68 protein-coding genes and 1 riboswitch (1 of these 69 cut by a window edge) are annotated in these 55,282 nt (G+C 38.1%); of the genes, 40 read left to right on the top strand and 28 right to left on the bottom strand.

What is annotated here, in order from left to right:
- Together WKH56_RS24565 and WKH56_RS24560 are read left to right on the top strand one after the other, a co-directional pair.
- Positions 1-147, top strand: partial view of a sodium-dependent transporter gene (locus tag WKH56_RS24565; RefSeq protein WP_028412627.1) — the 3' portion only. Its footprint begins 1,368 nt before the window's first position; only the last 147 of its 1,515 coding nucleotides appear in the window; its start codon lies beyond the left edge, outside the window; the stop codon is at positions 145-147.
- The gene (locus WKH56_RS24560; RefSeq protein WP_141483520.1) at positions 147-263 is read left to right on the top strand and encodes a methionine/alanine import family NSS transporter small subunit; all 117 of its coding nucleotides are present in this window, start codon (positions 147-149) and stop codon (positions 261-263) included. The genes WKH56_RS24565 and WKH56_RS24560 overlap by 1 nt, the downstream gene beginning before the upstream one ends.
- A gap of 30 nt (positions 264-293) precedes the next feature.
- Here the strand turns inward: WKH56_RS24560 and WKH56_RS24555 are convergent, their stop codons facing one another.
- Entirely contained in the window at positions 294-1,295 is a 1,002-nt protein-coding gene (locus WKH56_RS24555; RefSeq protein WP_028412626.1) for a M23 family metallopeptidase, read from the bottom strand.
- Between the two features lie 316 nt (positions 1,296-1,611).
- Between WKH56_RS24555 and lipA the strand changes: the two genes are divergently transcribed.
- Both lipA and WKH56_RS24545 read left to right on the top strand, forming a co-directional pair.
- Positions 1,612-2,511 (top strand): lipoyl synthase, encoded by a 900-nt coding sequence (gene lipA, locus WKH56_RS24550; RefSeq protein WP_013059637.1) that lies wholly within the window; start codon positions 1,612-1,614, stop codon positions 2,509-2,511.
- A gap of 132 nt (positions 2,512-2,643) precedes the next feature.
- Positions 2,644-2,958, top strand: a complete 315-nt coding sequence (locus WKH56_RS24545; protein WP_342836895.1) for a hypothetical protein — start codon at positions 2,644-2,646, stop codon at positions 2,956-2,958.
- On the opposite strand, the gene WKH56_RS24540 is transcribed toward WKH56_RS24545, so the two are convergent.
- Positions 2,854-3,495 (bottom strand): YhcN/YlaJ family sporulation lipoprotein, encoded by a 642-nt coding sequence (locus WKH56_RS24540; RefSeq protein ID WP_342836894.1) that lies wholly within the window; start codon positions 3,493-3,495, stop codon positions 2,854-2,856. The two genes, WKH56_RS24545 and WKH56_RS24540, sit on opposite strands and share 105 nt — an antisense overlap.
- Positions 3,496-3,691: 196 nt before the next feature.
- On the opposite strand from WKH56_RS24540, the gene WKH56_RS24535 reads away from it, so the two are divergent.
- Positions 3,692-3,967: a YutD family protein gene (locus tag WKH56_RS24535; RefSeq protein WP_013059635.1), complete on the top strand. Its 276-nt coding sequence runs from the start codon at positions 3,692-3,694 to the stop codon at positions 3,965-3,967.
- A gap of 48 nt (positions 3,968-4,015) precedes the next feature.
- Here WKH56_RS24535 and WKH56_RS24530 read toward each other — a convergent pair whose 3' ends face one another.
- Positions 4,016-4,282 carry a DUF3055 domain-containing protein gene (locus WKH56_RS24530; protein ID WP_033580450.1) on the bottom strand — a complete coding sequence of 89 codons (267 nt, stop codon included), beginning with the start codon at positions 4,280-4,282 and terminating at the stop codon, positions 4,016-4,018.
- A 162-nt stretch (positions 4,283-4,444) separates the two neighbouring features.
- Between WKH56_RS24530 and WKH56_RS24525 the strand changes: the two genes are divergently transcribed.
- Both WKH56_RS24525 and WKH56_RS24520 read left to right on the top strand, forming a co-directional pair.
- The gene (locus WKH56_RS24525; protein ID WP_013085332.1) at positions 4,445-4,882 is read left to right on the top strand and encodes a DUF86 domain-containing protein; all 438 of its coding nucleotides are present in this window, start codon (positions 4,445-4,447) and stop codon (positions 4,880-4,882) included.
- Positions 4,883-4,956: 74 nt separating this feature from the next.
- On the top strand, positions 4,957-5,727 hold the full coding sequence (locus tag WKH56_RS24520; RefSeq protein WP_013059632.1) for a TIGR01457 family HAD-type hydrolase: 771 nt from the start codon (positions 4,957-4,959) through the stop codon (positions 5,725-5,727).
- A 37-nt stretch (positions 5,728-5,764) separates the two neighbouring features.
- On the opposite strand, the gene WKH56_RS24515 is transcribed toward WKH56_RS24520, so the two are convergent.
- Entirely contained in the window at positions 5,765-6,265 is a 501-nt protein-coding gene (locus WKH56_RS24515; protein WP_013059631.1) for a phosphatidylglycerophosphatase A family protein, read from the bottom strand.
- A gap of 176 nt (positions 6,266-6,441) precedes the next feature.
- On the opposite strand from WKH56_RS24515, the gene yutH reads away from it, so the two are divergent.
- From yutH to thrB, 5 genes are all read left to right on the top strand, one after another.
- On the top strand, positions 6,442-7,443 hold the full coding sequence (yutH, locus tag WKH56_RS24510) for a spore coat putative kinase YutH (protein WP_028412623.1): 1,002 nt from the start codon (positions 6,442-6,444) through the stop codon (positions 7,441-7,443).
- A 117-nt stretch (positions 7,444-7,560) separates the two neighbouring features.
- Complete coding sequence (locus tag WKH56_RS24505) at positions 7,561-8,550, top strand: 2-hydroxyacid dehydrogenase (RefSeq protein WP_168761556.1); 990 nt, start codon at positions 7,561-7,563, stop codon at positions 8,548-8,550.
- A gap of 241 nt (positions 8,551-8,791) precedes the next feature.
- Positions 8,792-10,093, top strand: a complete 1,302-nt coding sequence (locus WKH56_RS24500) for a homoserine dehydrogenase (protein WP_013059628.1) — start codon at positions 8,792-8,794, stop codon at positions 10,091-10,093.
- Positions 10,093-11,154 carry a threonine synthase gene (gene thrC / locus WKH56_RS24495; RefSeq protein WP_025752680.1) on the top strand — a complete coding sequence of 354 codons (1,062 nt, stop codon included), beginning with the start codon at positions 10,093-10,095 and terminating at the stop codon, positions 11,152-11,154. Before WKH56_RS24500 ends, thrC begins: the two co-directional genes overlap by 1 nt.
- Positions 11,148-12,062, top strand: a complete 915-nt coding sequence (gene thrB, locus WKH56_RS24490; RefSeq protein ID WP_033580452.1) for a homoserine kinase — start codon at positions 11,148-11,150, stop codon at positions 12,060-12,062. The genes thrC and thrB overlap by 7 nt, the downstream gene beginning before the upstream one ends.
- Before the next feature lie 89 nt (positions 12,063-12,151).
- Here thrB and WKH56_RS24485 read toward each other — a convergent pair whose 3' ends face one another.
- A complete protein-coding gene (locus WKH56_RS24485) occupies positions 12,152-12,382 on the bottom strand; it encodes a NifU family protein (RefSeq protein WP_013059625.1) in 231 nt (76 codons plus the stop codon).
- A gap of 193 nt (positions 12,383-12,575) precedes the next feature.
- On the opposite strand from WKH56_RS24485, the gene WKH56_RS24480 reads away from it, so the two are divergent.
- Positions 12,576-12,902 (top strand): YuzD family protein, encoded by a 327-nt coding sequence (locus WKH56_RS24480; RefSeq protein ID WP_168761557.1) that lies wholly within the window; start codon positions 12,576-12,578, stop codon positions 12,900-12,902.
- A gap of 43 nt (positions 12,903-12,945) precedes the next feature.
- Here the strand turns inward: WKH56_RS24480 and WKH56_RS24475 are convergent, their stop codons facing one another.
- Complete coding sequence (locus tag WKH56_RS24475) at positions 12,946-14,010, bottom strand: NAD(P)/FAD-dependent oxidoreductase (protein WP_028412619.1); 1,065 nt, start codon at positions 14,008-14,010, stop codon at positions 12,946-12,948.
- A gap of 381 nt (positions 14,011-14,391) precedes the next feature.
- Between WKH56_RS24475 and WKH56_RS24470 the strand changes: the two genes are divergently transcribed.
- From WKH56_RS24470 to WKH56_RS24455, 4 genes are all read left to right on the top strand, one after another.
- Positions 14,392-14,631 (top strand): YuzB family protein, encoded by a 240-nt coding sequence (locus WKH56_RS24470; protein WP_033580454.1) that lies wholly within the window; start codon positions 14,392-14,394, stop codon positions 14,629-14,631.
- A gap of 302 nt (positions 14,632-14,933) precedes the next feature.
- Positions 14,934-15,788, top strand: a complete 855-nt coding sequence (dapF, locus tag WKH56_RS24465) for a diaminopimelate epimerase (protein WP_098627080.1) — start codon at positions 14,934-14,936, stop codon at positions 15,786-15,788.
- Positions 15,789-15,862: 74 nt separating this feature from the next.
- A complete protein-coding gene (locus WKH56_RS24460) occupies positions 15,863-16,228 on the top strand; it encodes a HesB/IscA family protein (RefSeq protein ID WP_025752687.1) in 366 nt (121 codons plus the stop codon).
- A 149-nt stretch (positions 16,229-16,377) separates the two neighbouring features.
- Complete coding sequence (locus WKH56_RS24455; protein WP_098627022.1) at positions 16,378-16,896, top strand: hypothetical protein; 519 nt, start codon at positions 16,378-16,380, stop codon at positions 16,894-16,896.
- 27 nt (positions 16,897-16,923) lie between these two features.
- Here the strand turns inward: WKH56_RS24455 and WKH56_RS24450 are convergent, their stop codons facing one another.
- Positions 16,924-17,916, bottom strand: a complete 993-nt coding sequence (locus tag WKH56_RS24450; protein ID WP_013059618.1) for an NAD(P)/FAD-dependent oxidoreductase — start codon at positions 17,914-17,916, stop codon at positions 16,924-16,926.
- A gap of 493 nt (positions 17,917-18,409) precedes the next feature.
- Here WKH56_RS24450 and WKH56_RS24445 point away from each other — a divergent pair, with 493 nt between their 5' ends.
- The 3 genes from WKH56_RS24445 to WKH56_RS24435 all read left to right on the top strand — a co-directional run bounded on the left by WKH56_RS24445 (position 18,410) and on the right by WKH56_RS24435 (position 20,799).
- Positions 18,410-19,624, top strand: a complete 1,215-nt coding sequence (locus tag WKH56_RS24445; protein ID WP_033580456.1) for an NAD(P)/FAD-dependent oxidoreductase — start codon at positions 18,410-18,412, stop codon at positions 19,622-19,624.
- A gap of 122 nt (positions 19,625-19,746) precedes the next feature.
- Positions 19,747-20,070, top strand: coding sequence for a YuiB family protein (locus tag WKH56_RS24440; protein ID WP_033580457.1), 324 nt, complete (start codon positions 19,747-19,749; stop codon positions 20,068-20,070).
- An 81-nt stretch (positions 20,071-20,151) separates the two neighbouring features.
- Positions 20,152-20,799, top strand: a complete 648-nt coding sequence (locus WKH56_RS24435; RefSeq protein WP_034264182.1) for a 3D domain-containing protein — start codon at positions 20,152-20,154, stop codon at positions 20,797-20,799.
- Positions 20,800-20,841: 42 nt separating this feature from the next.
- Here the strand turns inward: WKH56_RS24435 and WKH56_RS24430 are convergent, their stop codons facing one another.
- On the bottom strand, positions 20,842-21,318 hold the full coding sequence (locus tag WKH56_RS24430) for a divergent PAP2 family protein (RefSeq protein ID WP_013085319.1): 477 nt from the start codon (positions 21,316-21,318) through the stop codon (positions 20,842-20,844).
- A gap of 245 nt (positions 21,319-21,563) precedes the next feature.
- Between WKH56_RS24430 and WKH56_RS24425 the strand changes: the two genes are divergently transcribed.
- Complete coding sequence (locus tag WKH56_RS24425; RefSeq protein WP_168761560.1) at positions 21,564-23,057, top strand: leucyl aminopeptidase; 1,494 nt, start codon at positions 21,564-21,566, stop codon at positions 23,055-23,057.
- Positions 23,058-23,325: 268 nt separating this feature from the next.
- A complete protein-coding gene (locus WKH56_RS24420) occupies positions 23,326-24,645 on the top strand; it encodes a Na+/H+ antiporter family protein (protein ID WP_033580460.1) in 1,320 nt (439 codons plus the stop codon).
- A 54-nt stretch (positions 24,646-24,699) separates the two neighbouring features.
- Here the strand turns inward: WKH56_RS24420 and WKH56_RS24415 are convergent, their stop codons facing one another.
- From WKH56_RS24415 to WKH56_RS24405, 3 genes are all read right to left on the bottom strand, one after another.
- The gene (locus WKH56_RS24415; protein ID WP_033580461.1) at positions 24,700-24,891 is read right to left on the bottom strand and encodes a hypothetical protein; all 192 of its coding nucleotides are present in this window, start codon (positions 24,889-24,891) and stop codon (positions 24,700-24,702) included.
- 116 nt (positions 24,892-25,007) lie between these two features.
- Positions 25,008-25,544 (bottom strand): HD domain-containing protein, encoded by a 537-nt coding sequence (locus WKH56_RS24410; protein WP_013059610.1) that lies wholly within the window; start codon positions 25,542-25,544, stop codon positions 25,008-25,010.
- Between the two features lie 176 nt (positions 25,545-25,720).
- Positions 25,721-26,089, bottom strand: a complete 369-nt coding sequence (locus WKH56_RS24405; protein ID WP_033580462.1) for a YuzC family spore coat inner layer protein — start codon at positions 26,087-26,089, stop codon at positions 25,721-25,723.
- A 106-nt stretch (positions 26,090-26,195) separates the two neighbouring features.
- Here WKH56_RS24405 and WKH56_RS24400 point away from each other — a divergent pair, with 106 nt between their 5' ends.
- Together WKH56_RS24400 and kapD are read left to right on the top strand one after the other, a co-directional pair.
- Positions 26,196-26,579: a hotdog fold thioesterase gene (locus WKH56_RS24400; protein WP_033580463.1), complete on the top strand. Its 384-nt coding sequence runs from the start codon at positions 26,196-26,198 to the stop codon at positions 26,577-26,579.
- Positions 26,580-26,924: 345 nt separating this feature from the next.
- Positions 26,925-27,539, top strand: a complete 615-nt coding sequence (kapD, locus tag WKH56_RS24395) for a 3'-5' exonuclease KapD (protein ID WP_013085312.1) — start codon at positions 26,925-26,927, stop codon at positions 27,537-27,539.
- 36 nt (positions 27,540-27,575) lie between these two features.
- Here kapD and kapB read toward each other — a convergent pair whose 3' ends face one another.
- The gene (kapB, locus tag WKH56_RS24390) at positions 27,576-27,956 is read right to left on the bottom strand and encodes a kinase-associated lipoprotein KapB (RefSeq protein ID WP_049166271.1); all 381 of its coding nucleotides are present in this window, start codon (positions 27,954-27,956) and stop codon (positions 27,576-27,578) included.
- Positions 27,957-28,041: 85 nt separating this feature from the next.
- Here kapB and WKH56_RS24385 point away from each other — a divergent pair, with 85 nt between their 5' ends.
- Together WKH56_RS24385 and WKH56_RS24380 are read left to right on the top strand one after the other, a co-directional pair.
- Positions 28,042-28,239: a hypothetical protein gene (locus WKH56_RS24385; protein WP_033580465.1), complete on the top strand. Its 198-nt coding sequence runs from the start codon at positions 28,042-28,044 to the stop codon at positions 28,237-28,239.
- A gap of 103 nt (positions 28,240-28,342) precedes the next feature.
- A complete protein-coding gene (locus WKH56_RS24380) occupies positions 28,343-28,867 on the top strand; it encodes a superoxide dismutase family protein (protein ID WP_342836890.1) in 525 nt (174 codons plus the stop codon).
- 35 nt (positions 28,868-28,902) lie between these two features.
- Here WKH56_RS24380 and WKH56_RS24375 read toward each other — a convergent pair whose 3' ends face one another.
- Positions 28,903-30,075: a MalY/PatB family protein gene (locus WKH56_RS24375; RefSeq protein ID WP_049166270.1), complete on the bottom strand. Its 1,173-nt coding sequence runs from the start codon at positions 30,073-30,075 to the stop codon at positions 28,903-28,905.
- Positions 30,076-30,244: 169 nt separating this feature from the next.
- Entirely contained in the window at positions 30,245-31,093 is an 849-nt protein-coding gene (locus WKH56_RS24370) for an alpha/beta fold hydrolase (protein WP_049166269.1), read from the bottom strand.
- A gap of 158 nt (positions 31,094-31,251) precedes the next feature.
- Here WKH56_RS24370 and WKH56_RS24365 point away from each other — a divergent pair, with 158 nt between their 5' ends.
- From WKH56_RS24365 to yugI, 3 genes are all read left to right on the top strand, one after another.
- Entirely contained in the window at positions 31,252-31,752 is a 501-nt protein-coding gene (locus tag WKH56_RS24365) for an Lrp/AsnC family transcriptional regulator (RefSeq protein ID WP_013059601.1), read from the top strand.
- Positions 31,752-32,912 carry an aminotransferase gene (locus WKH56_RS24360; RefSeq protein WP_013059600.1) on the top strand — a complete coding sequence of 387 codons (1,161 nt, stop codon included), beginning with the start codon at positions 31,752-31,754 and terminating at the stop codon, positions 32,910-32,912. Before WKH56_RS24365 ends, WKH56_RS24360 begins: the two co-directional genes overlap by 1 nt.
- Positions 32,913-33,119: 207 nt before the next feature.
- A complete protein-coding gene (gene yugI / locus WKH56_RS24355) occupies positions 33,120-33,521 on the top strand; it encodes a S1 domain-containing post-transcriptional regulator GSP13 (RefSeq protein WP_013059599.1) in 402 nt (133 codons plus the stop codon).
- 43 nt (positions 33,522-33,564) lie between these two features.
- Here the strand turns inward: yugI and WKH56_RS24350 are convergent, their stop codons facing one another.
- The gene (locus tag WKH56_RS24350; protein ID WP_013059598.1) at positions 33,565-33,795 is read right to left on the bottom strand and encodes a DUF378 domain-containing protein; all 231 of its coding nucleotides are present in this window, start codon (positions 33,793-33,795) and stop codon (positions 33,565-33,567) included.
- Positions 33,796-34,015: 220 nt separating this feature from the next.
- Here WKH56_RS24350 and WKH56_RS24345 point away from each other — a divergent pair, with 220 nt between their 5' ends.
- Positions 34,016-35,179, top strand: coding sequence for an iron-containing alcohol dehydrogenase (locus WKH56_RS24345; RefSeq protein WP_013085305.1), 1,164 nt, complete (start codon positions 34,016-34,018; stop codon positions 35,177-35,179).
- A 44-nt stretch (positions 35,180-35,223) separates the two neighbouring features.
- On the opposite strand, the gene mnhG is transcribed toward WKH56_RS24345, so the two are convergent.
- The 7 genes from mnhG to WKH56_RS24310 are packed head-to-tail and all read right to left on the bottom strand — an operon-like array spanning position 35,224 to position 40,977.
- Positions 35,224-35,586, bottom strand: coding sequence for a monovalent cation/H(+) antiporter subunit G (gene mnhG / locus WKH56_RS24340; protein WP_013085304.1), 363 nt, complete (start codon positions 35,584-35,586; stop codon positions 35,224-35,226).
- On the bottom strand, positions 35,570-35,854 hold the full coding sequence (locus WKH56_RS24335; RefSeq protein WP_013059595.1) for a Na(+)/H(+) antiporter subunit F1: 285 nt from the start codon (positions 35,852-35,854) through the stop codon (positions 35,570-35,572). The genes mnhG and WKH56_RS24335 overlap by 17 nt, the downstream gene beginning before the upstream one ends.
- Positions 35,855-36,331, bottom strand: a complete 477-nt coding sequence (locus WKH56_RS24330; RefSeq protein WP_013059594.1) for a Na+/H+ antiporter subunit E — start codon at positions 36,329-36,331, stop codon at positions 35,855-35,857. It abuts the gene before it with no gap.
- A 6-nt stretch (positions 36,332-36,337) separates the two neighbouring features.
- Positions 36,338-37,822 (bottom strand): Na+/H+ antiporter subunit D, encoded by a 1,485-nt coding sequence (locus tag WKH56_RS24325; RefSeq protein WP_034264157.1) that lies wholly within the window; start codon positions 37,820-37,822, stop codon positions 36,338-36,340.
- Entirely contained in the window at positions 37,812-38,153 is a 342-nt protein-coding gene (locus WKH56_RS24320; protein WP_033580470.1) for a Na(+)/H(+) antiporter subunit C, read from the bottom strand. Before WKH56_RS24320 ends, WKH56_RS24325 begins: the two co-directional genes overlap by 11 nt.
- Positions 38,153-38,575, bottom strand: coding sequence for a Na(+)/H(+) antiporter subunit B (locus WKH56_RS24315; protein ID WP_013085301.1), 423 nt, complete (start codon positions 38,573-38,575; stop codon positions 38,153-38,155). Before WKH56_RS24315 ends, WKH56_RS24320 begins: the two co-directional genes overlap by 1 nt.
- The gene (locus WKH56_RS24310) at positions 38,572-40,977 is read right to left on the bottom strand and encodes a Na+/H+ antiporter subunit A (protein WP_047749620.1); all 2,406 of its coding nucleotides are present in this window, start codon (positions 40,975-40,977) and stop codon (positions 38,572-38,574) included. The genes WKH56_RS24315 and WKH56_RS24310 overlap by 4 nt, the downstream gene beginning before the upstream one ends.
- 214 nt (positions 40,978-41,191) lie before the next feature.
- Here WKH56_RS24310 and WKH56_RS24305 point away from each other — a divergent pair, with 214 nt between their 5' ends.
- The 3 genes from WKH56_RS24305 to WKH56_RS24295 all read left to right on the top strand — a co-directional run bounded on the left by WKH56_RS24305 (position 41,192) and on the right by WKH56_RS24295 (position 43,540).
- Positions 41,192-41,425 carry a hypothetical protein gene (locus tag WKH56_RS24305; protein WP_328132430.1) on the top strand — a complete coding sequence of 78 codons (234 nt, stop codon included), beginning with the start codon at positions 41,192-41,194 and terminating at the stop codon, positions 41,423-41,425.
- A gap of 260 nt (positions 41,426-41,685) precedes the next feature.
- Positions 41,686-43,035, top strand: coding sequence for a glucose-6-phosphate isomerase (locus WKH56_RS24300; RefSeq protein WP_013059589.1), 1,350 nt, complete (start codon positions 41,686-41,688; stop codon positions 43,033-43,035).
- A 100-nt stretch (positions 43,036-43,135) separates the two neighbouring features.
- Positions 43,136-43,540, top strand: a complete 405-nt coding sequence (locus tag WKH56_RS24295; RefSeq protein WP_033580473.1) for a YugN-like family protein — start codon at positions 43,136-43,138, stop codon at positions 43,538-43,540.
- A 9-nt stretch (positions 43,541-43,549) separates the two neighbouring features.
- On the opposite strand, the gene WKH56_RS24290 is transcribed toward WKH56_RS24295, so the two are convergent.
- From WKH56_RS24290 to cdaS, 3 genes are all read right to left on the bottom strand, one after another.
- Positions 43,550-44,338, bottom strand: a complete 789-nt coding sequence (locus WKH56_RS24290) for a potassium channel family protein (RefSeq protein ID WP_033580474.1) — start codon at positions 44,336-44,338, stop codon at positions 43,550-43,552.
- A gap of 67 nt (positions 44,339-44,405) precedes the next feature.
- Positions 44,406-44,789: a VOC family protein gene (locus WKH56_RS24285; protein ID WP_033580475.1), complete on the bottom strand. Its 384-nt coding sequence runs from the start codon at positions 44,787-44,789 to the stop codon at positions 44,406-44,408.
- 97 nt (positions 44,790-44,886) lie between these two features.
- Complete coding sequence (gene cdaS, locus WKH56_RS24280) at positions 44,887-45,513, bottom strand: sporulation-specific diadenylate cyclase CdaS (protein ID WP_028412605.1); 627 nt, start codon at positions 45,511-45,513, stop codon at positions 44,887-44,889.
- Between the two features lie 312 nt (positions 45,514-45,825).
- Positions 45,826-45,928, top strand: a riboswitch (SAM riboswitch).
- A gap of 253 nt (positions 45,929-46,181) precedes the next feature.
- On the opposite strand from cdaS, the gene WKH56_RS24275 reads away from it, so the two are divergent.
- From WKH56_RS24275 to WKH56_RS24245, 7 genes are all read left to right on the top strand, one after another.
- Positions 46,182-46,895, top strand: a complete 714-nt coding sequence (locus WKH56_RS24275) for a phosphoadenylyl-sulfate reductase (protein WP_028412604.1) — start codon at positions 46,182-46,184, stop codon at positions 46,893-46,895.
- 19 nt (positions 46,896-46,914) lie between these two features.
- Positions 46,915-47,994 carry an inorganic phosphate transporter gene (locus tag WKH56_RS24270; protein ID WP_080754495.1) on the top strand — a complete coding sequence of 360 codons (1,080 nt, stop codon included), beginning with the start codon at positions 46,915-46,917 and terminating at the stop codon, positions 47,992-47,994.
- 52 nt (positions 47,995-48,046) lie between these two features.
- A complete protein-coding gene (sat, locus tag WKH56_RS24265) occupies positions 48,047-49,198 on the top strand; it encodes a sulfate adenylyltransferase (protein WP_014457931.1) in 1,152 nt (383 codons plus the stop codon).
- Positions 49,199-49,210: 12 nt separating this feature from the next.
- Entirely contained in the window at positions 49,211-49,810 is a 600-nt protein-coding gene (cysC, locus tag WKH56_RS24260; RefSeq protein WP_028412601.1) for an adenylyl-sulfate kinase, read from the top strand.
- 91 nt (positions 49,811-49,901) lie between these two features.
- On the top strand, positions 49,902-50,681 hold the full coding sequence (cobA, locus tag WKH56_RS24255; protein ID WP_033580477.1) for a uroporphyrinogen-III C-methyltransferase: 780 nt from the start codon (positions 49,902-49,904) through the stop codon (positions 50,679-50,681).
- Between the two features lie 13 nt (positions 50,682-50,694).
- Complete coding sequence (locus tag WKH56_RS24250; RefSeq protein ID WP_033580478.1) at positions 50,695-51,462, top strand: sirohydrochlorin chelatase; 768 nt, start codon at positions 50,695-50,697, stop codon at positions 51,460-51,462.
- Positions 51,443-52,051, top strand: a complete 609-nt coding sequence (locus WKH56_RS24245) for an NAD(P)-binding protein (RefSeq protein WP_063248380.1) — start codon at positions 51,443-51,445, stop codon at positions 52,049-52,051. The genes WKH56_RS24250 and WKH56_RS24245 overlap by 20 nt, the downstream gene beginning before the upstream one ends.
- A gap of 27 nt (positions 52,052-52,078) precedes the next feature.
- Here the strand turns inward: WKH56_RS24245 and WKH56_RS24240 are convergent, their stop codons facing one another.
- The 3 genes from WKH56_RS24240 to WKH56_RS24230 all read right to left on the bottom strand — a co-directional run bounded on the left by WKH56_RS24240 (position 52,079) and on the right by WKH56_RS24230 (position 54,900).
- Complete coding sequence (locus WKH56_RS24240) at positions 52,079-52,756, bottom strand: MgtC/SapB family protein (RefSeq protein WP_013059577.1); 678 nt, start codon at positions 52,754-52,756, stop codon at positions 52,079-52,081.
- 119 nt (positions 52,757-52,875) lie between these two features.
- Positions 52,876-54,462: an AMP-binding protein gene (locus WKH56_RS24235; RefSeq protein WP_310884126.1), complete on the bottom strand. Its 1,587-nt coding sequence runs from the start codon at positions 54,460-54,462 to the stop codon at positions 52,876-52,878.
- 243 nt (positions 54,463-54,705) lie between these two features.
- The gene (locus tag WKH56_RS24230; RefSeq protein ID WP_033580480.1) at positions 54,706-54,900 is read right to left on the bottom strand and encodes a hypothetical protein; all 195 of its coding nucleotides are present in this window, start codon (positions 54,898-54,900) and stop codon (positions 54,706-54,708) included.
- Positions 54,901-55,282: the final 382 nt, after the last annotated feature.

Here is a 55,282-nt window from a genome sequence, read left to right as displayed (position 1 = left end):
TACGAGCAGTATGCAACGACTTTTGTAGGTCCTTTTGGTTGGGGCGTGGCAGCTCTGGCTGTTATTTTAGGAATTGCTTTTTCTTTTGCACGATGGAAAGATGGGGCGACTCGTTTGTCAGTTAAAGAGAAGGGGGTTTCTAAATAATGGATGGAAGTTCAATTACAATGATGGTTGTAGGGATGGTCATCATATGGGGCGGCTTGGCCGCGAGTATTGCTCATGCTGTGAAAAAAGCAAAAGAAAGTAAACCATCAGGGTAAAAAAACAGGAAGCATTAGCTTCCTGTTTTTTTATTTTTTCTTTAGTTCTAAACGATCATTTCTTTCCCACGTTCTTAACTGAGGATATGGGTCAAACGACCACTCATTTTTGCCGTTATCTTTATACATTCCGTAATGCAAGTGAGGAGGGAATTTCCCAGAAGTTCCAGGAGGTCCATAACCTGAACTTCCTACTCCGCCAATAAGTGTTCCTGGTTCTACAATTTGTCCTACTTTTAAATTTTTTGCAAATCCGCTTAAATGAGCTAAATAGTGATAGTTATTATGAAGGTCACGAATACCGATTCGCCAGCCTCCATATTTATTCCATCCTTTAAGCTCAATAATGCCATAGCAAGGGGATTTTACTGGAACTCCATAATCTGCAAAAATGTCTGTTCCTTCATGGATTCGTTTTCCACCCCAGCCGCGCGCATCTCCCCATGTACTGCGATAACTGTAGTTCGCACGGAGAGGGACAGGAAATGAAGAACCTTTTAAATCAATGCGACCGTAATGGCGAAAAATTTTAGCATTCCCTAAAATAATATCAACCGCTTTAGCCCGGTGATAATAGTTCCAAAGCGCAATTTTAATATAGTCTTCGGACACCCCGAACGTCCGAATATAATCTGCCATGGTAAAAAGCATATCTTCATCATTAAATTGGTCTGCTTTTTTGTCTCCGTTCCCATCTTTACCCATTCCCCCGAGAAGAGAAATAGTAAGTGGGTTTGTATCTTCCAAATTTGGATTTAAAGAACCTGACCATTTTTCTGGAGGATAATAAATGGCAATCGCACCTTTTTCTCTTGGAATATCTTTATGAGAGCGTCGAATATTTCGTTCATACTGGTCAATCCCAGCAAAGTAATACCAAGGAATTGTAGTAGCGGCTTCCATTTGGTTATACAGCTCTAATCTCTTTTGAATAAGCATTTTTTCTTGATCTGCTGAAGATTCAGCTGTTACGTGGTGCCATCCTGTGAATATAGACATGAACATAAAAAGTAAGATAATCGTTTTGCGCATCGTGTTTCCCCCTTTCTAAAAATAGTGTGTAACACTAGTTTGCAGCGAGAAAAAAGATTTCATAAATATTAATTAATGGAAATCGCTTCAAAACTTTTTAAAAGAATTTTATTCAGAAGATAAATGGAAATTATACGGACGATGAAAACGCACACATTTGGATGGAAAATAGAAGAAAACTGAGGAAAATAAAGAGCAGACAACTTGTCGAATCTCACTTTTTTATGATAAAGTGACATATAGTTATGTTTTTAATATGTAGTTAAAATTAAGCATATAGGTTATAGACATTTTCTAGATTGGTGGAGTTGATAATATGGCAACAAAAGAAGAGCATGTCCGCAAACCCGAGTGGCTGAAGATTAAGCTAAACACAAACGAAAATTACACAGGCTTAAAGAAAATGATGCGTGAAAAAAACCTTCATACAGTTTGTGAAGAAGCAAGATGTCCGAATATTCATGAGTGTTGGGCTGTTCGTCGTACGGCAACTTTTATGATTTTAGGAGAAGTATGTACACGTGCCTGTCGTTTTTGCGCGGTTAAGACAGGTTTACCAACAGAATTAGATTTAGAAGAGCCAGAACGCGTAGCAGATTCTGTTCAGCTAATGAACTTAAAACATGCGGTTATCACAGTAGTAGCTCGCGATGATTTAAAAGACGGAGGAGCAAGCGTATTAGCTGAAACAATTCGTGCGATTCGTCGTAAAAATCCATTCACAACAATTGAAGTATTGCCTTCTGATATGGGCGGTGTGGAAGAGAACTTACGTATTGTAATGGACGCACGTCCTGATATTTTAAACCATAATATTGAAACAGTACGCAGCCTTACGCCTCGTGTTCGTGCTCGTGCTAAATATGAGCGTTCTCTTGAGTTCCTTCGCCGTGCAAAAGAAATGCAGCCGGATATCCCTACAAAATCAAGTATCATGCTTGGTCTAGGAGAAACAAAAGAAGAAATTATTGAAACGATGGATGATTTGCGTGCGAACAATGTAGATATTATGACGCTAGGCCAATATCTACAGCCAACTAAAAAGCACATAAAAGTTCAGAAATATTACCATCCAAATGAGTTTGAAGAGCTAAAAGAAATTGCATTATCAAAAGGATTCAGCCATGTCGAAGCAGGTCCTCTTGTACGTTCTTCTTACCATGCAGATGAGCAAGTTAACGCTGCTGCCAAAAACAAAGCACAAGAAAGCAAATAAGGTAAAAAGAGGCTGGGACGAAAGTAGTTTAGCCGAAGTGAAAAACGAACCATTAATCAAATTGTTTGATTAGTGGTTCGTTTTTTTTGTTACGGTTAACGTAAAATTTATCTGTTTTGTTCCTTCTAGCAGTTGATTGGAGGGCAAGGCGAAGACTCCTGCGGGAACAGCGGAACAGGTGAGACCCCACAGCAGCGCAAGCGACGAGGAGGCTCAGCGGCCGCCCGCGGAAAGCGAAACCTTGCACGGAAATCAACTGCGGTGTCACAAGCGGTTCAGCTCATGTGTCTCATTTCTTCGTCTTTCGATTACATTCTTTTAGTTACGTCTCAACTTTTTTGTCTATTCCACCATATCTTTGTCCGTCATCGGTTCATTCAATTCGTTTTTCTCTCTTCCATTTGCATCTTCTCCGCCGTTCATTTTACGCCCTTGGGGAGATTTTAGCATTTGTTGAATAACAGCATCGATTCGTTTTCTAGCATCATTTGTTTGTGTATTCATTTCACTGATATTTTCGATTTGGTCCATCTGTTTCGGATTATCTGAGACGTATACATGATAATAACGAGGGGCTACAGACATAGCTGTACGTTTTACCTGATCGGCTGCGTTATTCCTGTTTTTAGCATCTGTTTTATAAGCAACAAGCACATCTTTATCCGTTACTAGCGTAGCGGCTTGTTTAATATTTGGGATAGCGGTGCTCAGTTTACTAATATTGTCGGCTGCTTCCTCTCGGTTAAATGTTCCTACTTGGTTCATATTGGAACTTTGTTCATTTGTGTTTTTAGTGTATCGGACATATCCATAATTTGTGCCGCTATTATTATTTGGATTATAATAATGATTAGGCTCGTTTACATTAATGGCATCTGGGTTGTTTGGTGATAAATTTTCATTTTCAGCTGTGTTTTTATTTTGACAGCCAATGGTTAAAATACTTGTTATTAAAGCGATTCCAAGAATAGATTTCTTCACCATTTCCACCTCCTGTAGTTAAATATCGTACGCCAGGTAAACCGGCGAACCTTCATGTGGAGCATAAAAGATCAGTAGGTATAACGATAAAACTCCTACAGGATTAGAGTGCTGCTTATACGTGAAAAATTTCATGTTAATTGATGGTTTCATCATCATAATTATGGTATGGTAAATTTTAAGAGAAGAGGTGTGAGCAATGGTCTGTATCAATAATATTTGTTATGAAGTATTAAAAGATGAGCGCGAGGCATTTAATGAAGAGGCGTTTAGAGGTCGCTTTATCGACGTGCTGAGCCGCTATGACTATATTGTGGGAGATTGGGGATACAATCAGCTTCGACTGCGAGGCTTTTTTGATGATCGTAACCAGAAGGCAACGTATGATACGAAGATTAGTACGCTTCAAGATTATTTACATGAATATTGTAATTTTGGCTGTGCGTATTTTGTCTTAAAAAAAGTCCATAAGTAAAAAAAGGCAAGCCGAAGACACTAATTGTCCTTCACGCTGCCTTTTTTTTTAGATGATTTCATATAAAAATTCGCGAAGTTCCTGACCATCTTCGCTGTTTAGTTTAAATACTTCTTCAAGATAGTGGGGTTCTTCAAGGTCATCTTGTCCAATAATGGCAAAGCGTCCTCCTTGAATATCAAGAACAACTTGTTTGCCATAATAACGGTCGGTTTGGATAATAGCTAAATCAAATCGTTGATTTTCGCCCATAAAGCTGACAAACCGGGTCTTTGTAGAGACGACATCGTCATATAGATAAAAGCGTTCGCTCATAGGTATACTCCTTTCATAGGTTGTATTTGTATCATATCAAATAAGGTCAAAAACAAAAATGAATTTATCAAATGGATAATGGGTCATGATAAAATAGAACAGGAACCCCGTTTGTTTATGAAAGAAGATTTATACAGAGCTGACAACTAGGGAGGAAATAATATGTACTTTGTAGATCGTGAAAAAATAGAAGCCACGCTTGTTTTTTTTGATGAACACGTTCGTTTGTTTGCTGAGCATTCGAGCTGGAACACAGAAATAGAGAAAAAGGCATTAGAGAGAATTGTACATCTTTTAATTGAAAACGTTTTAGATGTAGGAAATGCAATGATTGATGGTTTTATTATGAGAGACCCAGGCAGTTACGATGATATCATTGACATTTTAGTTGATGAGAAAGTGGTTAAAAAAGAGGAAGAAACACCATTAAAAGAGATTGTTCAATTGCGTAAAAGCCTTGTTCAAGAATATGTGGATGTTAATCATCAGGATATTTATCAAAAAGTGATGCAGCATAAAGACGTGCTGGCGGCATTTTCAGAGCGCGTAAGGACATATCTAGAGACAGAGTTAGGACCTGTGTCTGCTTTTCGTAACTAAAGGCAAGCAATTTGTAGTTGTATAAAAAATAAGCTATGATTTCAAGTATGAGACTTGAAAGGAGATCACACAACATGAAGGAATATAAAGGATATTTGATTGATTTAGATGGAACCATGTACAAAGGAACAGAGCTAATTGCCGAGGCGCGTGATTTTGTTATTAAATTAAAGGAAAAAGGAATTCCTTATTTATTTGTAACAAACAACTCAACAAAAACGCCCGATAAAGTAGCTGAAAAGCTAGAGGCATTTGGCATTCCTGCAACAGAAGAGCAAGTTTTTACAACGAGCCAGGCAACAGCTAATTATTTGCATGAACGCAAAGCAAACGCTTCAGCTTATGTAATTGGTGGAGAAGGAATCCGACATGCGTTGCTTGAAAAAGGATTTACCATTGAAGAGGAAGATACGGATTTCGTAGTTGTTGGTTTGGATCAGGAAATTACATATGAAAAATTAGCAAAAGCATGTTTAAACGTTCGAAACGGGGCCTTTTTTGTTTCGACGAACGGAGATATTGCGATTCCTACTGAAAGAGGCTTACTGCCTGGTAATGGATCTATCACGTCCGTTATTACGGTTTCTACTCAAACAAATCCAGTATTTATTGGTAAACCAGAAAGTATTATTATGGAGCAAGCCCTTGAAGTCATCGGTACGCCAAAAGAAGAAACAATTATGATTGGTGATTACTATGATACAGATATTTTAGCAGGGATGAATGCAGGCTTAGATACATTATTAGTCCATACAGGGGTAACAACAAGAGAGTTACTAGAAGGATATGAGAAAAAGCCAACTTATACGGTAGATTCACTAAAAGAGTGGATGGAGCGAATTTAAAAAGCTGTCAATTGACAGCTTTTTTTGTTTTTAAAACCTATTCTTGACTGGCAGCCCGATGCGCTAACCGGCTAGAAGCAGCGGCAGCAATTGCGCCTACTAAATCATCTAAGAAAGTGTGGCACTCTCCAGTAGATTTATCATTTAATCTTTCTAAAATACCCGGCTTTTGTTTATCAATATACCCGTAATTGGTAAAGCCGATTGATCCGTACACATTTACAATCGATAATGCTAAAATTTCGTCGATACCGTATAAACCTTCATCTTTCTCAAGAATATCCAACAGAGGCGGCTCAATCACTTTTTTTTCCGTGAGGACATCTAGTTGAATACCCGTTAAAATAGCATTTTGAACTTCTCGTTTAGAAATGACGCGCTCAACGTTATATAGACAGTCTTCGATTGTTAAGTTTGGGTGATACTTTTTTTGCAAGTAATAGACCAGTTCAGCAATGTCTGTAAGAGCCACGCCGCGTTCTATTAACCATTCTCTTGCTTTTTTTTCTAATTCACTTTGTGTATGTTTTTTCTCCAAGTATCATCACCTGTTTTCTATATATTTTTAAGTCTAAAGTTGTTTCATACTACTAACCCGGAGTAAATAACTATAAATGGTGTATTTCTAATCTATTCATTCCTCCGTAAATATTATGACAAGTAATGTTGTTTTCCATCATATAATTTCTTGAATGAATGAAGAGAGGGATTAAAATGATACAAACCATTTATGAGCATTACGGATTACGTCCAAATGAATTTATGCCCGTTGGTAAATTTGAAGGTTTTCAGTATCGAGATATTTTATATACAATCATTAATGTAAAGCAAATGGAACAAGACGAGTTAAATGAACTATATCAAATGAGTCAATTTCTGATGGGCCAAGGTGATCGCCATGTGGCAACATTTATGCCTAATTTAAATGGAGAAATGATTACAGAAACTGAAACTGAAAAATTTATCATTTGCCGATGTCTTGCGGAAGAGAAAAACCCCAATTTTTCACCTGGGCACGAGCTAGCTGTTTTTCATCAAAAAGGGAGGCTGTTTCCTTATGAAGTGGAAAAAGCAAACCGGCTAGGGCAATGGAAGTCCATGTGGGAGAAGCGTCTCGACCAGATGGAGCAATTTTGGTATGGAAGATTACGTGCTTTACCTAATCAAGAGATGGAAAAACGTTTTTTAGAAACTTTTCCTTATTACCTAGGATTAACGGAAAATGCTATTCAATACCTAGTAGACACGGAAATTGACGATTTGCCCCGGTCAGTTGACGCTGCGACGATTTGTCATCATCGGTTCGGCCAAAAAACATGGGGGGAAGACCACGTTTACAAGCTCCCGGCAGACTGGGTTTTCGATCACCCTAGCAGAGATATAGCTGAATATATAAGGGAACAATATTTATTAACATACGCTGTCGATGAAAGGCACATGCATCAGTTTTTAAGTGAATACGAAAAGGTCAATCCACTTTCTTCTTTTTCATGGAGACTGTTATATGCTAGACTTCTTTTTCCCGTTCATTATTTTGAGGTCATTGAAGGATACTACAGTGTACAAGATGAGCGGGAAAAACAAAAGTATTATGAGAAGCTTGAAGGAGTATTAGCTCATTCTTCTCACTACGAAGCTTTTCTGAAGCGCTTTTACCAGTCGGTAGGCATTTCAACGTCTCGTTATCACATTCCTGAATTAACATGGATTCATTAAAAAGCGATTACTATAGAATATGATAAAATAGAAAAATAGGTGTTGGATAATCCAAACCCGTTTTTCTATTTTGTTTTTGTGCATGCAGTTTAAAAAGGATAAAGAGGTGGCGTACATATGGACAAGCCGTTTGTATTTATTACGAGAAAAATACCGAATGAATTAATTGAACCTTTAAAGGCAGTAGCGAATGTGGAAATGTGGGATAAAGAAGATGAGGCAGTTCCTCATGAGCTGCTTTGTGAAAAAGCTAAGCACGCACATGCTCTATTAACAATGCTTTCAGACCGTATTGACAGTGAATTGCTTACGCAAGCTCCTCATTTAAAGCTTGTAGCTAACTTAGCGGTCGGATTCGATAATATTGACATAGAAGCGGCAACTGAACGCGGAGTTATCGTTTCTAATACACCCGATGTTTTATCTGATACAACAGCGGATTTAACGTTTGGTTTGTTAATGAGTGTAGCTAGACGTTTAGTAGAAGCTGCTGAATACGTGAAAGAAAATCAGTGGAAAAGCTGGAGCCCATTTTTGTTAGCGGGTAGAGATGTTCATCATAAAACATTAGGTATTGTTGGAATGGGGAAAATTGGAGAGACGCTTGCGAAACGTGCTACAGGTTTTGATATGGAAATCTTGTATCACAATCGGAGCCGCAACCTCCAAGCAGAACAAAAGCTCGATGCAGTTTACTGTGAGTTAAATGAGCTGCTTGAGCGATCTGATTTTATTGTTTGTTTGACACCGTTAACGGACGAAACCAAACATTTATTTAATGCTGAAGCATTTAAACAGATGAAAACAACAGCGATTTTTATTAATGCTTCAAGAGGAGCAGTGGTTGATGAGCAAGCACTGTTACATGCAATTCAATCAGGTGAAATTGCCGGAGCTGGCTTGGATGTATTCGATCAAGAGCCTATTTCTGCTTCTCACCCTCTTCTTCAATTGCCTAATGTTGTAGCGCTTCCTCACATCGGCAGTGCGAGTATCGAAACGCGCATGGAAATGATTTCTTTATGCGTAAAAAACATTAAAGCAGTGCTCACAAACGAGTCTCCTATTACAATTGTAAATAAAGAAGCGTTTGCGAAAAAATCATAATGGAAAAAGGCAATTTCATTTCAGTGAAATTGTCTTTTTTTTATTAAAAAACAGTGGTAGCCATGTTATGATAATAAAATGAAATATTTTAAAAATTTACATTTATCTTTATATACCAATTTTTTTAACAAGTTTACGAGAAAAGATGGCCAGTAAACCTTGTAAAAAAGAAAAATAAGGTCTATAATGTCCTCTATAAGAGAACAAATGTATACGTAGAAAGAACACAGAGGTGAGGAATATGACAAAAAGTATTTCAGTAGGATTATTAGGGTTAGGAACGGTAGGAAGCGGAGTAGTCAAAATTATTGAAAATCATCAGGATAAATTAAGTCATCAAGTCGGATGTCCTGTAGAAGTTAAAAAAGTAGTAGTTAAAGATATTGATAAGAAACGTGACGTGGAGATCAGTGAAGATAAATTAACAACGAATGTTGAAGACGTTTTACATAACGCGGAGATTGACGTTGTCATTGAAGTAATGGGTGGCGTTGAAGAAACAAGAGACTATATCTTAACAGCCCTTCGTAATAAAAAGCATGTGGTAACGGCAAACAAAGATTTAATGGCGGTTTACGGCTCAGAATTGTTAACAGTAGCTTCTGAAAATAATTGTGATTTATTTTATGAAGCAAGTGTAGCTGGCGGTATTCCAATCCTTCGCGGATTAGCAGATGGGTTAGCATCTGATCGTATTACGAAGATGATGGGAATTGTCAATGGAACAACAAACTTCATTTTAACGAAAATGACAAAAGAAGGAAGCGCCTATGATGAAGTGTTAAAAGAAGCGCAGGATTTAGGATATGCTGAAGCGGATCCAACTTCTGACGTAGGTGGTTTAGATGCTGCTCGTAAAATGGCAATCTTGGCTACACTAGGGTTTTCAATGAAAATTGATTTGGATGATGTTCGTGTTCAAGGTATTACAGAAGTAACGGAAGAAGACTTGCAATATAGTAAACAACTAGGTTATACGATGAAACTGATTGGATATGCACATCGTGACGGTGACAATGTAGAAGTGAGTGTTCAGCCAACTCTTTTAGCAGATACACATCCTCTTGCTTCAGTAAGCGATGAGTACAATGCTGTGTATGTATACGGAGAAGCTGTCGGAGAGACGATGTTTTATGGACCGGGGGCAGGAAGCCTGCCAACTGCCACTGCTGTCGTATCCGATTTAGTAGGCGTTATGAAAAACATGCGTTTAGGTGTAAATGGTAAAAGTGCGGTAACACCTCAGTATCCAAAACAGTTAAAAGCAGAAGATGAAATGTTTTCAAAGCATTTCTTACGTATTCATGTTAAAGATCAAGTTGGCGCATTTGCAAAATTAACAACACTGTTTTCAGAGCGTGGCGTGAGCTTCGAAAAAATTATCCAACTTCCTGTGAAAGGAAGCGAATTAGCTGAGATTGTTGTTGTTACACACAAAACGTCTCAAAAAGATTATGAGGAAATCCTTCAGCAGCTTCGGGATTTACCAATTGTAGAAAATGTAAAAAGCAGTTACCGCGTAGAGGGAGTTGGCACAGTATGATGTGGAAAGGTCTATTAGCTGAATATAAAGAATTTTTACCTGTAACAGAGAAAACACCTATGCTTACGCTACATGAAGGAAATACGCCTTTAATTCATCTTGCTCATTTATCAAAAGAGCTAGGCATTGATTTACATGTGAAAGTAGAAGGGTTAAATCCAACGGGGTCATTTAAAGACCGCGGAATGGTAATGGCTGTAGCAAAAGCAAAAGAAGAAGGAAGCAATACGGTTATTTGTGCATCTACAGGTAACACATCCGCAGCTGCCGCAGCTTATGCATCACGCGCTGGCATGCGCTGTATCGTTGTTATTCCAAATGGGAAAATTGCGATGGGGAAATTAGCTCAAGCTGTTATGTATGGTGCAGAAATTGTAGCAATTGAAGGAAACTTTGACCAAGCGCTTTCTATGGTTCGTAAGCTAAGTGAAACATCACCGGTTGCACTTGTAAACTCTGTGAACCCATACCGTATTGAAGGGCAAAAAACAGCTTCTTTCGAGATTTGTGAACAGCTTGGAAAAGCGCCGGACGTTTTAGCTATCCCAGTGGGGAATGCAGGGAATATTACAGCTTACTGGAAAGGATTCAAAGAATACAGTGAGCGTCACCAAACGTCTCTTCCTCACATGCATGGTTTTGAAGCAGAGGGTGCAGCGGCGATCGTGCGTAATCAAGTTATCGAAAATCCAGAAACAATTGCAACGGCTATTCGAATCGGAAATCCAGCAAGCTGGGATTATGCTGTAAACGCAGCAAAAGAATCAAACGGAAAAATTGATGAAGTGACAGATGAACAAATCTTAGAAGCATATCGTACAATTGCACGCAAAGAAGGCGTATTTGCAGAGCCAGGTTCTTGCGCTTCAATTGCTGGTGTGTTTAAAGATGTAGCTTCTGGTAAAATTGCAAAAGGTTCAACGGTTGTAGCTGTACTAACAGGTAATGGATTAAAAGATCCAAATGTAGCAATCGATGCTCATAACGTAAAGCCAGTGGTTTTACCAAATGATGAAGAAAAGGTATTTGAGTATATCCAAGGTGTCGTTGCTTCATGCTAGAAAATGAGCGTTTTGTCATTACGGTTCCAGCTAGCTCTGCTAATTTAGGGCCAGGATTTGATTCCATTGGAGTGGCTTTATCCCGCTACTTAAGATTAACAGTAGAGCGTCATGACGAATGGGTTTTTATCCCTGAAACGAAAGAAGTGCAAAGTATTCCTACAGGTACAGATAACTTAATGTATGAAGTGGCACAAGACGTGGCTCGTCAATTTAACATTGATCTTCCAAGTGCGAAGGTCAATGTTTGGAGCAACATTCCATTAGCAAGGGGACTTGGAAGCAGTGCATCGGCTATCGTAGCTGGAATCGAGCTGGCCAATGTACTGTGTGACTTGCGTTTATCAAAAAGAGAAAAGCTTCGCATCAGCAGCTTAATGGAAGGACATCCTGATAACGTCAGCCCGTCTATTTACGGCGGCATCGTTGTTGGTTACCATCATGAAAAGGAAACATATATTGCTCAAATACCTGAATTTGATGTCGATATTGTGATGGCTATTCCAGAATATGAATTAAAAACAACGGATGCCCGTGATGTGCTGCCTTCCGATATTAATTATCGCCATGCAGTAGAAGCTGGAGCAATAGGCAACATGCTAGTAGCAGCCTTGTTAAATAAAGATTTGCCTCTGGTAGGCGAATTTATGGAGAAAGATTTATATCACGAACCATATCGCATGAGACTCGTGCCAGAACTTTCTCTTGTGCGAAAAGAAGCAAAAGCTCTCGGCGCATACGGTGTGTCACTAAGCGGAGCCGGTCCGAGTGTATTATGTTTAGCACCAAAAGGAAAAGGAAAAGCGATTGCTGAACATATGTATGCTTTACTGCCGAACTGTGAAATAGATGTTTTACAAATTGACCGCAAAGGTGTATTTGTAGAAGCTGAAGTCACAACGAGCTAATAAAAAAATCCTCATTCATTTGAATGAGGATTTTTCATTTGCAAGCCCCAATAAAATGGGAGGTTGCTTTTATAATAAAATCAAAGAGATTAGAATACTTGTTCTACTTCAACTACACCAGGTACTTCTTCTAAAAGGGCACGTTCGATACCAGCTTTTAGCGTAATTGTTGAACTTGGGCAGCTTCCGCAAGCGCCTAAAAGACGTAATTTTACAATACCATCCTCTACGTCTACTAGCTCACAGTCTCCACCGTCGCGAAGTAAAAACGGACGAAGTTTTTCTAATACTTCTTGAACTTGCTCGTGCATTTCTGACATAACTATCGACTCCTTTCTTCTACTCTTATTATAAACGGTCTTTCATGAAAAATCTATTGGAGTATACATCGTAATGTTACCTTAAAAGAAAAAGATGTGCAATGAATCAGTTTTGTGTAAAATAGTATTCATAATGAAGTAAAAGTGTGAATAATCGTACAGTTTATATGTAAAGATTCAAGGGGGATGTGCTATGCAGTCAACTGAGGTAGAAGTGTGTATTTATGGAGCTGAAATTGTTTGTGCAAGCTGTGTTAACCTGCCGTCTTCAAAAGACACCTATGATTGGCTAGAGGCAGCTATTTCTCGTAAATATCCGAACCAACCGTTTGCTATCACGTATGTAGATATAAACGAGCCGCATACGGATCCGGAAAAAGCAGCTTTTGCCAAGCGTGTGATTGACGAAGATTTATTCTATCCTGTAGTGGTCATTAATGGAGAAATTGTTGGGGAAGGCAATCCGAAATTAAAGCGCGTATTTGAGGAAATGGAGAAGTATGGTTTCCGCGCATCATAACGAAAAAAGCCGTTAGATTGTCAGTCATCTAACGGCTTTTGTTTTATCCACTGTGGTGTTTATACATCCAAAGAATACCTGATTTCAATAATCGAGCTACGCGTCCTGTAATCGGACGTTCGGCAACTAAGCCAAACCCATGCTTTTTGCCTAATGAACCAAGTATGCCTTTTAATTTAATAGTTGGCAATTCATCAGGAAGCGCTTCGCCTTTCCAGCGGTGAAGAAGCACTTGCACAATTTGTTCAGCCTGACCTTCTGCAAGCTGAGCACTTGGGGCGTGCGGTAGGCTTGCACAGTCACCCAAAATGTAGACATTTTCATCGTCAGGCAAGTTATGGTATTTTGTCAATACGACGCGTCCTTGAGGATCTTTTTCCACGTCTAAATCGCGTACCACTTTATTTGGCTGAATGCCTGCTGTCCACACGATTGCATCGCTTTGAACGGGCTCATCATGATTATAAAGAATGTTCGGTTCTACTTTTGTAATATTAGCACTATTTACAATTTCGACACCGTTTGAAGTAAACCAAGTTTGAACGTAATTGCTTAAACGTTCTGGGAAAGCAGATAAAATTAATTTACCGCGGTCAAATAAGATGATTTTTAAATCCGGGCGGCTTTCTCTTAGCTCACTTGCCAGTTCTACGCCGCTTAATCCAGCTCCGACAATTGAAACAGTAGCGTGGGCCGGTAAGTTGTTTAATGTCTGATAAGTTGCTCGTGAAGCATCAATGGATTGAATGCTGTATGTATGCTCAAGAGCTCCGGGAACTCCATGATATTTATCTTCGCATCCGAGTCCTACAATCAGGTCATCGTAAGCGATCATTTGATCATCCACATAGACGCATTTCTCTTTCAGGTCTATTCGTTTTACACAGCCGTAGCGGATTTTTAAGCGAGGGTGTTCAGGAAAAGCAACACGGACATGTTGATCAGAGATTGTTCCAGCTGCAAGTGCATAGAATTCAGTTTTTAGTGAGTGATAAGGTGCTTTGTCAATAAGCGTTACTTCTACATCGTTAGGCAATTGATTCGGAAAAAGGCGCTGCAAAATGCGCATACCACCGTATCCGCCGCCCAGTATGACAAGGTTCTTCATGTGAATTTCCCCTTTAGCTTCATGCATTTTTGTTGTCTCTCTATTATTCTTGCTTTTAAGAATAGGAGGGTACAAATTACCGTTAATAAGGATGGTTGCCAAAAAGATATGAAAGGCTATATAAGATAACATATTTTACTTAAATAATAATTTAATATAACCTCGTTTGGTTTTCTATACATAAAAGTATAACTAAATTAATAAAAAACCACAATATGTTTCAACATAATTTCAAGCTATCCACGTAATAAAGCTTATTTATGCGTTTTTGAAAAAAGTCTATAAATCTAAAAAGCGCGCGCGAAATGAACGTGAATTTCTAAAGTTGACGTTGAAAATGAAAGGAGATAGGATAAACTAATAGTAGAGAGGTGAAAAAACGTGATACAGCCAATTATTGAATTTTGCGTTAGCAATTTAGCCAGCGGTTCTCAAGCAGCTTTAGAAAAGCTTGAAAAAGATCCAAATCTAGATATTATTGAATACGGATGTTTAGGTTATTGCGGGAAATGTTCACAATCTTTATTTGCCTTGGTAAATGGAGAGATTGTTACGGCGGAAACACCTGAACAGTTAGTAGATAATATCTACATTCATTTAGAAGAAAACCCAATGTTTTAAACTACCCCCGCTGTCGTATCTCTTTTTAGCAGGAGAGGGACATGAGGCTAATAGAATAGATGATGTAAGCACGGCTAGTCTTGCCGTGCTTTTTTATGCGTTTTTGCGCAAATATATGCGCTTTAACCATCCTCTTTGTAATCATAAAGCTTCTTTTGTTTTTTAATACTCTAAAGGAGGACAAAATAAAAAACCCCTTAATCTTTATGATTAAGGAGCTAAAAAAACGGGGGATGATATTATTGTGTACAAAAGAGAATCACTTTATACTAGAGCTACATAAAAAAATAATGGGTGATAATATGAAAAAATTTCAGTTTACAAAAATGCATGCACTTGGCAACAACTATATCTACGTAAATATGTTTGAAGAACATATAGAAGAGCAAGAGTTAGCACCGCTTGCTGTAAAAGTCTCAAATGTTTATACGGGAATCGGATCGGATGGAATGATTCTTATTTGTCCATCTGAACGCGCAGATGTGAAAATGCGCGTATTTAATAATGACGGCTCGGAAGCAAAAAACTGCGGAAACGGTTTAAGATGTGTAGCTAAATATGCATACGAACATAATTTAGTAACAAGCGAAAGATTTTTTATCGAAACGCTTTCTGGAGTTGTAGAAGCAACGGTGCATCCGCAGGGAAATGAAGTTCCAGAAGTAACAATCGATATGGGAGAGCCTATTTTAGCTAGAGAACAAATTCCAATGACGGGAGCAAGCCAATACCAAGTTGTTGATGAAGAGATGGAATTTGGAAAAGAACGGTTAAAAGGGACGGCTGTATCAATGGGAAATCCTCACGTCGTCTTTTATGTAAATGATATTGAACAAGCGCCTCTTACTACACTAGGTCCGGTAGTTGAAAAAGATGCGCGTTTTCCAGAAGGAGTGAACGTTGAATTTGTCGAGGTAGTGAACGAAAGAGAGCTGAACTTTCGCGTATGGGAAAGAGGTTCGGGTATCACTCAAGCATGCGGGACAGGAGCATGCGCTGCTGTTGTTTCGTCCGTGTTAAATGAGAAGACGAAAAAAGATGTGCCTACTGTTGTACACCTCGCTGGAGGAGATTTAACGATTGTTTGGCAAAATAAAGGCAATGTGTTAATGACAGGTCCAGCCAATGTGATTTGCGACGGCACGTATTACTATTAAAAATGAAGAAGCAGACGATTTGTCGTCACAGACATTTCGTCGTATACTAAACAAAAAAGGAGGTCTGTTTAAAAATGAGTCAAGATATCCTAACAATTACAGAAGCTGCAAGCTTTCAAATAAAAGATATGATGAAAGAACATGAAGAAGAAAATGCTTATTTACGTGTTACTGTAAATGGAGGAGGCTGCTCAGGTCTTTCTTACGGCATGGGTTTTGCACACGAAGTAAATGAAAACGATACGCTGTTTGAACAACATGGCATTAAGATTCTTGTAGATAGCGAAAGTGCTCCAATTTTAAAAGATGTAAAAATTGATTACAAGCAATCTATGCTAGGCGGAGGGTTTACAATTGATAACCCGAACGCCATTGCAGCATGCGGCTGCGGCTCTTCTTTCCGTACAGCAAGCAACGCAGGTGCTCCTGAAGAGTGCTAAGTATATTTTTATAAAAAAGCTTTCTTCACCTCATCTGGTGAAGAAAGCTTTTTTAGTGAGAAATTTTTGTATGTTACATCATCTACCAAACTTATTTACAGAATAATCAGTCTTTTTTATACTCAATAAAAAAGAGGAGATGAACGGATTTGATAGATGCGACTCGTTACGACGCAGAACAAGTAGGAGGTTATGGCAGTTTTCGTAAAAAAAATACCCTGCCTATTCTATGGAAGGGGTTTATAAACTGGTTAAAACTTGAAAATAGGAAAATGGAGTCTAAGGATGCAAAAAGTATTCACTTCAGTGAATCGCATTTATTTGTTCAACATTTGCCTTTTTCCTCAGGTGAAGTCTGTCATCAAAACTCGTCCTCTGTGCCTCTTAACCATTCTGAACCTTACATTCGCTATTATGAAAATGCTAATGCATCTCTGGCCGAAAGCTATGGAGCAGTGGAAGGAGAGCATATTCTGCTGATTGAACGTATTGTCGGTCAATCAGAGGTAGTAAAATATTTAAGCAAGCTCGAAGGCTTGAAGGCCTACAGAATGAGCGTAACTAGTCAAGAAGGAAACCATTCCTTTTATGAAATCTGTTTAATAAGCAGTGATGCAGAAATGATGAGTGAAATCATTCATCGAATGGTTACACCAATCCAGCAATGAAAAAAAGCAGGCGAGAGCCTGCTTTTTTTATGAGAACATTGACGTACTGTGCATAGGCTGTAAGCGAGCCTTTGGGTCAATGTATGCTTTAGCGTTATTAACGGCAGTCGGACCTTCGCCAAATCCTGCCACGATGAGTTTTACTTTTCCATCATATGTGCAGACATCACCTGCTGCATAGATGCCAGGAATATTTGTTTCTTGCTTTGAATTAACAACAATTGCATTTTTCTCTAAATCTAAGTCCCATTCTTTAATTGGACCTAGAGAAGAAACAAATCCAAAGTTTACAATAACATCATCTACGTCTACTACTGTCTTTTCTTCACCTTTTGTATTTTCTAACACAACTTGTGTAATACGGTCATCTCCAATAAATTCAACCGGTACATATGGTGTTTTAATATCAACTGATGAATTATGCAAGTTTTCTACGCTATGTTCATGAGCGCGGAACTTGTCTCGGCGATGCGTTAACGTTACTTTTTCTGCGATCGGCTCTAACATAAGAGACCAGTCTACAGCAGAATCCCCACCCCCGCATACTAATACTTTGCGGCCTTTGAATTTATTCATATCATCCACAAAATAATGAAGGTTCGTTTGCTCGAACTGTTCTGCGTTTTCTAGCTCAATTTTACGGGGCTTAAATGCACCGTTTCCAGCCGTAATAATAATTGTTTTTGAATAGTGGACTTCAGAATTAGTAGTTAATCGGAATACACCGTCCGCTTGTTTTTCTACCTTTTCTACTGCTTGCTCTAGTGCAACTGCAGGTTTAAATTGATCCATTTGCTCTTTTAGGTTATTGACTAATTCTTGAGCACGTACTTTTGGAAACCCAGCTACGTCATAAATATATTTTTCAGGATATAAAGCAGAAAGCTGTCCACCGAGCTGAGGTAAGCTTTCAATAATTTTTACGCTCGCCTGACGCATACCGCCATAAAATGCTGTAAATAAGCCTGTAGGGCCGCCTCCGATGATGGTAATATCGTATACTTGTTTATCTTCTTTCATTTATAATCACCTCTAGATTGTTCTGTGCCAATGCATATTCTACTTTATGATAGCATAGTAAATTATAAAATATCATTAAAACACGCTGGAATGTTTGAGAAACTTTCTCAACTTAAAGATCAGTATTTGCAATCATTAACATAACCACACGTTTTGGTCAAATATAAAACTGGGTATACAGGAAAGTAATTGAAAATTTAAAAGCTTGTAAATACAAAGTGAAGGGTTGAAAAACCGATGAAAAAAGCATAAGATGTTGGTGTAAATCAAGCTAGGACTTATGCTTACATTTTTTTGAAAAAGAAAAAATGTATTTTTTTAAAAAAGAACGTGAAGTGATTCACATTATTTTTCGTATATGAATAATAAATGGATAGCGATGATCGTTCTTGCTCAAACTAACATAAAAAAGCAAACCAAATAAAATTGCTCTTATCATTATATTTGTAAGACATACTTGTGACTATAACTAAAAAAGGTGGATGACATTCCTATGAAAAAGCCTAAAATCGTCATTTTGGGTGCCGGGTATGGCGGCATTATGACAATTGTTAATTTACAAAAGAAACTGGGTGCTAGTGATGCGGAAATTGTTTTGGTAAATAAAAACGATTACCATTACGAAACGACATGGCTTCATGAAGTATCGGCAGGTACAATTCATCAAGATCGATCTCGTGTTCCTGTTAAAAATTTAATTAACACGAATAAGGTTACATTTATTAAAGACACGGTCGTAGATATTAAGTTAGATGAAAAGCGTGTTCTTCTTGAAAACAGTGAGCTAACGTACGATTATTTAGTTGTTGCTTTAGGGTATGAAGCAGAAACTTTCGGAATTAAAGGTTTAAAAGAACATGCATTTACCATTACGAGCATTAATGCAGCACGTCAAATTCGTGAGCATATTGATTATGTGTTTGCGACGTACAACAATGAAGTGGAAAAAAGAGACGAACTTCTGACAATTATTGTTGGAGGTGCTGGCTTTACCGGCATTGAATTTGTGGGAGAATTAGCAAATCGAGTCCCTCAGCTTTGCAAAGAGTTTGATATCCCGCGTGAAAAAGTACGCGTTATTTGTGTAGAAGCAGCGCCTACGGCCTTGCCAGGTTTTGATCCGGAACTTGTAGAATATGCGGTAACACAGCTAGAACGAAAAGGAATCGAGTTCAAGATCGGAACAGCGATTAAAGAGTGTACAGAAGAAGGAATTATTGTATCAAAAGATGACCAAGTGGAAGAAATCAAATCAGCAACAGTTGTATGGGCTGCAGGTGTTCGAGGCAGTCATTTAATTGAAAAAGCTGGATTTGAGAACATGCGCGGACGTGTAAAAGTAAGCAATAGCTTGCTGGCACCAGGGCATGAAGATGTGTTTGTTATTGGAGATTGTTCACTAATGATTAACCCAGAAACAGAACGTCCTTATCCGCCAACAGCTCAAATCGCTATGCAACAAGGCGGTACCTGCGCTGAAAATATTAGCCGTTTGATGAAAGGGCAAAAAGAATTAAGCGAGTTCAAACCAGATATTAAAGGAACGGTATGTTCGTTAGGGCATGATGACGCAATTGGCGTTGTATACGGTCGAAAACTATTTGGTTCAAGCGCATCTTTTATGAAAAAAGTTGTTGATAATCGCTCGCTTTTCCTTCAAGGCGGAGCAGGTCTTGTATTGAAAAAGGGAAAATTTAATTTCTTTTAAAACAAAAAGCAAAAGGTCTTCAAACCTTTTGCTTTTTTGGTATTAACTTACTTTTCTGTGATTGACGCCTTGATTACTCTTAAGTAAACTGAGAGTATAAAGAGTAACGGAGGCGAAAAGCAATGGAAATGAGTGTGCCTGTCCTAATTATCTCCATCTTGTTGTTTTTTGTGTTGTTTTTTGGAATCGGTTTCTTGTTGAATATGCTGCTTCGCATGTCTTGGATTATGGCCATTATTTATCCCGTAATTTTTATTCTTATTATTGATGATGTAAGAGCGGTTGATTACATTCAACATCCCGCTCACTCCTTTCAGCAGCTAGGTACAAAAGTGCTATCTTTAGCCACAGCTGACATTGCGATTTTAATGGCTGGTTTTATAGGTGCACTAGCTTCAGGTATTACCATTAAATCTTTACGAACAAGAGGGTACCAAATGTTTTGAATGTAAATTCTTCTCGCGAACGAATAATTTGTTTTTATGTTGGAAACAAATAGATTCGTGAGAGGAGTTGTGGAAATCACAATGATTGGAAAAATAGCAAAGCGATTCATTATGTGCCTACTACTGGTCGGAGCGCTGTTTACAACATATGAAGCAATTACTGGCGTCCCAATAAACACGGTCATCAAATATATGCCTTTTATAAACAGTACAGGGCATCCTCTAATGAATGAAAGGCTCTTACCATCATTTCTAAAACCACTAAGAGCTGAAGCAGCTAGCAATGACAGAGAGCGTCTGACAATTGAAGAAGCATTTGATTGGTCGCGTTATCCAACTAAGAATGTATTGGCTACGGGTTACACAGCTGGTTACGAATCAACTGGGAAAAATCCCAATCATCCAGGGTATGGTATTACATATTCGGGCGTTAAAGTAAAACGTGACTTGTATTCAACCATCGCTGCTGATTTAACCATATTTCCAATTGGCACGATCTTGTTCATTCCGGGCTATGGGTACGGAGTGGTAGCAGATAAAGGTGGGGCTATTAAAGGCAATCATCTTGATTTATACTTTGAAACTGTTTCTGATGTGTATAACATATGGGGTAAGAAAGAATTAAACGTCTATGTAGTCAAATCAGGAGACGGCCGTTTAACTGAAGAAGAGTTAACAATGCTGAATGAAAAGAAATCGATGCAAGTTTTTCGTCAGCAGGTGAAATAAACGAGAAACACATGAAGCATTCTTCATGTGTTTTCTTATGTTTTATGGCCATACATAATACGTTACAAAAGCAACTGCTATTCCTGTTAAGGCTCCAAAGAAAACTTCAATAGGCTTATGCCCAAGCAGTTCTTTTAGCTTCACTTGTTTTTCGTCCTCTTCATTGGTCGTCCACAGCTTTGCCTCTTTTACTGCGCGCTGAAAGTCTTCAACCAAACGATTTAAAACTGTTGCTTGCTCTCCTGCGTGTCTTCTTACTCCTTTAGCATCAAACATGACAATGATGGCAAAAATAGCGGATAGAGCAAAAATAGGGGATTTAAGACCTTCTGCTAGCCCAATGGCAGTTGCTAAGGAAGTTACGGCTGCGGAGTGAGAGCTTGGCATGCCCCCCGTACTAAAAAATAAGCTGCCGTCTATTTTTTTAGTAGCTACAAAAGAAAGGGGAATCTTAATAAATTGAGCAAAGAAAATAGCGATTAATGAACTCCAAAGTGGAAAATTTGAGAATAACTCCATTGAGATGTCCTCCCTCAACTTAAAATGTCTAAAAAGATAAATCCGTATGATGAAAACAGTGGTAGATGAAAGTATATGTGTGAAACTAAGGTTTTTGAACTGTGATTAAAAATTGTATTTCTGCTATCATATGTATATAGATGAAAACAGTGGTGAATATGATATATATTCCACTTGCTGAATAGATTAAACAAAGCAGATGATAAATAAAAATAAAATATCTATACGTAAAAGGGAGGAATTTTATGTTTTCGCACGTAGAAACATATGGTGTTGATCATCAAACAGAAGCGCTCGTAATCGGGTTATTTAATCAAAACCAACAGTTTGAAGGCTTTCTAAAAGAAATTGATGATGCCTTAGGTGGACAGCTCATTCATTTGATTAAGGAAGGAGATATTCGCGTACAGGAAAAGCGTATATCAACGATTCATACACTAGGAAAATTAGGAGCAAAACGTCTTTATTTTGTAGGGCTCGGACGAAAGCAGGCGTTAACTAAAAATGGGCTCAAAGAAAGCTTTGGCCTTTTATTTAAAAAGTTAAAAGAAGCAAAAATTTCAAACGCATCGGTTGTCCTTCCTACATTTGATACAGGAGAGTGGTCAGAGCAAGAAACTGCAGCTTTAATAGGAGAAGCTCAACAGCTTGCTATGTACGAGTTTGAAAACTACAAAAAGAAATCAAACGAACCTGACAAGCAGCTTGAAAAAATTGAACTGTTTTCTTTTTATAAAGACGTTGTACAATCTGCGTTGGTTGGATATACGTACGGGAAAGCAACAAACTCAGCCCGCACTCTCGTTAACTTACCAAGCAATATGCTAACGGCTACAGATTTAGCTAATTATGCAGTAGAAATGGCACATACATATGGTTTTGAATATGAAATTTTAGAAAAAGAAGAGATGGAAACGCTAGGGATGGGCGCGTTGCTCGCAGTCAATCAAGGTTCCGCAGAGCCTCCTAAAATGATTGTGCTGAAATATCAAGGTAAAGAAAAATGGGAAGACGTTATTGGGTTGGTAGGAAAAGGGATTACCTTTGACACAGGTGGTTACTCTATCAAATCTAAAGACGGGATTGTAGGCATGAAAACAGATATGGGTGGAGCTGCATCTGTTCTTGGTGCAATGGAAGCGATTGGAGAATTAAAACCTCATCAAAACGTAGTAGCGGTCATTCCATCAACTGACAACGTTATTAGCGCGCGTGCCTTTAAACCAGATGATGTTATTACAGCAATGAATGGAAAGACAATAGAAGTGCTGAACACAGATGCTGAAGGGCGTTTAGCACTAGCTGATGGTATTTCATATGCCAAGCATCATGGAGCAAATTATTTAGTAGACGTGGCGACATTAACGGGTGGTGTAATTGTAGCTCTTGGTACACACACAACTGGGGCAATGACGAATGATTCTGCTTTATTGCAGCAAATAGCGAAAGCGAGCATTGAGACAGGCGAACCGATTTGGGAGCTGCCTATTACAGAACGAGACAAAAAGCGTGTTCGGGGAAGTAAAGTAGCAGATTTAAATAACTCTCCTGGACGGGAGGGGCACGCAATTATGGCAGGAACCTTTATTGGTGAGTTTGCAGAGCAAACACCATGGGTTCACTTGGATATTGCTGGAACTGCAACATCCGCTGCTTCTCATGAGTTAGGACCTTCAGGTGCAACAGGCGTGATGGTGCGAACCCTAGCTGCGATGGTTTGTTCATTTGAAGCCAATTAATAAAAAGAACATAGCAGTGATAGAAAGAAACGTAAAAAGAAGCATCGAAGATGCTTCTTTTTTAATATGTTTACATAACATTTTTTTCTTTTTAGGAAGAAAAGATTGTTTAAAAAAATCCTTATATTGTTAAGGATGTAGAGAAGTTAAACAAACGTTTATTTAGTAAGATGATTGACTTTTTTTCTATACCTAATATAATGAACATGTTGTTTATCTCTCTAATGTTTTAATGAGATAAAGTAAAAAGAAAAATGGAGGTTTCAAAATGAATGCAGTATTAATAGCTGTGCTCGTGATGCTGATTTTGAGCTTATTGCGTATCAACGTTGTCTTTTCTTTAGCGGTCGGAGCGCTAATTGGAGGACTTGTTGGCGGTATCAGCCTCACAGATACAGTAAGTATATACACAGATGGTCTTGGAAACAGTGCTTCTGTTGCATTAAGCTATGCTTTGCTTGGAGGATTTGCAATGGCTGTTTCGCGGACAGGGCTGCCTGATGCCGTTGTTCAGCTAGCGTTGAAAATAGTAGGAAAAGAAGGAGAAACGAAAAAGAAGTCACTGTCAAAAGTACTAATTTTATTGATCATCCTTATTATTTCGTGTTTTTCTCAAAATGTTATTCCGGTTCACATTGCATTTATTCCGCTTTTAATTCCACCGCTATTAAAAGTATTTAATCAGTTGAAAATAGATCGCCGATTAGTCGCAACAGTTATTACATTTGGATTGGTTACACCTTATATGTATTTGCCGGCAGGATTCGGTAAGATTTATCACGACATTTTATTTACTAACATCAAAGAAAGTGGATTAACGATTGATAAAGGAGATATTACCACGGCGATGGCTCTTCCAGCTTTAGGAATGGTAGCGGGCTTATTGTTTGCTGTGTTTATTTCGTACCGTAAGCCGCGCAGTTATAAAGACATTGACATTGATCAAGGCGCAGAGGAGCGTACAGGTTACACAACAAGAGGGATTATAGTAGCGTTACTTGCGATTGTAGCGGCTTTAACTGTGCAGCTCTTAGTAGATTCTATGATTTTCGGAGCGCTTGCAGGAATTGTGGTCGTTTATTTCAGCGGGGCCTTGAAGTGGAATGAAGCAGATCCAGTATTAACGAACGGAATGAGAATGATGGCTTTCATCGGATTTGTTATGCTGTCAGCCTCTGGTTTTGCAAAAGTTCTTCAAGAAACTGGAGATGTAGAAGCACTTGTAAAAGGCTCTGTTGCTCTTATTGGCGGAAACCAAATGCTGGGTGCATTTCTTATGCTTGTCATCGGGCTTTTAGTCACAATGGGCATTGGTTCTTCTTTCTCTACCATTCCAATTATCGCGACGATTTTTGTTCCTCTTTGCTTAGAACTTGGTATGAGTCCAATGGCAACGATTTGTATTGTTGGTACAGCGGGAGCGCTTGGAGACGCTGGTTCACCAGCTTCAGACAGTACGCTTGGACCAACATCTGGACTAGCAGTCGATCGTCAACATGATCATATCTGGGATACGTGTGTACCAACTTTTCTTCACTATAACATTCCACTCATTATTTTTGGGTGGGTTGCCTCAGTTATCTTGTAAATAGAGGGTCTCTAATGAAAAAAAAACAGCCGATCAAAACCGGCTGCTTTTTTTTCATGCTTGAGAAAGAGTAGAAGCAGTGCTGTCACAAGCTCCTAATGCTTGCTCTACAGCCTGAAGAGATTGTTCAATATGTTCGCGATTTGAATCTTTCTCTACTGTTTGAAGAGCTTGTTCAAGGCTTGCTTTTGCCTGATTTAATGACGTACAAGAATCCTGCACGTAACCTCTAGCGTTTTTAGACATTCTTCTTCCTCCTAACTAACCAAAAATGAGAATCAATAAGTAGTATGAGTAATTTGCAGGGAATTATGAGGAGAAATAATAAAAAGGATTAACTCTTATGAAAGGAGTTAATCCTGTCAGCCTAACTGTTTAAATTGGTTGGAATGTAGAAGTTCAAGCACTTTCTTATCAAGCTCCTTAATTTTCTTTACAGCCAAATTGTATTCCATTTCACGGTAATGATGTTTGCCGCCTGGCTCTTCATCAGCTTCATCAGCTAGTTTGACTACTTTTTGAAGAGGGCGTTGCTGAATGGTTCCTTCAGGCAAATAGGAGTCTGTGTGTAGTAAAATAGCTAAGGCAATTTCTTTTGCCGCCTGAGGTTCCTCGCCTAAACGAATGAGTAATTTATGTGCACGTTCAGCACCTTTAATAGCGTGAATATCATTTTGACGATACTTCTCATAATCCCACTGACCATTTGTGTACCATTCGTAGTGGCCAATATCATGAAGCAGCGCTGCTTTTGTAGCTAAATCAGGGTTTACATTATGCTGTACAGATAGACGAAACGCATGATAGGCGACCGATACAGCATGCGCAACGCCAGATCGTGTTAAATATTTTTGAGCGATAGGATGCGTGAAAATTTCTACTAGCGTAACATGTCTCATCATGTCATCCCTCCTAAAGAAAAAATATATTTCCAAATACAATATCATATTTATTTCCTAAATACAATTATCGTGTAATTTGTTTTTACATCCAAAAACGGCATATATTATAATATTCGAAACAAAACAACATGTACATCTTTTTCAAAAGAAAATAAGACTTTTTTCCTTGTGTTTTACCATTTAATATTTAACGAAACGTGACAGCAGTCAAATTGGTTATCGGGATGAATAAACGTAATTTTAATATAGTCTGGCGTATAAAAAACATCAATTTTGGCCTTAACGCCTGTTGAAAGAATGAGTCTTTTTACTTCACTCATTTTAGATTCTTGAGCAGCAGCTTTTATTTTTTTTATTAAAGCTGGCGAAGCGTTAGCTCTTTGAATAAATATGGTAGCGCTTTGCATGGTAGAGGGAATCACTTTAAGAGATTGCTGGAAAGTCGCTATGTCCGCCTCAGGTAAGCTAGGTACCCTGTATGTATAAGGGTGAGGCATGTAGTACGATGGCCAGTAGTAAGACAAGGGAGCAAATGGTTTCATATAAGAATCCTCCTAAAAAACGGATTTTTATTATGTATATGTAGAGGGTTCGTATATGTTGTAGCAAAACCGTTATTGTATACTAGATACAAAGGGAGGTATGTATATGAAAACAAAAGATACGCTGTTAGAAGCATTAGGAATTGAGATTATTAGCGCAAGTGAACAAAGAGTGGAAGCGACGATGCCTGTTGATGAGCGAACGCGTCAGCCATTCGGGCTTTTGCACGGAGGAGCATCGGTGGCGTTAGCCGAAACTGTGGCTAGTCTAGGTGCTATTAAAAGTGTAGATATTGAAAAAGAAATCTGCGTGGGTTTAGAGATTAATGCTAATCACATCAAAGGGAAAAAAGATGGAACAGTTACAGCTATAGGCGTTCCTTTACATAAAGGAAAAAAAACAGCGGTTTGGGAAGTGAAAATTCAAGATGAAGAAGAGAATTTAATCTGTATATCCCGGTGCACGCTTGCTATTCTGCCTAAAGCTTAAATATAAGAAAGGCTTAGTCTAAAAGGTGTGAGGTATGCTTTTGAAGTCAGGAGGAGCACCTCACACACTGATGTGAGAGCTTAAAGAGAATTTGGAAGAGAGGATACATAAAAAAGTGAAAAAATAGGTAAAAAAAAGAAGCGAAATTATGTCTATTCGTGACAGTTACCCTGCGCATAGAGACATGCTCTAGAATATAGTAGTAGTAAAGTATTCTTTTTATTCAGCAACTAGAATATTCATAATATTAAAAATAAGAACAGAAAATAGACCTTCCGATTGTTCAATCGTGCTATAATAGCATTAATATAGTAGGGCGGTTTATTTTACAAAGGGGTGATAATATTGGATAAGAACTCTCAGTATTTATTCATTGATTTTGAATTTACAATGCCAGAGTATAAAGGTTTTCCAAAAGGCTTTTTTCCGGAAATCATTGAAGTTGGTTTGGTGTTTGTTAAAAATCAAGAAATCATTGATCGTTTCTCCTCTTACGTACAGCCTACACACTTCACAAAATTAACTGAGCGCTGTAAATCATTTCTCCATATCGAACAAAATCAAGTAAATGAAGGAATTACGCTAGAGCAGCTTGTACAGCGACTGGGCATGTATAAAAACAGCACGATTATTACATGGGGAAACATGGATATGAAAGTATTAAGGCAGTGCTGTCAAAAAAATAAGGTGCCGTTTCCTTTTACAGGTAAAGAAATTGATCTTTCGATGGAGTATAAGCGCTTTTTTGGAGATCAAAATCAAACCGGCCTTTGGAAAGCTGTGCAAGAGTATGGTAAAGAAGGAACTGGAAAGCACCACTGCGCGCTTGACGATGCGATGACGACACTCAACATCTTTAAGCTTGTAGAAAAAGATAAGCGGTACCTTCAAAAGCCGGAGCCAACGACCATAGGAGATCGAATCGATTTTTCAAAAGTATTAAATAAATTTGCATTATAAAAGCCAAATCACTTCTATGTGAATTTGGCTTTTTGCTTAATGAATACCGTACTCTTTTTTTAACTCTTCTAAACAGTCAATGCTTGCTTGAGCAAAAGCGCTATCTTTGGCTTGTTGTTCAGCTATCTTTAATTCAAGGGCTTCTTTTAGTGAATGCTTATAATCAGGAACGCTGTCTTCATAGAGATGAACCATTTTTTGAGGAATGTTGGCCTGCTCTCGAAACGCAAGTGCTTTTCGCTCGTGAAAAAAAGGTACGTCCACTTGTCCAGGATTATGTAAGTCACCTTGTTCTGGATGCTTCAACACAGCTTGAATTCGTACAACATAATGCAGATCTCGAACTTGTGTAATTTCACCGATGTATTTCCCGGTTTTATAAAGTGCTGTAACGGTTTGACCAATTGTAAATGTCATATTGCCAGATCTCCTTTAAGTAAAGTGTTTGTTATAAACAGTATAAATCAAAACCTACTACCGTTTCTATGAAAGGATGTTGTACATGATGTATTTAATGTTTTTGCTTTATTTTCCGGAAGATAAAACAGAATATATTCCTGCTTTTGCTACAATGGCGATTTTTGTACTAGCAGCAGTTGCAGTCTGGCGGTTCATCATCAAGGTGTCTAAAAAAGAAGAAGAAAAAACGAAGGAATTAGAAGCAAAGTTGAAAGAACAAGAAAATAAGAAGTCACTCTAATGAAATGCAAATAAAATGTAAGCGTTTAAAATGATATGTTGCTGGACAATCTATGGAAAGACATCTAAAACTTTCGCTAGTGCGTATGCGATTGGAGGGCAACATGAAAAAACTACTACTCATTGGAACCGTGCCTTTTTTCTTGTTAACGGGGTGTATGGAAAAAGAAATATCCAATAAAGAAGTCAAAGTCTATAACGCAGATGGAGATAGCATAGGTACAGTCAAATTGAAAGAGCAGGCTGATGGAATTGAGTTTACGTACGATTTAAGCGGACTTCCACCTGGCGAACACGGCGTACATATTCATGAAATGGGGATTTGCAAAGCTCCTAACTTTAAAAGTGCAGGAAATCACCTTGATCCTGATAAAAAGAAACACGGACTGTTAAATCCAAAAGGACCACATTTAGGCGATATGAAAAATATTGTGGTAGAAGACGATCAGACGTATAAAGGAACGGATATGGTTCCTCAAGTCACGTTAAAAGAAGGAAAGACGTCTCTCGTTAAGCGTATGGATGGTTCCTCTCTTGTCATTACTGAACAAGTTGATGATGGAATGACAGAGCCATCAGGTAATTCTGGCAAGCGAATCGCGTGCGGAGTTATTTCAAAAAAACATTAAAAACAGCGTTCTTTCGTGAGAAAGAACGCTGTTTTTTACGTTAAAGCTATTTTTAAGCGATTTAATCCTTCTTGAAGTTGTTCATGTGAACAGCCAATGTTCAAGCGAATAAAACCTTTTCCATATGTGGAACTGTATTTTTCGCCTTTTTCTACGGCGATTTTGCCTTTTTCTAATAAACGTTCATGTAATTCTTCTTCTGATAAGTGCAGCTTGTTGCAGTCAATCCATAGTAAATAAGTTCCTTCTGGCTGAACCACCCGCAGTTCAGGCAAGTTCTCACTTATAAAACGCGTCACGAGATCTACATTTTTCTTCAGATACACAAGCAGTGCTTCTAGCCACTCTTCACCTTCACTGTAAGCCGCCTCTAATCCAATGATTCCGAATGTGTTTAAATTAGAAAACCCTTGTTTTTGCTGCTGCTGAACATACTGTGTGCGCAGCTTCTCATTTGGAATAATAATAGCTGAAGCTTGAAGTCCTGGTATATTGAATGTTTTGCTAGGGGCCATACACGTAATGGTTCGATTGGCTGCATCTTCACTCACCATGCTGATGGGAATGTGTTTATAAGGATGGTAAATTAGATCAGAATGAATTTCATCTGAAACAATTAATACATTGTATTTTTGACAAAGATCGGCAAGCTTCTTCAGTTCTTCTTTTGTCCACACACGTCCTACTGGATTATGAGGACTGCAAAGAATCATTAATTTTACGCCTTCTGCAAATTTTTTCTCTAAATCTGCAAAATCAATTTCGTATTTATCGCCCGCAAGTTTTAACGGATTTTCAACAACTTCTCGATCATTTACCTCTATCATGTTGAAAAACGGAGTATAAACTGGCGGTTGAATTAAAATTGAATCTCCAGGTTCCGTAAATGCTTGAATAGCCATACTCAGGGCAAATACAACTCCTGGACTGTATGTAATCCATTCATGATCAATGGTCCACTGATGCTTGTTTTTTACCCAAGATGATAAAGCATTTGCCGTAGATTCAGTAGGGGAAGTGTAGCCGAAAATACCGTGTTTGACACGCTCATTAATGGTTTGAAGAACATTAGGCGGCGCTTGGAAATCCATATCAGCTACCCAAAAAGGCAGAACATCTTTTGCTCCAAAAACGAGATCTGTTTTGTCCCACTTTACGGACTGCGTACCTGTACGATTAATTAATTGATCAAAAGAAAAAGTAGACAATAAAAGTACCCCCTTTTTTAATATAATAGTTTGCTTATTTTTAATACGTTTGTCAACGAAGTTAACTTGTGAAGTCAATAAAGAAAGTGGGAAAATTGGCTGAAGCACCACTAATAAATTTTTTATTAAAGTTAGCGCCTCGTGTGAAATATATGAACTCGCTCCGTCATTATTGAGACAGGGCTTTTTCACTGTACAAGAAATCGACCATATGAGACTGCACAATGTCGGGACACTCTTCTGGTAAAAGATGTCCAATTTCCTTTAACGAGATAAAGGTAGAGTCTGTCAAATCATCTTTTAATTTACGTCCGAGATGTAAAGGGACAACTCGGTCTTCTTCTCCCCAAATGAGTAAACTTGGTTTTTTTATGTGCTGCAAATCCTTTGAGGAGAGGTCTCCTTCTCGATCACGAATCATTCTTGTTAAAGCCATAAACGTACGGTCATCCAAAAAGGGTTCAGTATAGCCATCAATCATTTCTTCGTCGATTAACTGATGATCATATACGACATTTTGCAAGTTACCTAATACACCTTTGCGAGACAGCCACGTTTTTACCCACAGATAAAAGAAGGGAACATAAGAAGACATGACCAACCCATAATGTGAAGGGCCTAAATAAGCTGAGCTGCACAGAAGAACGAGTTTTGATACACAAGAAGGCTTTAATTTTGCTACGTTTAAACAAACCTGTCCTCCCATTGAGTGTCCCGATAGTACAACATCTTTCAATTTTAAGTATTCAATCAACTCGATGACAATTTTGGCTAAGTTTTTATACGAGTATTGAAAGGTTAACGATTTTTCACTTCGCCCAAATGGCGGAAGGTCCAGCGTAATGATAGAAAACGTATCTTCAAATAAAGGAATTAAACGCCGAAAGCTAAAACTGGATGATAAAAAGCCGTGAATAAATACAATAGCTGGTTTATCAGGGTGATAGTTATGGCATTCGTAGTAAACATTGACGCCATTAAAAGTACGCTGGTGGCAAGTAATTTTAGAGTCAGTCAATTTGTTTCACTCCATCTTTTTCTTTCTAGTCTGTCCTAATTTCCAGCAATCTATAAAATGAAACTCAATTACCGGTATAGATTTCACATTAAAGATGTGTTTAAATTTGATATAATGGAAAAAGTGAAAAAATTTAATCGGTGTAGGAGGGGAACGCGGTGTTCTTAGAAGAAAAAGAGTTAGAAATTTTAGAAATTCTAGAAAAAAATAGCCGTATTTCAATAGATAGTATTTCAAAAATGGTGGATTTAACGTTTGAAGAAACCTCTAATATTGTTAAAAAGCTAGAGAGAGAAAAAGTAATTGTGCAATATTCAGCTGATATTAACTGGAGACGAGTAGATGGACATGAGGGCGTCACAGCTATGATAGATGTAAAAGTTGCACCAAAGCGAGGAGTAGGCTTTGACGAGATTGCGGAGCGCATCTATCGTTTTCAAGAAGTAAAATCCGTGTACCTAATGTCAGGAGCATATGATTTGTCTGTTATTATTGAAGAAAAATCAATGTCTGAAGTAGCATTTTTCGTTTCTGAAAAGCTTTCTACGCTAGACTCTGTTTTATCTACAACGACTCACTTTATTATGAAAAAATACAAGCACGATGGTACCATCTACGACCAAGGCGATGAAGATCGCAGAATCGTGGTGTCTCCGTAATGAAAGAGCGCTTGTCAACAACTGTACAACAGCTGAAACCTTCAGGTATTCGCCGCTTTTTTGATTTAGCAGCAAGTATGGATAACGTCATCTCTCTTGGAGTAGGTGAACCTGATTTTGTCACATCTTGGGCTGTTCGAGAAGCGAGTATTTTATCGTTGGAAAGAGGATATACCTCTTATACAGCAAATGCGGGGCTTTTAGAGCTCCGCTTTGAAATTATGAAGTATATGAAAAGAAATTTTAACGTCTCGTATGATTATAAAGATGATATTATTGTGACCGTTGGAGGAAGTCAGGCTTTAGACATTACAATGCGAGCTTTGATTAACCCTGAAGATGAGATTATTGTCGTGGAGCCAAACTTTGTGTCTTACAGCCCGTTAATTTCGCTAGCAGGAGGAGTTCCTGTGGCAATTGAAACAACGGCGGAAACAGAGTTTAAACTACAGCCTAGACAGATTGAAGAAGTCATTACAAGTAACACGAAAGCCCTTCTTTTATGTTCTCCTAATAATCCAACAGGAAGTTCGCTATCTAAAGAAGAGTTGCAGGCTATTGCGGATATTGTAATCAAGCATGACTTGCTTGTTATCACGGATGAAATATATGCAGAATTAACATATGATGAAGAATTTACATCTATTGCTTCTTTAGAAGGAATGAAAGAACGAACTATTATTATTTCAGGCTTTTCTAAAGGGTTTGCTATGACTGGATGGCGTCTTGGGTACATATGTGCACCAACTGAGATTGCTAAAGCAATGTTGAAAATTCATCAGTATACAATGATGTGCGCGCCTACCATGGCCCAGTATGGAGCAATTGAAGCACTACAAAACGGGCAGCATGACGTAGAAGAGATGAGAAAAAGCTATCGCAGAAGACGGAACTATATGGTGAAGTCATTAAATCAAATTGGTCTGGAATGCCATTCTCCCGGAGGAGCGTTTTATGTATTCCCGTCTATCAAGAAAACGGGATTGTCATCGGAAGAATTCGCTGAGCAGCTTTTGCTTGAAGAACGAGTAGCCGTCGTGCCAGGCAATGTATTTGGAAAAGGCGGAGAGGGACATATTCGCTGTTCATACGCCTCTTCAATGGAATCATTAGAAGAATCCATAAAACGGATTAGCCGTTTTGTTGAAAATAAGTTATAATAAAAATAAGATATTATGTCATATCGTATAGACGGTTTGATATAATATCTTTTTTGCTATGATGAAATGTAGTGTTAGTTTATATTTGTGACGAAATTGGTAAATAATAAATATAGTATAACTACTTTTTGATTCAATCTATGAACTGTGCTATAATTTTAAATTGGCTATAATGGTGAAAATAATAAGGTATCTAGGAGTGTTTATATGTCAAAATTTGAAATCGGTACTGTTACAAAAGGTAAAGTAACAGGAATTCAACCATACGGTGCATTCGTTGCATTAAATGAAGAAACTCAAGGATTAGTTCATATCTCAGAAGTAAAACATGGCTTCGTTAAAGATATTAACGAACATTTATCAGTAGGAGACGAAGTAAACGTTAAAGTTTTATCTGTTGATGAGTCAACTGGTAAAATTGGTTTATCTATTCGTGCAACTGAGCCAGCTCCAGAAAAAACTGAAGCTTCTGCACCTAAAAAACCTGCTAAAAAGCGTCAAGGTCAAGCAACAGTTCATACTGAATCTACTCAAGGATTCAACACATTAAAAGAAAAATTAGAAGAGTGGATTGAGCAATCAAACCGCGAAGATCTAATTAAGAAATAAGAAATAAGAAAAAAAGAAGGATAGCTTAGCTATCCTTCTTTTTTTAATGTTCCGTTCTAGGTTCTGTACGCTCTACTTCAGCAGAAGGTTTAAATAATAGACCTAGGTTAATCAGTCCTGCGATTCCAACCAATCCATAAATAATGCGGGAGAAAGCAGATGTTTGACCGCCGAAGATTGCTGCTACTAAATCAAATTGAAAAAAGCCAATAAGTCCCCAGTTAATTGCTCCAATAATCGTTAATACGAGCGCAATACGTTGAATACCACTCATGATGAACCCTCCTTGTTTTGTAGTTCACTTATTAGCCTGCTTTTTTTAGAGGGAAATATGCATATTTGCTTTTGGAAGATACAGACAAATAAACGTTCATTTGGATGGGGTGAGCATCTAGCCAACAGGGAATAATCTTTAGGAAGTCAATTTTCTTTACAATCAAAAAGTTGTTCTTCATAATGATGCATGTAATCAAGCTCGTAAGGAGGAGTTTATAGTGAACAATTTTACATTTTATAATCCTACAAAATTAATTTTTGGTAAAGGTCAATTAGAGCAATTAAAAACAGAAGCAAGTCGCTTTGGTAAAAAGATATTATTAGTATACGGCGGAGGAAGTGTAAAACGCAGCGGTTTATACGATCAAGTAATGGATGTACTGAATGACATGAATGCAGAAGTACATGAGTTAGCGGGAGTAGAACCGAATCCTCGTCTGACAACTGTTCGCAAAGGAATCGATATTTGTAAAGAAAACGGTATTGAATTTTTACTTGCAGTAGGTGGAGGAAGCGTAATCGATTGTACAAAAGCAATCGCAGCAGGCGCAAAATATGATGGCGACGTATGGGACATCATTAACCGCGACGTATTCGCAGCTGAAGCTCTTCCATTTGGAACAGTGCTAACATTAGCAGCAACAGGTTCAGAAATGAATGCTGGTTCTGTTATTACAAATTGGGAAACACAAGAAAAATACGGCTGGGGCAGTCCGGCAACATTCCCTCAATTCTCTATTTTAGATCCGGTTAATACATTTACTGTACCAAAAAATCAAACAGTTTATGGTATGGTTGACATGATGAGCCACGTATTTGAACAATATTTCCATGCTGCAACAAATACGCCGCTTCAAGATCGTATGTGTGAAGGTGTGCTACAAACGGTTATTGAAACGGGACCAAAATTATTAAACGACTTAGAAAACTACGAGTTACGTGAAACGATTTTATACAATGGTACCATCGCATTAAACGGTATGTTACAAATGGGACACCAAGGCGATTGGGCTACTCATAATATTGAGCATGCGGTATCAGCTGTATATGATATTCCACATGCGGGTGGACTCGCAATTTTATTCCCGAACTGGATGAAACACGTAATGGATGAGAACGTAGATCGCTTCAAGCAAGTAGCTGTACGCGTATTTAACGTAGATACGGAAGGTAAGACAGATAAAGAAGTAGCACTTGAAGGTGTAGATAAGCTTCGTGAATTCTGGTCAAGCCTAGGTGCACCAACTCGCTTAGCTGATTATGATATTGGCGAAGACAAATTAGATCTTATGGCTGATCGTGCAATGGCCAAAGGTGAATTTGGTAAATTTAAAAAATTAAACAAAGAAGATGTACTAGCAATCCTACGCGCTTCTTTATAAGATTCTCGATAAAAAACGCCGTGCAAACCGCACGGCGTTTTTTTTTATTCATGATGGGTAAGCTTTTTCTGCTGTTTGGTTTTCAAATCATCCCGAACGGTTTTATCAGAAAGAGGAACTCCGCTGTAATAAGCTGCTCTTCCTAGTAAATGCCCAGCAATAGGAGAGGTGATAAACACAAAAACAATCGCTAAAATTAACCGTGCACTAATATGGCCAGTGTCAATCCAAAAGTAGAGTAAGCAGCCCACTAATATAAACAGGACGCCTAAGGTAGCACTTTTGGAGGCAGCATGACTTCTTGTGTACGTATCAGGCAAACGAATAAGCCCAATCATGGTCACAACTGTCAGAAGAGACCCTATTAGTACCAAAGCTCCTACAATGATTTCACTGATCACGTTCATATTCAATCACTTCTCCTTTCTCTAAAAACTTAGAAAAAGCAACGGTACCTACAAAGGCTATGATGCCTAGCAGTAAAATGACTTCGAAAAAAGCCTGAGTTCGAAAAATAATCGAGATGATGGCCGTGATAGCAATGATGTTAATTCCAATAGCATCAAGGGCCATTGCTCGGTCAGCAGTTGACGGACCTTTTACCACTCGGTAAACAAACCCAATAGTTGAAGCAGAAATGAGAATGAGCGAAACGTTTAGAAAAATATCGAGCATTTAACGACTCACCTCCATAATAGCTTTTTCGAATGTTTGCTGAATATCTGTAATAATGTCATCAATATCGTCGGTATTGATTGCATGAATATAGATAGTAGAATTGTCATCTGACACATCCATTACCAGTGTGCCTGGCGTTAGCGTAATTAAAAGAGAAAGAATGGTAATTTCCCATTCACTCTCCAGACGGGTTGGCATTGCAAAGATGGCTGGCTGAATATTTAATTTAGGGCGCAATACGTCTTTCGTCACTGCAATATTGGCTTTGAATAATTCTCGTATGAAAATAAACAGCAGCTTAATGATCGCATATACTTTATGCAGGTAAAAACGTCTGTGAAAAAAACGGCGGAAAACAAACAGCAGTACCGCTCCCCAGAAAAATCCTATAATAAAGGAAGGTAGTGTCCAAATCCCTCTCAAAAACATCCATGTGAATGCAATGATTACGTTTAATAATAGTTGAAATGACATGCAGATCTACTCCTTTAACACCGATTGGATATAAATTGAAGGATCCATAAGCGTTTGAGCGGCTGTCGACACATAAGGAATAACAGCTTCTGCACCTAGTCCTAAAAAGACAGAAACAGCAAGTAAGATAGCGGATGGGTATAGAATACCTTTAAGGGATACTTTTTCATGCTCAGAAGAAAGCGTAGGTTCACCCCAGAAGCAGCTCATGAAAATCTTAATGGCAGAATATAAAACGAGCAGGCTTGAAACGAGTAAAACTCCTACAAACGTGTAGCTCTCTGATTCTAAACCGCCTTGAACTAAAAGGAATTTTCCAATAAAGCCGCTTAGGGGAGGAATTCCTGCCAACGAAATAGTAGCGATAAAAAACATCCAGCCAAGCAGCGGATAGTCTTTAATTAACCCACCCATTTTCTTTAATTTTGTTGTTCCAGTTATTCGAATGATGCTTCCAGCAAGAAGGAAGAGAGCTGCTTTAATAATCATGTCGTGAATTAAATAATAAATGGCTCCTTCAAAACCTGCTTTTGTTGTTAAAGTTACACCGTAGACAATGACTCCGACAGCAATAATAATATTATAAATTAAAATTTTATTCACATCCGAATAAGCAATGGCGCCTACTGCACCAACAACGATAGTCAAAAGCGCAACGTAGCCGATAATTTGATGAGTGAATTCAGGATGATGGTAAAACAGTAAAGTGAAAGTCCTGAAAATCGAATAAACGCCTACTTTTGTGAGCAATGCACCAAACAACCCGATGATAACGGGTGGAGGCGCACTGTACGAACCTGGAAGCCAAAAATACATTGGGAATAAAGCTGCTTTTAATGCAAATACAATAAATAAAAGCATGCCAATGGTTGTTAAAATTCCCGGCTGATTAGCCTCTGCAATTCGCTGCGAAAGGTCTGCCATGTTGAGAGTTCCTGTTACGGCGTACAAATAAGCAACAGCAATTACAAACAAAGCAGATGAAATGACATTGACTAAAATATACTTAAGAGACTCTCGAAGCTGTGCTTTTGTACCGCCAATTACAATGAGAGCGTACGAAGACATAAGCATGACTTCAAAAAAGACAAATAAGTTAAAGATATCACCTGTCAAGAAAGCGCCAAATACGCCTACTAATAAAAACTGTACAAACGAATAAAAGTAAAAGCGTTCACGTTTTTCGCCAATTGTATGAAAAGCAAAAAGAACGCAGCATAGTGTTACGATACTAGCAGTAAGTACGAGAAGGGAAGCGAACATGTCCGCTACTAGAATAATTCCAAAAGGAGGTTTCCAGTTCCCAAGCTCGTGAGTTAAAACACCTTTTGATTGAACCAACTGTACCAAATATGCAGCAAAAGCAGTGGTGGTGATTAATGATAAAACACTGATTATCCTTTGAAGTTTAATATTGTCTTTGAAAAAAATGAGCACAACACCTACAACAAACGGGATAAGCAGTGGGATGATTACAAAATTACTCGTCATGTTCATTTCCCCTTAACTTGTCCATATCGTCTGTTCCGAGTTCTTGATAAGCCCTGTAAGCTAGTACAAGGAAAAAAGAAGTGACGCCAAAGCTTATGACAATGGCAGTTAAAATGAGGGCTTGAGGTAAAGGATCTGTATAAGAAGAAGCCTTTTCTCCCAGAAGGGGAACACTCCCCCCTTTTAATCCGCCCATCGTTAAAATCAACAGGTGAACACCGTGGCTTAATAAGCCTGTTCCAATAATAATTCGCAGTAAACTGCGGGATAACATGAGATATACAGCGGCAGTGAATAGAATCCCTGCCACTACGGACATTAATATTTCCACTATTCACTCTCTCCAATCGTTTGAATAATGGTCATCGTAACACCAACAACTACTAGATATACGCCTAAATCAAACAGTACAACGGTAGCTAAAGATGTTTTCCCGAGAAGGGGAAGGTTAAAGTAGCTGTACGTGTGAGTGAGAAAGGGAACTTTGAAAATAAATGATCCCAGCCCGGTTAAAATAGCTAGCAGCAGACCGGAAGCCGCAACCTTCTTATAATCAAATGGGATGACTTTCGATACGGTTTTTATATCGAAAGCCAGCAGTAGTAATACAAGGGCAGCTGAGGTAGTAAGTCCCCCAACAAACCCTCCTCCAGGTGTATAATGACCTGCAAAGAAAAGATGAATGGCAAAAATGATAATAATGAATGTGACTACTTTCGTTGTTGTTTGTAGTATCAAATCATTTTTTTTCACTCTTCTTCCTCCTTTGTTAACCGAAGACGAATCATGCCATAGATAGCAAGAGCTGCTATACAAAGTACGGTAATTTCAAATAATGTATCAAATCCGCGGAAGTCAACAAGAATCACGTTCACCATGTTTTCGCCGCCTGCTTTTTCATAACTGTTTTCAATAAAGTAATGTGAAATCGATTCAAATAGTTTTGTACTGTTTGCTGATATGCCAAGCAATGTAACGGTCGTTCCTACAAGAAGGGCAACCAGTAAGTTTGGCAGTTGAAACTTCACCCTTACTTTTCGCTTCCGAAACTCCGGCAAGTAGTAGAAACATAGTAAAAACAGTGATACTGATACAGTTTCAATAACTAATTGAGTCAAAGCTAAGTCAGGAGCACGGAATAATACGAAAAATAAAGAAAGCGTATACCCGACAACTCCCAGCGAAATAATGGCTGTGAGGCGTGATTTTGCCAATAAAGTTGTAATAGTAGCCGCAACCATTACAACTGCTAGTATGGCTTCATAAACGCCGATAGAAGCAGTATCTTTTAAATCAATCGCAAAGGCATTCTGAGAAAAGAGGGTTACGAGAAGTAAAATGCCTATGAAAGTAAAAATGATTAAAAGATAGTCTCTAATAAATCCTGTCATTAATGTTTTCATGATGCGCGTTGAGCCTTTTTCCATCCCTTTAATGCCATAATTATATCCGTTATTAAGCGTTAAAGAAGAAGGGAATCGTGTATAAATTTTTGACCACTTTTGAAGCGTCATAAACAACAAAATACCAAATGTGATGACTCCTAGCGTCATAAATAATTCTGGCGTAAAACCGTGCCAAAATTTAATATGCACTTGATATTCTTTACCTGCCTCTAGCAGGCTAGGTGCGATAGAGGCCATTGTTGGCTCAATAAGAGTTGATTCTAATAAATTAGGAGCAAAGCCAAAAATAACAACCAATGATGCTAAAATAACCGGTGAAATCAGCATGCCTACTGGTGCTTCATGCGGCTTCTTCTCCAACTTTTCGGGCTGGTATTTGCCTGTAAAGGTTTTAAAGACAAGAATCATACTATAGACGAACGTAAAAATACTTCCCACCCAAGCGATGATAGGCAGCAAAATTCCCCACGTCTGCATGCTATACATATCCATTTTTGTCACGTTTACCATGCCTGTAAAAAACATCTCTTTACTTAAAAATCCGTTAAAGGGAGGGAGACCTGCCATTGAAAATCCCCCAATGATAGCAATGGTAAATGTGACAGGCATGAAGCTCATTAACCCGCCTAACTTTCTAATGTCACGCGTGCCTGTTTCATGATCGACAATGCCTACTACCATAAACAAGCTGCCTTTGAAGGTAGCGTGGTTAATCAAATGGAAAACTGCTGCAGTAAGAGCCACTAAGTAGATATTATCGTCTAAAAAATCATAGTGAATAGCTGCGCTACCTACTCCTATAAGTGACATAATCATCCCAAGCTGACTAATTGTTGAAAAAGCTAAAATCCCTTTCAAGTCTTGTTGCTTTACTGCTGAAAACGAGCCCCAAAACAGTGTAATTAGTCCTATGATTGAAATAACAAAAAACCAAGTGGCGCTTATAGCAAAAACAGGGCTTAGTCTTGCTAAAAGATAAATTCCCGCTTTTACCATTGTAGCTGAATGAAGGTATGCACTCACTGGGGTTGGAGCTTCCATTGCATCTGGCAGCCAAATATGAAAAGGAAACTGAGCAGATTTTGTAAAGGCCCCTAATAAAATGAGGACTAGAGCTGGAATAAATAGATGACTTGATGTAACCACATCTACGTTTGAGATAATTTCGCGTATGCTGAAAGTACCTGTCATGACATATAAAAGTACAATTCCTGCTAATAGGGAAAGTCCTCCGAATACGGTAATGAGCATAGATTTTAAGGCTCCGTATTGAGATTTCTCTCGTTTGTACCAATAACCAATCAATAAAAAAGATGAAAGGCTTGTTAATTCCCAAAAGCTGTAAAGACTCATTAAGTTGTCTGATAATACAACTCCTAGCATAGACCCCATAAAAAGAAGCAAATAGACATAAAACGAATGCAGCGCTTCTTTTGTCTTAGAAAGATAATAAATGGAGTAAAGAATAACAAGTGTCCCAATTCCAGTGATTAACAGAGAAAATAGAAGACCGAGTCCATCCACATAAGCATCAAAGTTAATGCCCAGACTAGGTATCCATTTCATTGAATGTAGGTAGGTTTCCCCTTTAGAAACACCACTGATATATTGTGTGAAATAAATGAACAACACAAGTGGGAGAGGTAAAACGAACCACCCTGTATGAATACGCTGGAATTTCCTATACAGAAGCGGGACAAAAAAGGCTAATAAAAAAGGCGATAAAATCACCAAGTGCAACCACGACAAAAGACAAACCTCCTTGTGATATTCAATTCTGTAACCGATTATATAATAATTTAATTATGCATGCATCCATGCTAATTCTTAGTATCAGCGGATTTTTCAAACCTTATTAAATAAATAGAAACTCGTCACAAAATCCATAAAAAAAACATAAAAAAATTTTTTTAGACGTATAAAAATCAGGTGAAATTGTCACTCTAAGAGTGAGGTGATGGAAATGTATAGGAAACAAATAACCATCAGTTTTCTCATTTTTAGCGCATTATGTATGAGCGGATTTGTACTGAATAATCACTTGGAAATGAAAGAAGAAAACAGGATGCTAATCACTTCTAAAAGTGAAGCTGAAAATTCTATATCAATAGACTCTTCCCTGTTAAAAGCCTCTTATAAACCGAGACAATATGTAAAGATAGGTGAAATGAACTATATTGCACCATCCGGTAAGTAAATGAAAAACGATTGAAGACCACTCTTTAGTCGTTTTTTATTTGCTTATTATTTGCGTCATCGTGCATGAATTACGTTTTTTAATCAAAGAACATTAGTTGACTTCATAACTGAATTTATCGTTAAATAAAAGGGTACATACAATGATTGCAGTTTCAACAAACTATAATGATTGTGTCAAATTGTAAGTGGATTCCCTTGAATTCAGCTAACAGTTTCGATAAAGTGGAAAATAAAGATATTTTAATGGAGGAACAGATTATGACACATGTTCGTTTTGATTATTCAAACGCGTTATCATTTTTTGGTGAACATGAACTTACATACTTACGTGATGCCGTGAAAGTAGCTCACCATTCAATTCATGAAAAAACAGGTGCTGGGAACGACTTTTTAGGATGGGTAGACCTTCCTACGGAGTATGACAAAGAAGAATTTGCACGCATTCAAAAAAGTGCAGAAAAAATTAAATCGGATTCAGATGTATTGATTGTTATTGGTATTGGAGGATCTTACTTAGGTGCTCGTGCTGCTATTGAAATGCTTCAGCATTCATTCTATAACACATTATCAAAAGAACAGCGTAAAACTCCGCAAGTTATTTTTGCTGGTAACAACATCAGCTCAACATACATGAAAGACCTAATGGATGTTTTACAAGATAAAGATTTCTCTATTAATGTTATTTCAAAATCTGGTACAACAACAGAACCGGCGATTGCTTTCCGTATCTTCCGTAAATTATTAGAAGAGAAATACGGGAAAGAAGAAGCACGCAAGCGTATTTATGCAACAACAGATAAAGCGCGCGGCGCATTAAAAACATTAGCGGACGAAGAAGGCTATGAAACATTTGTTATTCCAGATGATGTAGGCGGCCGTTATTCTGTATTAACAGCGGTTGGCTTATTACCAATCGCCGCTGCAGGTCTTGATATCGAACAAATGATGAAAGGGGCAGCTGATGCTCAAGAAGCATTTTCATCATCAGAGCTAGAAGAGAACCCAGCTTATCAATATGCTGTAGCTCGTAATGTTCTTTATAATAAAGGAAAAACAATTGAAATGCTGATTAACTATGAGCCAGCTCTTCAGTACTTTGCTGAGTGGTGGAAACAGTTATTTGGTGAAAGTGAAGGAAAAGACCAAAAAGGTATTTACCCTTCATCTGCTAACTTCTCAACGGATCTTCATTCTTTAGGTCAATATGTACAAGAAGGTCGTCGCGATATTTTTGAAACAATTGTACAAGTTCAAGATTCTCGTCATGAGCTAACAATTGAAGAAGATGCAGCGGACTTAGATGGACTAAATTACTTAGCTGGTGAAACAGTTGACTTTGTAAATAAAAAAGCGTTCCAAGGTACAATGCTTGCTCACACAGACGGAGGCGTTCCAAACTTAGTTGTGAACATTCCAGCGCTAGATGAGTATACATTTGGATATGTTGTATATTTCTTCGAAAAAGCATGCGCAATCAGCGGCTATTTATTAGGCGTAAACCCATTTGATCAGCCGGGAGTAGAAGCATACAAAGTAAATATGTTTGCTCTTCTTGGAAAACCTGGTTTTGAAGAGAAAAAAGCAGAATTAGAAAAGCGTTTGAAATAAATAAAAAGTTCACCTTCTTGTTAGAAGGTGAACTTTTTTGCTTTTGAGATAAAGGATAAAAAGCTGGAAAAAGGACATGTTAAAACAGAGGAGGGATAAGATGATTGAATTATCTTCAAGATTAGACGGCACATTATTCAAGCTTTATGAATTAGAAAAAACGCTTAAGCCGCTTGGGTATAACATTGGAGGAAATTGGGATTATGATCATGGTTCATTCGACTATAAGATGAATGATGAAGTCGGCTATCAGTTTTTACGCATCCCGTTTACAGCTACGAATGGAGAACTGGATTCTAAAGGAACAACCGTACAGATTGGTACGCCATTTTTACTTTCACATAAGTATCAAATTGGCTTAGATGACAATGTTCACAATGGAAACGTGGGTGCTTCATTTAACCAGTTTGCAGAACCCCAAGACGCAGACGCTTCATTTCCAGAAAAGTATATCAGCTTAGGAGAGGAGCTAATTAGAGAGGCAGAAGAGGCGCTGCTTCAATAATTGAAAGGATTATTCTTTTCTTAAACTCTCTAATTTTTTCACAAAAATATGTTCGTACATGACCTGACTAATCAACTCGTTTGTTTTAATCATTTCATTTACCCCCAAATTTTGCGCATTTTGAATATGCTTTTTTGTTAACAGTTCAACGATGCTGTAAATAGAAGGGTTCAATCCTTGCAGAGCGACTAGCGTAACAATCGTATTCATGTCTGCATATTCTTCTGTCTTATGCTGATCGGCAGTAATCAGCACTTTTTTTGCGCACCGAGCATTGGCAAGTTCTAATACCTCATAGTGAGAGGGACTTCCTTTAATAAAATGAACGCGATCACAGATCATGGGGTTTTTAGTCAGAGAGTCGTCGATAAGAACAATGTCTTCTTTATGAAATGCGTCGCGATAAGACTCTAGCACGAGTTTGGCGCGCTCATTCCACCCCACAACGATGAAGTGATCTTTTCCATAAAACTTTAAATTCCCTTCCAAATAAGCGCTCTCAGCGGAAACAGCAATTTTAGAAAGCGTGACAAAATAAGTAGTAATAAATCCCGTTCCAACCAGGACTAAAATAATTGCAGCTAACCTTCCAATCGTAGTGGTGGGAGCAAAATCACCGTATCCTATAGTAGAGATTGTAATAATAACCCACCAAATTCCTTCAAACACATTCCCAAACGTTTGCGGCTCTAAGAAATGTATAAGCATGCCGAAAAGTAAAACAAGGCAGCCGATAATAAAAAGAAGCCGCACTAAAATAGAACGACGAAAAAGTCGGAATAATAGCCATTCCATCATAAAAAAACCTCCAGTGATTAGTCATAGCCACAGTATGACCATTTTTCACTGAAGGTATAAGATATCTTTATCTTTTTACTTCGTAATATTCAATCCATTCTTTGTCTGGACCGTAGAAAAATAAGTATCTTGCTCCATTTGGCAAAGTTACAATGTTTTCTTCCACAAATGAAACGCCTGCTGATTTTAAACGCTCAAACTCCTCTTCAATTCCATCTACTGCCAGCGCAAAATGATGAACTTTACCTTCACTAGGTAAGCTTGAGTTATACCCTTGAATTAACTCTACGATTACATTGCCTTCTAAACCTAGAAAAGCTAGCTTCAAAGACGGATCGGTATGTGGTAGTGTTTCGATGAGCTCCAATCCCACTTTTTGTGTATAGAACTCAATAGATTCTTCTATATCCTTTACTTGAACGCCTACATGTTCAAATTTTAAAATTGCCATATGCATCACCCGTATCTATAGTATGTAAAAACTATGAAATATATTAAAGAGAAAGGATAGATAAGTCAAGATAGGGCTGCTTATCAGGAAAGGGCTCTTAAATCATATTTTTGCTGGAGTGAATAGGGTAGAGGCTTCCATCAAGAGCAAACGAAATTTTACCTGTTTCTTCAGATACAACTAAAATTAATGCATCCGATTTTTCCGACATTCCAATGGCTGCACGGTGACGTGTTCCCAACTTTTTGTTCGTTGAAATAATAGACGAGAGAGGTAAAACATTAGCAGCTGAAATAAGCTGATTATTTCTAATTAGGACGGCTCCGTCATGTAAGGGTGTCCCTGGATAGAACAGTGTCTCAACTAGCGTAGCGCTGACAGGAGCTTGAATAGGCATTCCTTTTTGAATAAGAGGATCAACATTTTGTTCCCGTTCAATGACAATTAAAGCGCCGTGACGTTTCTCAGAGAGGTTATGAATAGCTAGGGACAGAGCAGCGTATTCAAATGTATAAGGCGATAAGTAATGACGCAAGTAATAAGAGGCGGCCGTAGCTTGAACATCTTGAAATAACCTTCTCATCTCCTCAAAATCACATAAAATACAATGATCACTCGTGTCTAAATGTTTAATTAAATTAGAGGCTTCAGTTGAAATCTGCTGTAAATATGTTCGCACATTATTTTTAATTGTATCGTCTAATTGAAAGGGTTGTCTCTCCATCTTATATAGCTCCTATCTGTCAGTCAGTGTTATCTGTAATGTGTGCTAATGTGAGTGAATTATCCGTAAAGCTCATAAATCCGTTATTAATTTTATAGAGAGATTTTGCATTTTATTTAGCAAGAGAACATAAAAAGTCGGGGGGAAAGAAAGCGTTTTACAAACTGATATGTTCACATTTGGGTTAAATTTACATATGTTGTTTTAAATAAAAGTATAGATATTTCTGTGAATTTAAAGTATAGTTTTCTTATCGGATATATAATTTTTAATGTTGACAAATATTCTAAATATGCTAAAATTTTTAAAAAATGCTTATCAAGAGTGGTGGAGGGATCTGGCCCGCTGAACCCCGGCAACCTGCTTAGCAAGGTGCTAATTCCAGCAAAGTGTGTATCATTTTGAAAGATAAGGTGAAAATTATTGCCTACCCAGTCTTTCAATACGGAAGACTTTTTATTTTGATATAGCGCAAGAGATATTTTGAGGAGGGACAACGATGACTATAAACCCCGACTTAAAACAAACCTTTGAACACGCCGAAGCAAAGTAAGAATTAAATAGTTTCGCTGACTAGACACACTAGAGGCGGTTTTATCCAATTCTAGTGGGTAAAACCGTCTTTTTTTATTGGATAACGCGGATAACTAAGAATTGGAGTGGAGAAAATGGCAGACTTATATACGTACGAAAACTGGAGCGATACATTTCCAGAGTTCGACAGTAAAGATGAAACAAAAGGAGCCCTTTCAGCATTGCAGTGGGCGTATGATACCTACGGAGATTCAATTATTTATGCGTCAAGCTTTGGGATCGAAGGAATCGTGTTAATTGATTTAATTTCAAAAGTGAAAAAAGATGCTGAAATTGTCTTTTTAGATACAGGGGTTCATTTTAAAGAAACATATGAAGTGATTGATGCAATTAAAGAACGCTTCCCTGATTTACGTATTCATATGAAAAAGCCGGATTTAACTCTTGCAGAACAAGCTGAAAAACATGGAGATGAGCTTTGGAAGAGTCAGCCTAACCTATGCTGTCAAATTCGAAAAATCATTCCCCTAAGAGAATCCCTTGCTCCTTATGATGCGTGGATTTCTGGTTTGAGACGCGAGCAGTCTGAGTCTCGTGCCAACACGAATTATTTTAATAAAGATGAGAAATTCAAGAAGGTGAAAGTTTGTCCGTTAATTCATTGGTCATGGAAAGAAATTTGGCGTTATGTGTATAAGCATGATTTGCCATACAACAAACTTCATGATCAAGGCTACCCAAGTATCGGCTGTGAGCCCTGTACCGCACCTGCCTATAATGTAGACGATTTACGTTCAGGAAGATGGGCAGGTACACAAAAAGTGGAGTGCGGATTACACGAATCTTAAATACGAAAGAGCTGAATAAATGATGCTTTTATATGTTGCCTTTATCATTGCGCTTTTTTTTGCAATGAATATTGGGGCAAGCGGTGCAGCAGCTGCTATGGGCGTTTCATACGGCTCCGGTGCAATTAAAAAGCGAAGAGTGGCCCTGTTCATCTGTGCTGTAGGAATTGTGCTCGGAGCTGTTACCGGAGGCGGTGAGGTGGTAAAAACCATCAGTTCAGGTATCATACCTGAAAAACTGCTGTCAGTAGAATTAGTTATTATCATTCTGGCTGCTGCAACGCTGTCACTCTTTTTCGCGAATTTGATTGGTATCCCTCTATCAACAAGTGAAGTAACAGTTGGCTCAGTTGTTGGAGTAGGGGTAGCTTATCAATCTCTGTATGTAGAAAAACTTTTAATTGTGATGTCTTTTTGGATTATTGTTCCGCTAGTTTCATTTGTTATTGCTTTTTTGATTGGGAAAGTGATAAAGCGCAGAGCGCATAAAAAAGAAGCAGAGGGAAAGTGGAAAAGAGTTTTAACGATTTTAGTTATTGCAACGGGATTCTTTGAAGCCTTCTCAGCTGGAATGAACAATGTGGCAAATGCTGTCGGTCCTCTAGTAGGAGCTGGATTAATGGATGCTACAACGGGTGTCATAGCAGGAGGATTGGCGGTGGCGCTCGGAGCTCTTTTACTAGGAGGCCGAGTTATTGAAACAAACGGAAAAAAAATTACTCGCTATTCTGTAGGAGAAGGCTGCATTATCTCGGGTACTGGTGCTTCTCTTGTTACAGTCGCTTCACTGTTTGGTTTGCCAGTACCGCTTACACAGGTCACTACGTCTTCTATTATTGGAATAGGCGCAGCGAAAACGGGATTTACGAAAGAACAGCGCGAAGTGGTCATTCAAATGTTAAAGGTTTGGGTGGTATCCCCTGTATTTTCACTCGTAATCTCATATGTTCTTGTGAAATTAGTACTTGAAAGCGACTTATATTCATTTGTGGTGCTAGCTAGTGGATGTATTGCTACAGGAGGTATTCTAAGCTTAGCTAGAACGACTAGAAGAAAAAGAGCAAGCCTGCAGTCGGAAAAAGAAAAAATGACTGCGTGATTCAAGTACTTTTTATTATATTGTGTTAATTACTTAAGGAGGATTTTACAAAATGACAACAATTCAAGCACACGGTGGAGAATTAATTAATTTATATCAACCAACATATGACTACACGTCACTAACAAAAGAAATTGAAGTAGACAACATGGCTCTAAGCGATTTAGAACTAATTGGAATTGGTGCTTATAGCCCAATTACGGGGTTTTTAGGAGAAAAAGATTATCAATCAGTTGTTGAAAATATGCGTCTAGCAGATGGAACTGTATGGAGTATTCCTATTACTCTTCCCGTAACAGAAGAGCAGGCTAAAGAATTAAACATTGGCGACAAAGTAAAACTAGTTCAAAGCGGTGTGACATATGGTGTTTTAGAAGTTTCTGAAGTATATACGCCAAATAAAGAAAAAGAAGCGGAAAATGTGTACCGCACAGCAGAACTTGCCCACCCTGGTGTGAAGAAAATGATGGAACGCCCAAATGTATATGTAGCAGGTCCAATCGTACTTGTAGAACGTACACCTAAAACGCGTTTTGAAAAGTATTACCTAGATCCAACTGAAACAAGAGCAGCATTTGAAGAGCGCGGTTGGAAAACGGTTGTTGGATTCCAAACTCGTAACCCTGTTCACCGTGCGCATGAGTATATTCAAAAAACAGCATTAGAAATTGTAGACGGCCTGTTTTTAAATCCACTTGTAGGAGAAACAAAGTCAGATGATATCCCAGCAGATATCCGTATGGAAAGTTATGAAGTACTTTTAGAGAACTATTATCCTAGCGATCGTGTAGCTTTGGCAGTTTTCCCTGCTGCAATGCGCTATGCTGGACCTAGAGAAGCTATTTTCCATGCAATGGTTCGAAAAAACTTTGGATGCACGCATTTCATTGTAGGCCGTGACCACGCTGGTGTTGGTGACTACTACGGAACATATGATGCACAAAAAATCTTCAGTAACTTTACGGCAGATGAATTAGGAATTACACCTTTATTTTTTGAACACAGCTTCTACTGCAAGAAGTGTGAAGCGATGGCATCAACGAAAACATGCCCTCACAGCAAGGAAGATCATATGATTCTATCTGGTACCAAGGTACGTGAAATGCTTCGTAACGGAGAAGTGCCACCAAGCACATTCAGCCGTAAAGAAGTAATTGAAGTGTTAATTAAGGGATTAGCAAAACAAAAAGTATCTTCAAAATAAGGAGCGGTTGAAGTGAGTAAATCAACAAACATTACGTGGCATGATGCTGGAATTACAAAACAGGAAAGACGCGAGCAAAATAATCATCACAGTTTTGTATTATGGTTTACGGGCCTTTCGGGTTCAGGTAAATCTACCGTAGCAAACGCAGTGGCAAAAGCGCTTTTTGATAAAAATATTCGCAATTATGTATTAGATGGTGACAATGTTCGTTTTGGCTTAAACAAGAATTTAGGGTTTTCTGCTGAAGATCGTACAGAAAATATTCGCCGTATCGGTGAGGTTTCTAAGCTGTTCGTAGACAGCGGTCAAGTGGTACTAACAGCATTTATCTCTCCATTCCAAGAAGATCGCGCTCAAGTGCGTGAGATCTTAGAGGGGAATGAATTTTTGGAAGTATACGTAGAGTGTCCGTTAGAAGAATGTGAAAAAAGAGATCCAAAAGGCCTTTACAAAAAAGCAAGAAGCGGAGAAATCCGTGATTTTACAGGAATTGATTCTCCCTATGAGTCACCTGCTAATCCTGAAGTAACAATTAATACAAGCACACAGTCTGTAGAAGAATGTGTACAAACTGTTATTGAATATTTATCTAACCGAAAATTCATCTAAATGACAGCGGACTTTGTCCGCTGTTCTAATTCAAATTAAAATTTGGGAGCGCTGCGGAGACGTGGAAATGATGGAAGGGTGAAAGGCATTCATGGGGAAAGTATATCTAGTCGGTGCAGGACCAGGAGATCCAGATTTAATTACATTAAAAGGGTTGAAAGCAATTCAGCAAGCAGATGTTATCTTATATGATCGTTTAGTGAATAAGGACCTGCTGGAGTATGCTAAAAGTGATGCTGATATTATTTACTGCGGAAAGCTTCCAAACTACCATACCCTCAAGCAAGAAACAATCAATAACTTTTTAGTGAAATTCGCTAAAAAGGGGAAAATTGTAACGCGCTTAAAAGGCGGAGATCCATTTGTTTTCGGACGCGGAGGGGAAGAAGCAGAAGCTCTCGTGCAACAGGGCATTTCATTTGAAATTGTTCCAGGAATTACATCAGGTATCGCAGCTGCTGCTTATGCAGGAATCCCTGTCACTCACCGGGAATACAGCGCAAGCTTTGCTTTTGTAGCAGGACACCGTAAAGACAGCGAGCATGATGCAATCAAATGGGATAGCCTAGCCAAAGGTGTAGATACTCTTGCCATTTATATGGGAGTGAGGAACTTACCGTACATTTGCCAACAGTTAATGGAACATGGAAAAACCTCAGCTACGCCAATTGCATTGATTCACTGGGGCACATGTGCGGACCAGCGCACTGTAACTGGAACTCTTGGTACAATTGTTGATATTGTTAAAGAAGAACAAATTGAAAATCCCAGTATGATTATCGTTGGTGAAGTTGTAAATTTTCATGACCGATTGAATTGGTTTGAGAAGACTGGACAGCATTACTATTCGTATGCACAAGAAGCTTACTAAAGAGGTTGATTATATGGATGCAGTTTTATATGTTTGCCATGGCAGCCGCGTAAAAGAAGGCGCTGATCAGGCAGTTGCTTTTATTGAAAGATGTAAAAAAAATCTAGATGTACCGATTCAAGAAGTTTGTTTCCTAGAGCTAGCTTACCCTACTATTGAACAAGGATTTGAAGCGTGTATTGAACAAGGTGCTACTCGTATTGCCATTGTGCCGCTGCTGTTATTAACAGCTGCCCATGCAAAACATGATATACCTGAAGAAATACACAAAGTATATGAACGCTATCCACAAGTAGAAGTACTGTACGGAGAACCGTTCGGCGTAGACGAACGAATTGTTGATATCTTAGTAGAGAGAATCAATGAAACCAATGTGGATAAGCATGAAGATTCGATGGTATTGCTGGTCGGCAGAGGAAGCAGTGATCCTGCTGTAAAAAAAGATTTTAACGAAATAGCTCAACTGCTAAAAGGTAAAGGAGCTTTTAAAGAAGTGAGCACATGCTATTTAGCTGCCGCTGCCCCTAATTTAAAAGAAGGCCTGCACCTTGCTAAACAAACTTCGTATAAGCAAGTATTCGTTCTCCCGTACCTTTTGTTTACCGGTATTTTAATGAACGAAATTAAGGAAGAGTTGGAGCAGTTATCAACAGATGACCAGCAGTTTATCTTAGCAAACTACCTAGGTTATCATGATGGACTTGCACACATTTTAAGTCATCAAGTAAAAACGTTATTATCGAGTAGAGGAAATCAATACGATGTATACCGTTATGCTTGATTTAAAGGATCGTTCGGTCTTAGTAGTTGGAGGCGGAACAATCGCAACTCGTAGAATTAAAGGCTTTTTACAAGAAGGAGCAGCCATTACAGTGGTTGCTCCAACTGTTTCAGCTGAAATAAATGAGTGGGAAGCTAAGAATCAGCTGTGTGTAAAAAGAAAAAAAGTAGGAGAAGAAGACTTACTTAATGTTTTTTTTATTGTTGTAGCTACAAATGATAAAGCTGTGAATAAGTTCGTTAAGCAGCATATTAAAAATGATCAGTTGGTTAATATGGCCAGCGGTTTTTCCGATGGAAATATTCAAATTCCTGCACAGTTTTCTAGAGGGAGATTATCGCTAGCAATATCCACAGATGGCGCTAGTCCTTTGTTGACAAAACGAATAAAAGAAGAATTATCTTCGAATTATGATGAGAGTTACACACAGTATACACAGTTTTTGTACGAATGCAGAGTTCTTATCCACAGATTGAATGTGTCAAAGAGCCGTAAACATGAGTTGTTAACAGAAATTATCGATGATCAATACCGGCTGTCTCTAGTAAAACAGAGGGAATTTTTACAACAGATTAAAAAATATAAATAAAAAAACGGCCAATTGGCCGTTTTTCATTTATACATTTTCAACTTCAATGCTACGAATACCGCTGATTTTTTGAATCTCGTAATACACTTCTGTAGTAGGACGCTGATTATTAACTGACACTTTCATACGTATATATAATTCATTGGTGTCTAAATCTTTGATTCGAATATTTTTTATTGTAATATTCTTTTCTCTAATGCTGTTAGTTGTATCAAAAATATTGTGCTTATCAGCCAGCTTAAGTTGAAGAATAAGCTCTTTCTCGCGCAGTTGCCTAGGCCCTAGAATAGTAATAAGGAAAGGGAGAAGTTCAACGCTGATGATGAGCAGTACAACTCCGGTAATAGCTTCGGGATAAAACCCTGCACCTACAGCAATACCTATACCTGCTGCCCCCCAGATAATAGCGGCTGTTGTAAGCCCAGAGATGCTGTCATTTTCTTTTCGTAAAATAACACCCGCTCCTAAAAAACCAATTCCAGAAACAATTTGAGCAGCCAGACGAAGCGGGTCCATTGTGATATGATCACCTTTATTAAAAATTTGAGAAGACTCAATCGAAACAATCGTGAGTAAACAGCTAATAATGGAAATTACGAGAGATGTTTTTAAACCAACAGGCTTTCGTTTTAGTTCCCTTTCAATTCCAATAATAAGACCAAGTACAGCAGAAATACCTAATTTGAGCAACATTTCATTTTCCATTATTTTCACCTATTTCAATAGACATTGTTGTTTATATCTGTATGAAAGAAGAAAAACAGATATGTATCAGTATAGTAAACTTTTCTTCATAATGACAGGTGAAATTCGAAAAAATCTGATTATTTATAAAGCGCTACGATCGTTTCTTTTAATTTATATTTTTGAATCTTGCCGGATGCCGTCATGGGAAAGTCGTCTATAAAATAAATATGTTCGGGAATTTTGAAATGAGCAAGCTTACCTTTGCAAAAGTCTTTGATTTCTTGAGCGGTAAGAAAAGAATCTTGCTTGAGTTTAATGCATGCAGCAACTCGTTCTCCATACTTTGGATCAGGAATACCGACAATTTGCACATCTTCTACCTCGGGTAATCTATATAAAAACTCTTCAATTTCTCTTGGGTAAATGTTTTCTCCACCTCTAATAATCATATCTTTTAGACGTCCTGTAATTTTTACATAGCCATCTTTATCGATGGTAGCTAAATCTCCTGTATGTAGCCAGCCCTCTACAATTGTTTTTTCTGTTTCTTCCGGCATTTTGTAATATCCTTTCATTGTTAAATATCCTTTTGCACAAAGTTCTCCTTGTTCTCCAAAAGAAGCTTGTTTACCTGTAATTGGATTAATAATTTGAATCTGTACATGATCATGTACTTTGCCAACCGTTTGTACTCGCCGCTCGATAGAATCAGTTGGGGTTGTTTGGGTGATTACAGGAGATGTTTCGGTTTGACCATAGGCGATGGTAATTTCGCTGATACCCATGTCATTTATGACTCGTTTCATTACTTCTGCTGGACAATTAGAACCAGCCATGATTCCTGTGCGAAGAGTAGATAAGTCATATTGATTAAACTCAAGTGCATTTAATTCCGCAATAAACATAGTTGGTACACCGTGAAGCGCTGTACATTTTTCTTTCTCTACGGTGCGTAAAACAGAGGAAGGCTGAAATTCAATAATCGGTAGCATAGTAGCACCTACGGATACGCATGCTAGAACGCCCAGTACACATCCAAAACAATGAAAGAAAGGAACTGGGATGCATAAGCGGTCTTCGTTAGTCAGTTTCATAGACTGAGCAACTAAAAAGCCGTTATTTACTATATTATGGTGACTTAGCATAACTCCTTTTGGAAAACCTGTTGTTCCGGAAGTATATTGCATATTGATAACTTCATGGATATGTAGGGATTGCTCATACTTATCGAGCACCTCATCCGATACCATTGAGCTACTCATTAAGAACTCGTTCCAAGAAGTATGTTCGCTTGATTCACTTAAGTTTATAAGATGTTTTAGATTAGGAAGATTATGTTCAATACCGGTGATAATAGACGTATAAGAAGTGCTTTTAAATTCATCAATGAAAAATAGCGCTGCTGTATCAGAATGCCTCAATACATACTCTAATTCAGAGGATTGGTAGCTTGTATTAAGGGTAACCAAAACAGCGCCTATTCTAGTTGCTGCGAATTGCAGAAGTAACCATTCCGGCACATTTGTAGCCCAGATAGCGATATGATCGCCTTTTTTGAGACCGGTGGCTAGAAGTGCCTTTGCAACTCGAGAGGTTTCTTGATAAAACTCTGCGTACGTATAGCGAATATTTTGTTCAGAGTAGATAACCGCTTCTTGATGCCCAAACTTTTTTGTACTTTCTTTTAAAAGTTCTCCAACCGTTACTTCAAGCAATGGTTTCATTTGGTTTCCTCCTTGAATAATGTTAAAGTATATATGAAAGCGTTTTCTAAAAGTAGTTTATCAAATTTAAAGAAAGTGTTCCAAAAAAACATTCGACAAATTCCTTCACTGTCCATCGCACGTATGAAGAAGGGGGGAGCTGAGTTTATCGTATTGATTTCAATAAGTAAGTATACCGAATGCGAATATTGTAATAAAATAAAGAAATGTCTCCTTATTATAAGAAGACAACGTAACATCATGTTAATAAAGAATGGTATAAAAATATGAAGTAAACAAACAAAAAATTATGCTGAATGTTGAAAGTGAAATAAATGAAAGGCCGTTGACTTTGCCTTCTTTATTAGACATTTGAATTGATTCCCAATAAGCAAGTGAAATTAAGAGAATAGACATACAAAAGGACAAATAGAGTGCAGCTGCAATTAAGGTATCCAAGTGAACGCCTCCTTGGCGGATAATGATTTAATAGACATTATGCTAGCTTAGGTCTAGATATGCTAGTATCTATTAATTGGCTAACGTTTCGTGTACAAGAAAATAGTTTTTAAAAATATATCGAAAAACTATTGCACAATAAAAGAAGGCATGGTATATTATTAAATGTCGCTAAGATGAACTGCTAAAGCAAACATCGAAGTGATAAACAAATAAAAAACTTGTTGACAACTAGATTGCAACTTGTTATGATAGTAAAGTCGCTTAAGAGCGGCGGTTGAACTTTGAAAACTGAACAAAGCGACAAACGTCAACGTTAATTTTTATTTTTTAAAATGAGCAAGTCAAACATTTCTTCGGAGAGTTTGATCCTGGCTCAGGA

It is taken from the genome of Priestia sp. SB1, from assembly GCF_038898415.1.
Note: the sequence above shows the minus strand (reverse complement) of the source record. Positions and strands in the feature narration are given on the sequence as shown.

What these genes read in the sequence shown, in the direction of transcription:
- WKH56_RS24560 (WP_141483520.1), top strand. Translation starts at nt 147, where the DNA reads ATGGATGGAAGTTCAATTACAATGATGGTTGTAGGGATGGTCATCATA.
- WKH56_RS24555 (WP_028412626.1), bottom strand. Translation starts at nt 1,295, where the DNA reads ATGCGCAAAACGATTATCTTACTTTTTATGTTCATGTCTATATTCACA.
- lipA (WP_013059637.1), top strand. Translation starts at nt 1,612, where the DNA reads ATGGCAACAAAAGAAGAGCATGTCCGCAAACCCGAGTGGCTGAAGATT.
- WKH56_RS24540 (WP_342836894.1), bottom strand. Translation starts at nt 3,495, where the DNA reads ATGGTGAAGAAATCTATTCTTGGAATCGCTTTAATAACAAGTATTTTA.
- WKH56_RS24535 (WP_013059635.1), top strand. Translation starts at nt 3,692, where the DNA reads ATGGTCTGTATCAATAATATTTGTTATGAAGTATTAAAAGATGAGCGC.
- WKH56_RS24530 (WP_033580450.1), bottom strand. Translation starts at nt 4,282, where the DNA reads ATGAGCGAACGCTTTTATCTATATGACGATGTCGTCTCTACAAAGACC.
- WKH56_RS24525 (WP_013085332.1), top strand. Translation starts at nt 4,445, where the DNA reads ATGTACTTTGTAGATCGTGAAAAAATAGAAGCCACGCTTGTTTTTTTT.
- WKH56_RS24520 (WP_013059632.1), top strand. Translation starts at nt 4,957, where the DNA reads ATGAAGGAATATAAAGGATATTTGATTGATTTAGATGGAACCATGTAC.
- yutH (WP_028412623.1), top strand. Translation starts at nt 6,442, where the DNA reads ATGATACAAACCATTTATGAGCATTACGGATTACGTCCAAATGAATTT.
- WKH56_RS24505 (WP_168761556.1), top strand. Translation starts at nt 7,561, where the DNA reads ATGGACAAGCCGTTTGTATTTATTACGAGAAAAATACCGAATGAATTA.
- WKH56_RS24500 (WP_013059628.1), top strand. Translation starts at nt 8,792, where the DNA reads ATGACAAAAAGTATTTCAGTAGGATTATTAGGGTTAGGAACGGTAGGA.
- thrC (WP_025752680.1), top strand. Translation starts at nt 10,093, where the DNA reads ATGTGGAAAGGTCTATTAGCTGAATATAAAGAATTTTTACCTGTAACA.
- thrB (WP_033580452.1), top strand. Translation starts at nt 11,148, where the DNA reads ATGCTAGAAAATGAGCGTTTTGTCATTACGGTTCCAGCTAGCTCTGCT.
- WKH56_RS24485 (WP_013059625.1), bottom strand. Translation starts at nt 12,382, where the DNA reads ATGTCAGAAATGCACGAGCAAGTTCAAGAAGTATTAGAAAAACTTCGT.
- WKH56_RS24480 (WP_168761557.1), top strand. Translation starts at nt 12,576, where the DNA reads ATGCAGTCAACTGAGGTAGAAGTGTGTATTTATGGAGCTGAAATTGTT.
- WKH56_RS24475 (WP_028412619.1), bottom strand. Translation starts at nt 14,010, where the DNA reads ATGAAGAACCTTGTCATACTGGGCGGCGGATACGGTGGTATGCGCATT.
- dapF (WP_098627080.1), top strand. Translation starts at nt 14,934, where the DNA reads ATGAAAAAATTTCAGTTTACAAAAATGCATGCACTTGGCAACAACTAT.
- WKH56_RS24460 (WP_025752687.1), top strand. Translation starts at nt 15,863, where the DNA reads ATGAGTCAAGATATCCTAACAATTACAGAAGCTGCAAGCTTTCAAATA.
- WKH56_RS24450 (WP_013059618.1), bottom strand. Translation starts at nt 17,916, where the DNA reads ATGAAAGAAGATAAACAAGTATACGATATTACCATCATCGGAGGCGGC.
- WKH56_RS24445 (WP_033580456.1), top strand. Translation starts at nt 18,410, where the DNA reads ATGAAAAAGCCTAAAATCGTCATTTTGGGTGCCGGGTATGGCGGCATT.
- WKH56_RS24440 (WP_033580457.1), top strand. Translation starts at nt 19,747, where the DNA reads ATGGAAATGAGTGTGCCTGTCCTAATTATCTCCATCTTGTTGTTTTTT.
- WKH56_RS24435 (WP_034264182.1), top strand. Translation starts at nt 20,152, where the DNA reads ATGATTGGAAAAATAGCAAAGCGATTCATTATGTGCCTACTACTGGTC.
- WKH56_RS24430 (WP_013085319.1), bottom strand. Translation starts at nt 21,318, where the DNA reads ATGGAGTTATTCTCAAATTTTCCACTTTGGAGTTCATTAATCGCTATT.
- WKH56_RS24425 (WP_168761560.1), top strand. Translation starts at nt 21,564, where the DNA reads ATGTTTTCGCACGTAGAAACATATGGTGTTGATCATCAAACAGAAGCG.
- WKH56_RS24420 (WP_033580460.1), top strand. Translation starts at nt 23,326, where the DNA reads ATGAATGCAGTATTAATAGCTGTGCTCGTGATGCTGATTTTGAGCTTA.
- WKH56_RS24415 (WP_033580461.1), bottom strand. Translation starts at nt 24,891, where the DNA reads ATGTCTAAAAACGCTAGAGGTTACGTGCAGGATTCTTGTACGTCATTA.
- WKH56_RS24410 (WP_013059610.1), bottom strand. Translation starts at nt 25,544, where the DNA reads ATGAGACATGTTACGCTAGTAGAAATTTTCACGCATCCTATCGCTCAA.
- WKH56_RS24405 (WP_033580462.1), bottom strand. Translation starts at nt 26,089, where the DNA reads ATGAAACCATTTGCTCCCTTGTCTTACTACTGGCCATCGTACTACATG.
- WKH56_RS24400 (WP_033580463.1), top strand. Translation starts at nt 26,196, where the DNA reads ATGAAAACAAAAGATACGCTGTTAGAAGCATTAGGAATTGAGATTATT.
- kapB (WP_049166271.1), bottom strand. Translation starts at nt 27,956, where the DNA reads ATGACATTTACAATTGGTCAAACCGTTACAGCACTTTATAAAACCGGG.
- WKH56_RS24385 (WP_033580465.1), top strand. Translation starts at nt 28,042, where the DNA reads ATGATGTATTTAATGTTTTTGCTTTATTTTCCGGAAGATAAAACAGAA.
- WKH56_RS24380 (WP_342836890.1), top strand. Translation starts at nt 28,343, where the DNA reads ATGAAAAAACTACTACTCATTGGAACCGTGCCTTTTTTCTTGTTAACG.
- WKH56_RS24360 (WP_013059600.1), top strand. Translation starts at nt 31,752, where the DNA reads ATGAAAGAGCGCTTGTCAACAACTGTACAACAGCTGAAACCTTCAGGT.
- yugI (WP_013059599.1), top strand. Translation starts at nt 33,120, where the DNA reads ATGTCAAAATTTGAAATCGGTACTGTTACAAAAGGTAAAGTAACAGGA.
- WKH56_RS24350 (WP_013059598.1), bottom strand. Translation starts at nt 33,795, where the DNA reads ATGAGTGGTATTCAACGTATTGCGCTCGTATTAACGATTATTGGAGCA.
- mnhG (WP_013085304.1), bottom strand. Translation starts at nt 35,586, where the DNA reads ATGAACGTGATCAGTGAAATCATTGTAGGAGCTTTGGTACTAATAGGG.
- WKH56_RS24335 (WP_013059595.1), bottom strand. Translation starts at nt 35,854, where the DNA reads ATGCTCGATATTTTTCTAAACGTTTCGCTCATTCTCATTTCTGCTTCA.
- WKH56_RS24330 (WP_013059594.1), bottom strand. Translation starts at nt 36,331, where the DNA reads ATGTCATTTCAACTATTATTAAACGTAATCATTGCATTCACATGGATG.
- WKH56_RS24325 (WP_034264157.1), bottom strand. Translation starts at nt 37,822, where the DNA reads ATGACGAGTAATTTTGTAATCATCCCACTGCTTATCCCGTTTGTTGTA.
- WKH56_RS24305 (WP_328132430.1), top strand. Translation starts at nt 41,192, where the DNA reads ATGTATAGGAAACAAATAACCATCAGTTTTCTCATTTTTAGCGCATTA.
- WKH56_RS24300 (WP_013059589.1), top strand. Translation starts at nt 41,686, where the DNA reads ATGACACATGTTCGTTTTGATTATTCAAACGCGTTATCATTTTTTGGT.
- WKH56_RS24295 (WP_033580473.1), top strand. Translation starts at nt 43,136, where the DNA reads ATGATTGAATTATCTTCAAGATTAGACGGCACATTATTCAAGCTTTAT.
- WKH56_RS24290 (WP_033580474.1), bottom strand. Translation starts at nt 44,338, where the DNA reads ATGATGGAATGGCTATTATTCCGACTTTTTCGTCGTTCTATTTTAGTG.
- WKH56_RS24285 (WP_033580475.1), bottom strand. Translation starts at nt 44,789, where the DNA reads ATGGCAATTTTAAAATTTGAACATGTAGGCGTTCAAGTAAAGGATATA.
- cdaS (WP_028412605.1), bottom strand. Translation starts at nt 45,513, where the DNA reads ATGGAGAGACAACCCTTTCAATTAGACGATACAATTAAAAATAATGTG.
- WKH56_RS24275 (WP_028412604.1), top strand. Translation starts at nt 46,182, where the DNA reads ATGGCAGACTTATATACGTACGAAAACTGGAGCGATACATTTCCAGAG.
- WKH56_RS24270 (WP_080754495.1), top strand. Translation starts at nt 46,915, where the DNA reads ATGATGCTTTTATATGTTGCCTTTATCATTGCGCTTTTTTTTGCAATG.
- sat (WP_014457931.1), top strand. Translation starts at nt 48,047, where the DNA reads ATGACAACAATTCAAGCACACGGTGGAGAATTAATTAATTTATATCAA.
- cobA (WP_033580477.1), top strand. Translation starts at nt 49,902, where the DNA reads ATGGGGAAAGTATATCTAGTCGGTGCAGGACCAGGAGATCCAGATTTA.
- WKH56_RS24250 (WP_033580478.1), top strand. Translation starts at nt 50,695, where the DNA reads ATGGATGCAGTTTTATATGTTTGCCATGGCAGCCGCGTAAAAGAAGGC.
- WKH56_RS24245 (WP_063248380.1), top strand. Translation starts at nt 51,443, where the DNA reads ATGTATACCGTTATGCTTGATTTAAAGGATCGTTCGGTCTTAGTAGTT.
- WKH56_RS24240 (WP_013059577.1), bottom strand. Translation starts at nt 52,756, where the DNA reads ATGGAAAATGAAATGTTGCTCAAATTAGGTATTTCTGCTGTACTTGGT.
- WKH56_RS24235 (WP_310884126.1), bottom strand. Translation starts at nt 54,462, where the DNA reads ATGAAACCATTGCTTGAAGTAACGGTTGGAGAACTTTTAAAAGAAAGT.